The sequence below is a fragment of the Roseovarius sp. CAU 1744 genome (assembly GCF_039839345.1).
GTDB lineage: Bacteria > Pseudomonadota > Alphaproteobacteria > Rhodobacterales > Rhodobacteraceae > Roseovarius.
The window spans coordinates 113174-170036 of record NZ_JBDOQV010000002.1 but is presented as its reverse complement, the minus strand read 5'-3'; the positions used below and the strand labels follow the sequence as shown (position 1 = coordinate 170036).

Sequence of the window (56863 nt, the reverse complement as noted above, 5' to 3'; positions counted from 1 at the left end):
AGGCCGAGGCGCTGGAGATCGCCAATGACACGCTCTATGGCCTGGGCGCCGGTGTGTGGACGCGCGACGGCAGCCGTGCCTTCCGCATGGGCCGGGGCATTCAGGCCGGCCGGGTCTGGACCAACTGCTACCATGCCTACCCTGCCCACGCGGCATTCGGAGGCTACAAGCAGTCGGGCATCGGGCGCGAGAACCACAAGATGATGCTGGATCATTACCGCCAGACCAAGAACCTGCTGGTCAGCTACGACGCCAACGCGCTTGGCTTCTTTTGATCTCTCCCTGGCTGGTCCCGGTTGATCCGGGGCCGGCACTTTCGTTGAGGCAGAAAACCATGACCGACTCCCCAAGCATGAAAGTCACGGCCACGAATGCGGCACTGGAGCTTATCGAGCAGCTCAAGATGCAGTACGGGCCGAATCTACTGTTCCATCAATCCGGCGGCTGCTGTGATGGCAGCGCGCCGATGTGCTATCCCGACGGCGATTACATCGTCGGTGACAACGACGTGCTGGTCGGCGTGGTCGGCGGGCTGTCATTCTACATGAACGCCGACCAGTACGACCGCTGGCAGCACACCAATCTGATCATTGACGCGATCCCCGGGATCGGCGGCATGTTTTCGCTTGAGAACGGCACCGGGAAACGGTTCCTGACCCGCTCTGACGTCTGCATGACCTAGGCCGGGTTCAACAGGGTGTTCAGGTAGCTGCGCAGACGGGTTGGTTGCAGGGGCTTGTAAAGCAACAGCACATCCTCTTCTTCCGCGCTGGCAGATAGCTGTTCGGACCTGTTCGCCGTGATCAGGACCGAGGGGATCGGCCCATTGGCATCGCGCAGTTCGCGGATCGCGTGAAGGCCGCTTTCGCCCTGATCCAGGTGGTAGTCGGCCAGGATCACGTCGGGCACCACGCCAAGCTCCTTGATCAGCGCATGCGCCTCGTCAAGATTGGTTGCCTCGATCGGGCTGGCGCCCCAGCTGTCAAGCAGCGCCATCATGCCCAACCGGACCTCGGCCTCGTTCTCGATGATCAGGGGGATCATGCCGGCCAGCGAGGTGATCTTGGGGGCCGTGCGCAACCCGTTCTGGCCACGCGCGGCAGGTGCCGGATCGCGGAAGGGAACGCGAACGGCAAATCGGGTGCCCACGCCTTCGGTACTGTCCATCATCAAATCATGGCCCAGCAGATCACAGGCGCGGCGCACGATGGTCAGGCCAAGCCCCATGCCGGGGGCCGTGTCCTGCCGTTCGATGCGCTGAAACTCGTGAAACACACGCTCCTGCTGATCGGCCGGAATGCCGGGGCCGGTGTCATGCACCTCAATCAGCAGGTCCGACCCCTTGCGCCGCGCGCCCACCAGCACCTTGCCCGATGTCGTATAGGCAATGGCGTTGGAGGCAAGGTTCTGGATGATGCGCCTGAGATATGAGGCATCGCTTTCGACCTCGAGCCCGCAATCGACGACGTGAAACTGCAATCCCTTCTCCGCTGCAATGGCCTGGAATTCCTCGCGCAGCGGGGTCAGCAAGCGGTACAGGGGAAAGACCGAGATCGTGGCCGACGTGCCGGCGTCCAGCTTGGAGATATCCAGAAGAGCACTGAGTATGGTTTCCACGCTGTCAAACGCGCTCTTCACACGGGCGGTGACGTCGGCCTGCAATTCGCTCATCTCGGTTTCCTCAAGTGTCGAGATGAAAAGTTTCGCAGCATTCAGCGGTTGCAGCAGGTCATGGCTTGCCGCCGCCAGGAACCGCGATTTTGAGGTGTTCGCGTGCTCTGCGGCATCGCGGGCCTTCTGCATCTCGGCTGTGCGTTCCTTGACCCGCTGCTCAAGCGTTTCGTTGACCTCATGCAGCGCCGCCGTGATCGCGCGTTCCTTGGTCACGTCGGTAAAACAGATGACGAAACCGCCATCGGGCGTCATGTCGGTGAAGACATCGAGAATGGTGTCGTCGTCGCGCTGGAATTCGACGCGGAGCGGTTCGCGGTTACGCCGTTCGGCGACCCAATCGACCACCGCCTGCGGGGCGTCCAGCGATCTGAAGATATGTGCGGTATTGAAGTGATCGACGAAACGGCTGAAGCCGGTGCCGGTGCGCATCAGGTCCATTGGCGGCGTCATCAGCGCGAAGAACTGGTCGTTCCAGGCGGCCAGCCTGTCATCGGCGTCGAATATGCAGATCCCCTGGTTGATGTGATCCAGCGTCGCCCGGATCAGCCGGGCCTGATCGTCAAGCAGCTTGTCCCGCTCGCGCCGCTCCATCTGCACCATGTCGGTCACTTCGGTTTGCAGGATGGCGGTGCCGCCGTTCGGCGTGCGCTGCTGGCTGACCTGAATCCAGCGGTCATCCTTCAGCTCGACCACGAAATCGGCGTGGAACTGCCGCAGGCGGCGCAGCCGGTTGCGGCGCCAGGCCTCGGCGCTGCCATCACCCGGCAGCACCAGCTCCGCGCTTTCCGAAACCAGCCGGGTGTAATCCTCGAACAGCAGCCCCGGCTTGATGTGGCGCACCACATCCGGAAGCATCCGGGCAAAGCGCCGGTTGGACATGATCAGATGGCCATCCGGTGCGAACAGCGCAAAACCTTCCCTGACCGCCTCCAGCGCATTGGACAGGTCCGCCCGCGCGGTTTCGGCTTCTGCCTTGGCCTCGGCCAGACGGGCCCGGGATTGATTCAGGAGCGTCACCGCCTCTTCCAGGTCGCGGGTGCGCGCCTTGACCTGCGCCTCGAGCGCGACGGCGGTCTGGAAATGGGCATAGCTGTTGAAGCCGTCCTCGCCGCTGGCCTCGACCCTGTGCATCAGCACGTCGACGATGCGCTGCAGCTTGTCGATCTGCCGGGGCTGATCGTCGTCGGGGCGCAACAGCGGGACGGCAGGGGCGTCACGGTGCATCGGCTTCCTCCGGCGCATAGATGGCGACCCCGGTGAAGGTCTGGTTCACGTGCAGCATGTTGAACTGCTCGCCATAGGTGTGAAACCCGACAACCCGGTTCTCGGCCAGGATCGAAGAGATGCGCCGCCGGGCCTGTATCTGGTCGATCTCCAGCTTGCGCAGGATGCATTCGCAGGCAACGATCGTGTCCGGTTTTCCATGCGTCGCAGCAAGATTATCCATCGCCTGTTCCAGATGGGTCACGATGTCCTCGGGCTCTGCCACGGTCAGCACCAGACCTTCGTCGATGGCACTGAAGAAGCGCAGGTCGCCGTTCTCCTCGACCTTCTGAATGGCCCGGACGTGGTACTTGCCGCCGACCTTGACCATGACCGGGCTGGCGGCAAAGACGAAGGGGGACAATTGCCCCGGATCCTTGCCGACCATGCGGGCGTATTCGACGGCGGCCGGTTCGGCGTTGATCTCGCTGACCAGGCGGCGTTCCGGATCGGCGCGGGTCACGACCATCCGGGTGTCGGTGGGGCCGAAATGGTCAAAGCGGAACACCTTGATCCGGCAGCGCGTGCGGAAGATCGCCAGCACCGAGGCGCGCTTGTGAAACGTGCCTTCGGCAAAGAGCGCGGTTTCATGAAAACTCAGCCCATCCCCTGCCGACCCCCCGAACAGCGGCACGGTGCCAAGCGCCGGGTTGATCAGTGACACCATCCGGTCTTCGTTCCGGGCCATGCCGTCATTCAGCATGAAGGCGAATTCGCCCTGCCAGTCGGGCGCGGCGCGGGCGACCTCGCTGAGCTGATCGAGCACCGCCTCCGCGATACCGGCGCCGTCCTCTTTCTCGGCGTCTGTCACCAGCCGCACCGAAGCGCAGAAATGCGACGCCGGAAATCCCACGGCGACGATCGTGTCATCGGCGAAACCATCCGGTGCGATCTCTCCGGCGGTGGTGCAGCCGATCACGGGAAAATCGGGGAATGACGCGTTGATCTCATCGGCCAGCGCATTCGACAGATGCGTGGGAGAGATGAATACGACGACCAGCGCAAACCTTTCTTGTCCAAGCTGGCTTTTCAGTTCGCGCAGGGCCGCGTCCGGGGCCGGTGCCGACGTTACCGCGCGTCGGACAACATGTCCGAGATCCGGCAAGCCATGTTCCAAGGCTCCGTCTGTTGACACTGCGCTTTCCGTTTTCCTGGCCCTCGTCTAGTTGACAATACCCGAATTCAGGATCGTGTCGAACTTTGCCTTCTGCGCCACCAGCACCGCCTGGGTACGGCTGTGAACGCCAAGCTTGCGCAGGATCGCGGTCATATGCGCCTTGACGGTGGTTTCGGCGATCGAAAGGTCATAGGCGATCTGCTTGTTGAGCTTGCCTTCGCAGATCAGGCGAAGGATGCAGGCCTGTTGCGGCGTCAGGGTGGCAAGCCGCGCCGCGGCGTCGTTATCATCGATGCCGTCATCGTCATCGGGCGCGATATAGTCTGGCGGCGTATAGCTGCCACCCGCCTGAATGACCCGGAACGCCTCTGTGATGGTCTCTTTCGGGGAATCCTTGGGGATGAACCCCGCCGCGCCTTCACGCATCACGGACATGACCATCTCGTTTTCCGACATTGAGGACACCACGATCACCGGCGTCTGCGGCACTGCCATCTTCAGGCGCACCAACCCGTCAAGGCCATCCACATCCGGCAGGTTCAGGTCGAGCAGCACAACATCGGGCACAACCCCGGATTTCAGCGTTTCAAGGGCATTCTGCAAGGTGTTGGAAACGGTGACATGTTGTGCCGTCATCCCGTTCCTGAGGGTCATCGAAAGCGCCTCGCAAAAGAGCGGGTGGTCGTCGATGACCAGAACTTCGCGAAGTGGCGCGCTGGCCTGTTTGGCGGTTGCTGACATGTTCATTGTTTCCACGCTGCCGACTATGCGCCCAGCCTAGCACAGTTCAGCAGGCGTTGCTTTGCGACTAAAGGCGTAGGGCTGGATCGAGCACCTTGTATCGACGGCCCGCAAACGAAAAGCACGCGCCCGAAGGCGCGTGCGGGACCGTTTTCTGACACCTGCTCAGTTGTTGCCGGCAAGCTGGCGCGGCAGCCTGAAGGTCCAGAGCGTGCCGCCCTGGTTCAGGAAACTCACCTGTTTCGCGACCTCGCCACCCCAAAGCGGCACCGCGCCGCCCCAGCCGGAGATGACCGAGACATACTGCTCGCCGTCCTGCTCCCAGGTGATCGGTTGTCCGACGATGCCCGAACCGGTCTGGAAGCTCCACAATTCTTCGCCGGTCGCATCGTCAAAGGCGATGAAATGGCCCTCGGGCGTTCCGGTAAAGACAAGCCCGCCCGCGGTGGTCATGACGCCACCCCAGAGCGGCGCGGGGTTCTGGAACTCCCACTTGATTTCGCCGCTCATCGGGTCAAGCGCCTTGAGCGAGCCGATGTAATCCTCGAACAGCGGCTTGATGGTAAAGCCCGCGCCCAGATAGGCCGCACCTTCCTTGTAGGCGATCGGCTCGTTCCAGATGTCCATGCCCCATTCGTTGGACGGCACGTAGAACAGGCCGGTGTTCTGGCTAAATGCCATCGGCATCCAGTTCTTGCCGCCCAGGAACGAGGGAACGGCAAAGATCGTCTCGCCCTTGTTGCCATCGGCTGCGGCCGTGGGATCGCCGGGACGGTTTTCTTCATTGAAGATCGGACGGCCGTTCTCGTCGATCCCCTCGGCCCAGGAAATGTCCTTGACGAAAGGATGCGCGGCGACGAATGCGCCATCCTCGCGGTTCAGGATATAGAAGAAGCCGTTGCGGTCGGCGGTGCCGAAATAGTTCTTGCCATCCGATCCGGTGAAGGCCACCACCTCGTTCACGCCGTCGAAATCCCAGCCCTCGCGCGGGGTGGTCTGGAAATGCCATTTGATGTCGCCCGTGGCCGGGTCGATCCCCAGGCGGCTGGCCGCGTAAAGGTTGTCACCGGCGTTGCCGTCGACCGGGGTGCCGGCATTGCGAAGGTGGCTGTTCCAGGGCGCCGGGTTGCCGGTGCCAAAGACCAGCGTGTCGGTATCGGCGTCGTAGGAACCGCCCAGCCAGGTCGCCCCGCCGCCGGTTTTCCACATATCCCCCGGCCAGGTCGCGTTCAGCGTCCCGGTCATGGTGCTTTCCTCGCCGTTCAGGGTGCCCATGTGCCCCTCGATCACCGGCCGGGTCCAGACAATGTCACCGGTTTCCGCATCACGCGCCTGCACCTCGCCCACAATCCCGAATTCGCCGCCGGAATTGCCGGTGATGACCAGGCCGTTCACGATCAGCGGCGCGGCCGTGTAGGAATAGCCTGCCTTGTAGTCACCGATCTTGTCGCGCCAGACGACATCGCCGGTCTTGAGGTCAAGCGCCACGAGCCGCGCATCCAGCGTGCCGAAATAGATCTTGTCGCCAAAGATCGCGGCGCCGCGATTGATGACGTCACAGCAGGGCAGGATCCCTTCCGGCAGGCGCGCGTCGTATTGCCAGAGCTCCTCACCGGTTTTCACGTCGATCGCGTAAAGCCGCGAATACGACCCGGTGATATACATGATCCCGTCATAGATCAGGGGCTGGGTTTCCTGCCCGCGCTGTTTCTCACCGCCAAGCGAGAACGCCCAGGCCGGCACGAGATTCTGCACATTGTCGCGATTCAGGATGTCAAGCGGGCTGTAGCGTTGCAGATGCCGCCCCATCCCGTTGGTAACCACCTGGGTTGTGATCGTCTGATCGTTCCTGAGATCCTCTTCCGTCACTTCCGCCTGCGCGATACCTGCCGCGACAAGGCTTGCCGTGACCGCCATGATAAACCGGTTCATCTTCGTCCTCCCTTGGTCCAACCGAGCCGAGGTAGATCCGTCGACATACGGGATCATCGGCTTGCCGGTATTATCGGAGCAGCGACGCGATGGTGAAATTGCACAAAGGTCGTAGACGTTGATGAGGTCAGCCAAACCTGTGTTTTCCGACGTCATGACGAAGGTTCCCACCCCGTCCGCAGCTTGCAGGGGCTGAATGCCACAGGCCCGGGCAGCGGCGACCGGGATGGCCAATGCGCAAATCAGAAAAGCGGCGCGTATTTCCAGCGATCCGCGTCGGGCGTCACCTCTTCGGGGTCATAGCCCGCCGCCCGCATGCGCTGCGCGATCGGCAAACCGCTTTCGGCGGCGGCATCAATCAGCCGTTGTCCCTGTTCGACATCGCGCGCCACGCCGTGACCGCGAATCATGTTGAGGCCGAGGTTGAATTGACCGACCGGATCGCCGGCCTCGGCTGCCCGCCGATCCCATTCCGCCGCCGCTTCGGGATCGTAATCGCCGCCCAGCCCGTTATTGTCGAGCTGGCTCATCCAGGTCATCGCGCCGGTATAGCCGGCGCCTGCACAGGTTTCGAACAGTTCACGCGCCATGCCGTGGCGGCCGCTCTTGGTGATGAAATAGCCCGAGGCACAGGTCGTCATATCCGTGTGGCCGTTGCGTATGTTGTCCATCATCCGGCCAATCGTCATTTCCTCGGGGTTGAGCACCCCGCCCGGTTCCGCGAAGGCCGGAACCGCGGTAAGGGTGAGGGTCACGATGGCGAGGGATTTCAACATGCTGCGGCCTCCTTCACGGCGCAGCCTAGCATCACATTCCCGGGTTTTCACCCGCCTTGGGGTCGTAGAACAGGTCAGACCTGCTGACACAGAACGCCCCTGCCCGCCTGTCCGGTGCGCCCTGTCGCGCAAAACGGAGATAGGGCCTTACGCGTGTTAGCTGCTTACGGCCGCGTCGCCGCACCCCAGGGGAAACGACCTACCTTGATGGATTTGACGGCCTCGCGCCGGGCAACGTCGATCACGGTCACATCTCCGGAAACGCCATTGGTGGTAAAGAGCAGCGTCTTGTCGGGTGAGAACGCCATGTGCCAGACCCGGCGACCCACGAGGATGTAATCCTTCACCTCGTAAGTGTTGGTATTGACCACCGCGACATGGTTCGACGGGCCAAGCGCGACAAAGGCGGTGCTGCCATCCTCGGTGAACTCGAACCCCACCGGCTGCACCCGGTCAGGATGGACGCCCTGCACCTCGAACCCGATCTTGGCGATCTCGGCCTGGCCCTCGGTTTCGAACACGCTGATCGTGCCGCCGATTTCGGAACTGACCCATAGCTTGCTGCCGTCATGGGTGAATTCGGCATGCCGGGGGCGGCTGTCGACAAGCGAATTGGCATATATTTGCTGGCTTTCGGTGTCGATCCAATGCGCCATGTTCGTGGTCTCGGACGTGGTGATGACGGTGGCGCCATCGGGCGAAACGGCCATTCCCTCGGGTTCGATGCCCACATTGATCTGGGCGACCGCATGCCGGGTTTCGATATCCACCACCGTTGTCACGGCGTCATCCTCGTTGGCGATGTAGAGGTGCCTGTCATCGGGATGCAGGACAAACTGCTCGGGGTCTTCGCCCGAAGGCAGGTCATGCAGGATTTCACCGCTTGCCGGGTCCATCACCTGCACCGTGTCGCTATCGGAAGCGCAGATATAGAGGCGGCTGTAATCCTTGGAAAAGGTGATACCGCGCGGACGTTCGCCTGTCGGGATCGTGCGGGTGACTTCCAGCGTTTCGACATCAATCACGCTGATCGTGTCGTCCTTTTCATTGCTGATCCAGATTTCCCCGGCCTGCGCGACCGGGGTGGTGACAAGGAAAAGCGTCGTGATCAGATGTTTCATTTCAGTCCTCGAACTCTGTGCAGGCGGTTTCGGGGGCGTCGATCCCCAGCGTGTCCATCTCGTTACTCTGGTGCAGGAACCCTTCGAGCGGGGCCTGCGCCACCAATGCGCGGGGCGTCACCAGCGGGATCGGCTGGCGGAGCTGGCCATTCCACGGGCGGAAACTCATGGCCCTCCCCTTGAACCCGGCAAGCTCGAACCCGTCCGACACCAGGTATGCGCGAAGCGTTGCGGGGTCGTCAGAGCCGGTGCGCGTCACCGCCTCGCCCAGGGCCCGCACCGCGGCCCAGGCGGCATAGTCTGTCGACCGCATGTCCCGTCCCGTGGCCTCGGTGAACCGGCTCTGCAACTGGGCCGCACCCCATTGTTCGACCACCCGTGACCAGGCGACGGGCACGATGCCCACGGATCCGGCGACGGGGCGCGGCAGCCATGTGTTGTAGGGGATGTAGCGGGCGTAATCGTCGACCTCGTCCACCACCAGCAGCACGTCATGGTCCCCCAGATCCTGCATGAACAGTGGCACTTCCTGCGCGGCGTTGCGGCGCATGTCGGCTTCGAAGTTCCATGTTTTCGACGCGCCGATTTCCAGGCCAAATTTCCGTGCCGAGCGATGCAGCGCCTCTGCAAAACTCAGATCGGCGTCATGCGGACCCGAGACCATCGCCGGCGTGATCCAGCGCTTGTACTGGAGAAACTGCATCAGCGCGTCGGCACGCATCGCCACCGAGGGGATCGTATGGAAAAGATTGCCCCGGCACGCCGCATCGCGCAGCGCGGTGTCGGATGCCGAAACGTTGAACATGATCGCGCCTTCTGCCCCCGGCAGATCGGCAATTTCCAGAAGCACCGCCGCGGGGGCGTCGATAACCAGAAACCGGGTCTCCGCCAGCATCTGCGCCGCTGCTGCCGTCACATCCTCTCCCGGTGCGACGCGGACGATGTCGAGCGTGTAACTGTGGCCAAGGAACTGCCCCGTGGTCTGGTTGTCGGCAAGGCCAAGCTGGGCGCCCGCCGCGCCCAGATCATCCGGCACGGGGTCGAGATTCGACAGGACCGCAGGGCGTGCCACCTGCTGTTCCAGATAGCCGACGGACAAAGACACCTCGGCCAGCGCCGGTCCCGAAAGCATCAGGCACACAAGACAGATCATCCAGCGCATGGCCACGTTTCCTCCCTTTTCACTCATTTTATCGCCGGGCGCGGCCATTCAACATTCGACCAAAGTAGGGGCGCGGGTTGAACCAAGGTCGAATATGCCGGGCTTCCGTGGCGATGTAATCAGGGACAACAGCTGAAGTTGGAGGAGCAAGGATGCTGAGAACAATAGTCACGTCGGCCTATGTGATCGCGACGGCAACCGCGGCCTGGTCCCATGGCGATGTCGCGCCGCAGCCGGTCAACACCGATTCCCTGCCCGATGTCGGAGAGGACTGGCTGACCGAGAACCCCTATCGCGACGCCGGTGAAGAGGTATGGAAGGCGGCGATCGACATCGGCGATTCCGGCTATAACCAGAATTGCGCGCGCTGCCACGGGCTTGGTGGCGTGTCCGGCGGGCTTGCCCCGGACCTGCGCTATCTTGAGGCGGAAGAATACGGCGACGAATGGTATGTCGAACGGTTCCGCGTCGGCATGACCCAGAATGGGATCACCAAGATGCCGGCCTTCGGTGACCTTCTGGGTCAGAAGGCGGCCTGGGCGATCCGGACCTATATCGAAACCCGGCCCGATGACGGCGCGCTCGACGATCATAACGCGCGGCTGAAGGAAATTCGGGACCAGCTTGCCGAATGGGAAGGCGCATCGCCGGAAAATGGTGAGGTCGCAGCCGTGCAGGACGAGCTCAGCGAGATCGCGACGCAGATCGAAACCGGCTCGGGTGCGCCGGTCGCGGACAGCATCGCGCTGCGGGCGGCAGCGATGATCTCGGGCGAAGCGCCGCGATTTGCCGCCGCCGCGGAAACCCTTACAATCGGGCTCTCTGCCGCACGCTGAACCAAGGGGGCGACATGATCGCACGGCATCTGACCGCGTTCGTATTTGCCGCTTGCATCGCCTGCACCGGACAGGGTGCGCAGGCCAGATGCGAGGATCACGTACCGCAGCCCAAACCGCAAAATGCCTCGCGTGATATCGTGGGGGCGGATCTGGATACCATCGTCGAACGCGGCTATATCGAAATCGCCGCGTTCGAACGTTTCCCGCCCTGGTCCTATGAACAGAACGGTCAACCCGCCGGAGTAGATATCGAGATCGGCCGCCTGATCGCCGAGGAGCTGGGGGTGGAGCCGAGGTTCAACCTTGTCACCGCTGGCGAAAACCTCGATGAGGACCTGCGCAACTGGGTCTGGAAAGGCCCGATCATCGGCGGACGTGTCGCCAACGTGATGCTGCATGTGCCCTATGACAGCAACTATGCCTGCCGGGTCGAGCAGGTTGTATTTACGGGCCAGTACCATGTCGAGCAGGTGGCCATCGCCTACCGCAGGGACCTTTACCCCGACAGCGCCCCAGTTCCGGCCTATTTCCGCTATGACACGGTGGCCGTCCAGAACGATACGATTGCCGATTTCTACCTGACCAACCTGCTGGGTGCCGCGGCGCAGGACAAGATTAACCGCTACCCGACCGCCGCCGAGGCGATGACCGCGCTTGCCGAGGGCGAGACAGCCGCGGCAATGGGGCCGCTTTCGCAACTGGAACACGGGCTGACCGACGCGCTTGCGGTGCACACACCGCCGATGCCGGGCTTTGCGGTCGGGAACTGGACCCTGGGCGTGGCGGTGCATTTCGCCTACCGACCGCTGGCCTACAGCGTCGAGGACGCGATCTATCGCGGGATCGAAGACGGTCGAATTGCCCGGATCTTCGCCGATCACGGGTTAAGCTTTGCGCCGCCGGAAATACGCTAAAGCAGCCGCACGGTTCCCGCGTCGTCGACGAAAGTCACCCGCCTCACCTCGGGCAGGTGGCGAAGGATGGATTGCGCCTTGTCAAGCGGCGCAAGGCACAGCGCCGTCGACAGCCCGTCGGCAATGGTCGCGCTGCGGGCTTCGACGCTGACAGTGGACCAAAAGGCGCGCCCCGGTTCACCGAGCGGGTCAAGAATATGCGCGCGGCCATCAGCCAGCCGCAGCGCCGCCGGGCTGGAGGTTGCGATGGCGGTTTCGTGCAGCTCGCGGGTTGCGATCAGGCCATGCGCCGGATCGGCAATGCCAATGCGCCACGGGCCGCCCACGGCGGAAAACTCGCCGATATTGACCAGGATTTCGCTCAGCCCCTCGTCCCGCAGAAGGGCGCTGATCCGGTCGGTGGCATAGCCCTGGGCAATGCCGTTCAGGGTGAGCGCCTGCCGATACCCCAGCCGGATGCGCGCCGGATCGACCGTCACCCTGCCCCAGCCGATCTTGCGCCGTGCCCGCGCTGTATCCCCGCCCGCGGCCAGAGCCTGCCATAGCGGCTGGACCGTAGGGTCGAAGCGCCCGCCGGTAACCCGGTGCAATCGGGCGGCCTGGTTCAGCAGTGCCACCATTTCAGGCGGCGGGTGGTTGAGAATTCCGGTGCGGTTGAGGCGCGATAACGCGGATGCCGGATCATAGAGGCTGAAAAGCCCTTCGATGTGGCGCAGTTCCGCCGCGATCCGCGAAATCAGCCGCCCGAACCGCCCGACATCGGCGCTGAGCGTCACGCTGACCGCCGCCCCAAGCGCATGGCCGCGCCATGTGCGCTGCCCGGCACGCGGGCCGGCGCGCGCGCCGGAGCTGCAAAGTGCCGCTGCCGCCGAGATGGCAAGGAATCGTCTGCGCGCGATCATTCCGCCGCTACCTCCTTGTTCGCCCGCCGCCCAGCCAGCACCAGGGGCACGCAGCGGCTGGAATCCTCGTAGATCGTTACGCAGTCAAGGCATTGGAAACACTCGGAATAATCTATCTTGCCGCGCGGGTCGATCGCCCCGTATTTACACTTTACCTTGCAAAGCTGGCAGGGGCTGCCGCATTCCGCGCGCCGGTCGATCCAGTCCCGCCCCCGCAGCAGCCCTCCGATCGCCATGAAGGCGCCCAGGGGACAGACATAGCGGCAGAAACCCTTGAACAGGATTAGGCCGAGGATCAGCCAAAACGCGGCGTAAAACACATAATACCACTCGCGCACGAAAAACACGGTGATCGCGGTCTTGAAGGGCTCGATCTCTGCCGCGGTATCGACATGGTTCGGGGCCACGAAAGCCGTGGCGACCAGCCCCGCGAGCAGCGGGTATTTCACAAGCTTCAGACGCCGGTCCCAGCGGTCCAACGGCACGATCTGGGGCAGGCGAAGCCATCTGCCCGCATGGTGCATGAACTCCTGCATCGCGCCGAAGGGGCAGAGCCAGCCGCAGAAGAACCCGCGCCCCCAGAGCACAAGGCCGAGGATCGCAGCCCCCCAGACCAACAGTGAAAACGGATCGTAGAGCAGATAGGCAAAGCTGCCGCCCTCAACCCCCGTGCGCAACGTCGCCAGAACGGTGACGATGGACAATTGCCCCTGCCCCGACCAGCCCACGAAGGCGATGACGAAGCCAAGCACGGCGAGCCGGATCGGCGTAAAACCTCTGAGCATGGCAAAACGGGTCATACCGGCCAGCAGCGCCGCCCCCAGAAGGGTCAGGAACACCGCCAGCACGACCAGATCGGAAAACCGGTTCCGAATTGCCTCGCGCCACGGCGGCGCGGGCTCAATCGTGTCTTCGCGCAGGAAGAATCTTTCGTCCGTCTCGTGAACGGCCTCGAAGATCACGCTGCCGATTTCGGGGTGGAACATGCCGTGTTCCCGTACCGCCTGCACCTGCAAGACCCATGCACGCGCCGGATCAAAGCCAAGCCGCCTGTCGGTCCGCACGATCATCGCGGTGCCGCCGGGAACGCCATCGGCAAGCTCAACCAGCAGATCGGCGTCGCGCAGGGCTATGGGCAGCCCCCCCTGTTCCAGATAGATGCGGTCGGGCGCGGTGTTGCGGACGAAATCCCCGGACACCAGCCCGTGCCGCCCCCCGTCGATCAGCAGGATCGGTTCCATCTCGGGCGAGATTTCAAGGAACCTTTGCAGTTCGGCATAGGTGCTCTTGGACAGGGCGGCGCGCGCGATGGAGCGCGGACCGACATCCACGATCCAGAGATCGAGGTAGTTTTCGGCCGGTGCGGCGCTGGCGTCGGGGTCGTCATCGGCCCAGATCGTACCTGCAAACGCGGTATCCACTTCGGCATTGGTAACGGTCTTGCGCGTTGCCAGCCCCTGCGCCACCAGATCCTGCCATGTCAGGTCGACCTCATACGCCGGATCAGGCCGCGCCGCGGATCCTGCAGACAGGCCCTGCATTTTCTCACGCGCCACCGCCAGCGTCGCCGCAAGGATCGATTCATGCGCGATACGCACGCTTGCGGTCGCCTTGGTGACCCCGTCGAGATAGACCAGCGACGACCCTCCGCCGCCATCGCCATAGGGCGTGCCGACAACGATCGACGACGAAATCGAAAGCCCCGCATATTGCTCGAAAAACGCGTGGAACGGTGCCTCGCCGAGGCCCGAGACGAAAATCGGCTCGTTGTGTTCGATCAGCCGGACGTCGATGAACCGCCCCTCGGGATCGAGCATCACGAACACGTTGATCGTCGCGCCGGAGAAACCGGGCAAGGGTGCAAGCTCTCCGGTTTCGAAAACGTATCCGGCCTCCGCCCCGCCGGAGTTCAGCAGCGTCCAGACGCCTTTGTCATTCACCTGATCGCCAAGCGAATAGGGCGGGACGACAAAGCCCGAGATCTGCGCACGGCTCATCGGCTCCGCCCAGACGGAGACCGCCTGAAGCAGCACCAGCGCCAGCGAGGCGAGATACGTCCTGAGCGCGTTCATGGACGAATGGTAGACGCTGCAAGCCGGACGCAATATTCGACGTTGGTCGGATATCGGACAGTCCGGCGCCGAAGGCCCTGCGGGCATTTGGGGCGAAAAACTGACCGATCCGGCTTGCGCTTTGACCGGTCATCGCTTGTCTCTCGCCCCGACACCGCCCTATCTTGTCCCCAGATGAAAGGGAGACGTGAATTTGCAAAGCTGGACATTGATCACCGGGGCGTCCGAGGGGCTGGGGGTGGAATTTGCCCGCATCGCGGCGGCCGAGGGGCGCAACCTGATCCTGACCGCCCGGTCGGAGGAAAAGATGAACGCCCTCGCGCAGGAATTGCGCGGCGACGCCGGCGATGTCGTGGTGATCCCGGCAGACCTGAATGACCCGGGTGAAGCCGAGCGCCTCTGGCAGCAGGCCACCGACGGCCGCCGGATCGACATGCTGGTCAATAATGCCGGGCTCGGCTCGCACGGCGATTTCGCCGACGGGCAGAACTGGATACGCGAGCTGACCTCGATCAACGTCAACATCACTGCGCTCAGCCTGCTGATGAAAAAGGCCATCCCGCATATGCAGGCAGGCGGCGGCGGGCGGATCATGAACGTCGCCTCGGTCGCCGGGTTCATGCCCGGCCCGAACATGGCGGTCTATCATGCGACCAAGGCCTATGTGCTGTCTCTCTCCGAAGCGGCGGCAGAAGAGCTGCGCGGCACCGGCGTGACAGTCACCGCCGTCTGCCCCGGCGCCACCGCAACCGCGTTCTTCGATGCCGCCGACATGCACGGTGTCGGCCTGCTGAAGCTCTCCAGACCGATGTCGGCCCGGCGCGTGGCCGAGATCGGCTGGGCGGCCACGCTCAGGGGGCGACGGGTCGTGGTAACCGGGATGCTGAACAAGCTCCTCGCCTTCAGCCCCCGCATCTCGCCGCGGCGCGTCACCAGCTTCGTGACGGGCAAGATCATGGGCAAGGGGTTTTAATCCGCGCAGCAGGGCTTGTTAGCGCCACCACAATTGCAACACCTGGCCGCGTCGCCTATTAGCCGCAGGCAGGTATAAATGATTTAGAGACAGGGACAGACATGTCGAAAGATGCACAGCGCAAACAGATGAGTTCGGGTAAGGGTTTCGTGGCCGCGCTGGACCAGTCCGGCGGTTCTACCCCTAAGGCGCTGAAGCTTTATGGCGTGGAAGAAGGCGCCTATGGCTCGGATGCCGAAATGTTCGACCTGATCCATGCCATGCGCTCGCGCATCGCGCAGTCCCCTGCCTTCAGCGGTGACAAAGTTGTCGGGGCGATCCTGTTCGAGATGACGATGGACCGGCAGATCGGCGGCAAGCCCTCGGCCACCTATCTGTGGGAAGACCGCGGCGTCGTGCCGTTCCTCAAGGTCGACAAGGGGCTTGCGGACGAGGCCAACGGCGTGCGCCTGATGAAGCCGATGCCCGATCTGGACGCGCTGCTGGAACGCGCCAATGCGGCGGGAATTTTCGGCACCAAGATGCGCTCGGTCATCGACGCGGCCTCACCGCGGGGGATCGCCGCCAACGTGGCGCAGCAATTCGAGGTGGGGCACCAGATCCTGGGTCACGGGCTGGTGCCGATCATCGAACCCGAGGTGACGATCTCGATCGCCGACAAGGCCCAGGCCGAGGACCTGCTGCTGGCCGAGATCGCCACGCATCTGGACGCCCTGCCCGCGGGCAAGGAGGTGATGCTGAAACTCACCCTGCCCGAGACCGCCAACCTCTACAAACCGCTGATCGATCATCCGCGCGTCATGCGCGTGGTGGCCCTTTCGGGCGGCTATTCGCGCGACGAGGCCAACGCCCGCCTCAGCCGGAACACCGGCATGATCGCCAGCTTCTCACGCGCCCTGACCGAGGGGCTGTCCGCGAACCAGTCCGACGCCGAATTCGATGCAATGCTGGCCGAGACCATCGACAGCATCTACCAGGCATCGGTCGCCGGGTAAGACAACAAAGACATCCGGGTCAGTCAGGCCTTTGGAAACCGGTGCGTTGTCTCGCGACGGCGACTACACGCAGCACGACGGCTCTGAGTCCATAGTCCGGAATGCTGCGGTGTGCATCAATGTCGGCTCGGTCGCTTCGCGTTTGACTTACTCGCGAGGTCTGCAATAGTCTTATCATTCGTACAGGTGAGGAGTGACCAGCGCATGAAGTTTTCGTGCTTGACGATGGTGGTTTTCCTTGGGTTGTTCTTGATGAACTTCGGGCCGAATGATGCCAAGGCACAATCTACGGAGCTGAGCGGAAATCGCCTTGTCGCGGCTGACGTCTTCGATCCCCGGTTGCCTCACATGCGCGTCTATGTTGATAACGATCCGTGCGCCAGCAAAGCGCAAGGAATGGAAGTGGTTGCTTCTGTTCAACGATACGCGGACGCTACGAGTGCTATTGCGATTCAGGCCGCGGCAAACTCTGCGAACCAGAAGTATCTGACCTCACTTAGGCCGGCTTGCTGGAACCTTCTGAAATCGCCCTTCTCTATGAAGTTAACGATCTTGTTTGACGGCATTCCGGTCCTCTTGGCCGATATAGGAGCCGAGCCATCGTCCGGCCGACCGCTTCCGATCGTTAAAGTGCGTGCAACAACCGAGCTTGCTAGACCAGAGTCGACCCACACCGAACTCGGCACTATTCTGACGGATTACTTTTCAAAGTTTGGTGCCTTGAACAAGCAGATGAACCCGGATCTGGACGTAGAGGCCGCAATCGAAGAGGCCGAGCGTTTGGAGGCCACACATCCGAGGCATGCTGAAATCCTGGGCAACATGAGCGTACGTCTCTACGAGGCCGCGCAAGACCATCCGCTGGAGCAAAGCGCAGAAACCAAAGAGAAATTGCAATCCTTATCAATGGCAGGGAGCGGTTCAGCTTCAAACCGCATCCTCAGAAATCACTACTTCGAGCTCTACGACATCGCCCGAGCGGTGCGCGACGAACTGGATCTTTCGCCAGAGTTGCAAAAGGTTTGGTCAGCCGTCTATCCAGCTTATGTTGAGGGGTTGCAATACGGGTCCTTCGCTTCGCACGATGTTCAGCAGGCGCTGATCATTGCCGGAGCGCGGATCACGCCTAACGGCTTCGAATACGAGGTATATGACGGGCCACGGCTTGAAGATGTGGAGCGCGGCCTGACAACAGCTGCTCAGAACGCCGGGACGATAGGAGCGATATTCACGTTTGGTCGTTTTGCGGAATATGAGAACCAGCACTTCTCGTGCGACGGAAAGTGGTGCGATATCGGCGCGAACAATGCGAAATGGCGCTTAATCTCGCAGGGGCGTCCAGTTTGCGTGCCGAGCAATGATGAGAGCGCTCAATGTCGCTTTCCCTGGAGGATTAACGTTCAACTCGACACTCAAGTTTTCGGTGGTCCCAGGAACCCCTACCAGAGAATGATGACAAACATGAACGCCGCGGAGTGGTTTCCGGGCGAGGCAACATTTCGCAAGTCTGGTGGCCGTTGGAACATGGTTGGCATGCCGACTTTGGAGAATCCCAACTGACTGAAGAGTGACGTGTTCCAGTGCCAATGAACCGCGTTCGTTTGTACAAAAGTACCCTTAGTTTATTCCGTGAACAAACATTAGCGCTGACGCAGCCAAAAATCGCTTCGTCCACAAAGCGGACATAACAGCAATTTTCATCTTGGTCTGCCCCGCTGCAATCAGCTTTCAACTTGGCCAAGCCTTGTCAGAATAGCCGCCTGATCGACGTTGCCGATGGCGCCCGCCGTGCGGCCGCGCTCGCCCGCCAGCCGGGTCGTGACGTAGGCCTCGGCCACCACCGCCGGGGCGGTGCGGATCAGGACCGAGGCGGTCAGCAGCGTGGCCAGGCTCTCGACATACCAGCGCGCCTGGCCTTCATCCGGCAATTTCGGGAACCGCTGCATATGCGCCTTGACCGCCAAGTCGTAGCGGCGGAACTGCCCGGCGGCATCCCCCAGCTCCTCGCTCAGGGCCTCACCGGCCAGCGGTTCGCGTTTCAGGGTGCGCAGCAAGTCCAGGCAGATCACGTTGCCAGAGCCCTCCCAGATCGAATTGAGCGGCGCCTCGCGGTAAAGCAGCGGCAGGCCGGTTTCCTCGACATAACCCGCGCCGCCTATCACCTCCATCGCCTCGTAGACCAAATTCGGACAGAGCTTGTTGCCCAGATACTTGGCCAGCGCCACCGCCAGGCGGGAAAAGGCCCGGTCACGCTCGGATGTGCCATCGAAGGCGCGCGCCACATGCAGGCCAAGCGCCAGCGTCCCCTCCCAATCCAGCGCCAGGTCGGCCAGCACGCTGCGCATCAGCGGCTGATCGATCAGCTTGCGCTGAAAGGCCGCGCGATGGCTGGCCCAGTATTGCGCCCGGTCCAGCGCTGCACGCATCAGCCCCGCCGGGGCCATCGCTGTATCCAGCCGGGTGTGGTGCACCATCTCGATGATCGTGCGCACCCCGTCGCCTTCATCGCCCAGCCGGTGGGCCAGCGCGCCATGGTATTCGATCTCGGCCGAGGCGTTGGACCGATTGCCCAGCTTGTCCTTGAGCCGCTGGATATGGATCGCGTTGCGCGTCCCCTCGGGCCAGCGCGGCACCAGGAAACAGGTCAGCCCGCCCGGCGCCTGCGCCAGGGTCAGGAACCCGTCGGACATCGGCGCGGAACAGAACCACTTGTGCCCGGTCAGCCGGTAATCCTGCCCGTCCCTTTCGGCGCGGGTGGTATTCGCGCGAATGTCCGAGCCGCCCTGCTTTTCCGTCATCGCCATGCCCAGCGTCGCCCCCGGCTTGCGCGCAAGCGGTTTGGCGGCCCCGTCATAGACCCGCGCCGTAAGCTTGGGCACCCAGCGGTCGAACAACGCCCGGTCTGCCTGCAGGGCGGGCACGGCGGCATAGGTCATCGTCATCGGGCAGCAGATACCCGGCTCCACCTGGCTGGTCAGATAGACCATCGCCGCATGGGTCGCATGACCGCCCGCGCGCCCCTCCCACGCGATGGCGGAATAGCCGGCGCCGATGCCCATCTGCATCAACTGGTGATAGGCCGGCGAATAACGCACCTCGTCCAGGCGCCTTCCGCCCGGATCGAACGAGACCAGTTCGGGCAGGTGCCGGTTTGCGGCCAATGCGGCCTCGGCCGTGCTCTGCCGGCCCAGTTTTTTCCCGTAACCCGCCAGGTGATCGGCATCCGCGCCCGCCGCGGCGCCGTGGCAGATCAGCGCCGGATCGCGCGCCCACAAATCCAGATCCCCGCGCGCGGCCGGCTGGTTGGTGACCTCATGCGTGGCCAGGAAACTGCGCGGCGTTGATTGTGGCATATGGGTTTCTCCTTTTGCGGTATTCCTAGCGTGGTTCCGCCGGTCAAAGAAAGGGGATTCACAAAGCGAAACAGATATGTAATGGTGCGCTCAGATCGCCCGTCAGAGGCGGCACGAGAGGCAGAGCATACATGACAACCCGCGCAAAACCGGCACTGGGCACGCTGACATATTTCTTTGTCGCGTTTGGCCTCTGCGTCTATTTCACCTTTGCCGCCGTTCAGGGGGATTACGGCCTGTTTCGCCGGGCCGAGATCGACGCCGAGAGCAAGGCGCTCCGGGCACAGCTTGACAGCCTGAGCGCGCAGGTTTCGCGGATGGAGAACCTGACCCGCCGGCTGTCGGACGATTTTCTGGATGTCGACCTGCTGGATCAGCAGGCGCGCGACGTGCTGGGCCTGTTGCGCAGCGACGAGATCGTGATCCGCTAGGCGCTAGGCGGCCACACGCCGATTTCCCACGCGACGGACACCACTAGCGCGGCAGGCGCAGATTCACCCTCGTCAGCAGCACACATATGGTGTATTAAAATGGTTTAATGCTAAACTATTATTTCGGACAAGGAGTTGCCCACCCATGGCCGCCAAGAAAACCACAAAAAAACCAAATGTTTCTGCAGACGAGCTAAAGAAATTCTACAGCGATATGTTGCTGATCCGGCGATTCGAGGAAAAGGCCGGCCAGCTTTACGGCATGGGTCTGATCGGCGGGTTCTGCCATCTCTATATCGGGCAAGAGGCGGTTGTTGTCGGGCTTGAGGCCGCCACCAAGGAAGGCGACAAGCGCATCACCACCTACCGCGATCACGGCCACATGCTGGCCTGCGGCATGAACCCCGATGGCGTGATGGCCGAACTGACCGGGCGCGAGGGCGGCTATTCCCGCGGCAAGGGCGGATCGATGCACATGTTCTCGACCGACAAGCATTTCTATGGCGGGCACGGCATCGTCGGCGCCAACGTACCCCTGGGCGCGGGCCTGGCATTTTCCGACAAGTACAAGGGCAACGACAACGTCACTTTCACCTATTTCGGTGATGGCGCGGCCAACCAGGGCCAGGTCTACGAGACGTTCAACATGGCGGCGCTGTGGGAACTGCCGGTGATCTTCGTCATCGAGAACAATCAGTATGCGATGGGCACCTCGCAGAAACGCTCGACCTCGACCCCAGATATCTACACCCGCGGCGAGGCGTTCGGCATCCCCGGAGAGGCCGTGGACGGCATGGATGTGCTGGCGGTGAAAGAGGCCGGCGACAAGGCCGTGGCCCACTGCCGCGCCGGCAAGGGGCCCTACATTCTCGAGGTCAAGACCTATCGCTACCGCGGCCACTCGATGTCGGACCCGGCCAAGTACCGGACCCGCGAAGAGGTGCAGAAGATGCGCGAGGAGAAGGACGCCATCGAACATGTGCGCGACCTGCTTCTGTCGGGCAAACACGCCAGCGAGGACGATCTCAAGACCATCGACAAGGAGATCAAGAGCATCGTCAACAAGTCGGCCGATTTCGCCAAGGACAGCCCGGAACCCGATACCGACGAATTGTGGACCGACATCATCACCGACGAAGCCCCGCAGGAAATGGCGTGATGGCCGCCCATTTCGAGATACACGTGAACGACGTGGCGCGCGCCAAGCGTTTCTATGGCGATGTCCTGGGCTGGCGCTTTGCCGCGATGGACGAGGCGGGCGGCGACGAGATCGAATACCACCTTGTCGATGCGGACGGCATCGGCGACGGACACGCCTTGACTGGCGGGCTGATGCGGCGGATGGGGGACGGCCCCGCGCCCGGCGGTCCCATTCGCGGCTGCACCCTGACTTTCGCCGTCGCCGACGTGGACGCGACATACGCAAAAGCCCTTGAAAACGGCGGCGCCGAGGCGCTGCCCCCGACAGATTATCCCGGCATCGGCCGCGCCGCCTATTGCGAGGACGGCGAAGGCAACGTCTTTGGGATCATTACGACTGCAGGAGAACGCTGATTATGCCAAATGAAATTCTGATGCCCGCCCTGTCTCCGACAATGGAAGAAGGCACGCTGGCCAAGTGGCTGGTCAAGGAAGGCGATACGGTCAGTTCCGGCGACATCATGGCCGAGATCGAGACCGACAAGGCCACGATGGAATTCGAAGCCGTCGATGAGGGCACGATCGGCAAGATCCTCGTCGAGGAGGGCACCGAAGGCGTCAAGGTCAACACCCCCATCGCCGTGCTGCTGGAGGAAGGCGAAAGCGCCGATGACATCGGTGATACCAGCGCCGCACCCGCCGAGGGCGGCAGCGATGACAGCGGCGATAGCGAAAAATCGGCCAAGGCGACCCCGGCCGAGGCCAAGCCCGCCCCCGAGGCGCCTCAGCCCGACACCAGCCCCGACTGGCCCGAGGGCACCGAGATGCAGAAGATGACCGTGCGCGAGGCGCTGAACTCGGCCATGGCCGAGGAAATGCGCCGCGACGACAATGTCTTTGTGATGGGCGAGGAAGTGGCCGAATACCAGGGCGCCTACAAGATCACCCAGAACCTGCTGGAGGAATTCGGCGCCAAGCGGGTGATCGACACGCCGATCACCGAACATGGCTTTGCCGGGATCGGCGTCGGCGCCTCCTGGGGCGGTCTTCGCCCGATTGTCGAGTTCATGACCTGGAACTTCGCCATGCAGGCGATCGACCAGATCATCAACTCCGCCGCCAAGACGCTCTACATGTCCGGCGGCCAGATGGGCAGCCCGATCGTTTTCCGCGGCCCGAACGGTGCCGCCGCCCGCGTCGGCGCCCAGCACTCCCAGGACTATGCCGCCTGGTATGCGCAGGTGCCCGGCCTCAAGGTCGTGCAGCCCTATTCCGCGGCCGATGCCAAGGGCCTGCTGAAATCCGCGATCCGCGATCCCAACCCGGTCGTGTTCCTGGAAAACGAGATCCTCTACGGCAAGTCCTTCGAAGTGCCCAAGCTGGATGATTTCACCATCCCCTTCGGTAAGGCCAAGGTCTGGCGCGAGGGATCGGACGTCACCATCGTCAGCTTCGGCATCGGCATGACATACGCGCTTGAGGCCGCCGACAAGCTGGCCGAGGACGGGGTGAGCGCAGAGGTGATCGACCTGCGCACGCTGCGCCCGCTGGACTATGACACCGTGATCGCAAGCGTGATGAAGACCAACCGCTGCGTCACCGTCGAAGAGGGCTGGCCCGTGGCGTCGATTGGCAACCACATCACCGCCACGCTGATGGAACGCGCCTTCGATTATCTCGATGCGCCGGTCATCAACTGCACCGGCAAGGATGTGCCCATGCCCTACGCCGCCAATCTCGAGAAACTGGCGCTGACCTCGACCGCCGAGGTGCTCGAGGCCGTCAAGCAAGTAACTTACCGGTAAGGAGACAAGGCTATGCCCACAGAAATTCTCATGCCCGCCCTGTCTCCGACGATGGAAGAAGGCACGCTGGCCAAATGGCTGGTCAAGGAAGGCGATACCGTCAGCTCGGGCGACCTGCTGGCCGAAATCGAAACAGACAAGGCCACAATGGAGTTCGAGGCCGTGGATGAAGGCACCGTCGGCAAGATCCTCGTCGACGAAGGCACCGAAGGGGTCAAGGTCAACACCCCGATCGCCGTGCTGCTGGACGACGGCGAAAGCGCCGATGACATCGGTGATACCAGCGCCCCGTCGAAACCCGCGCCGGAGGCCGACAAGGCCGACGCGGGCGCCGAGGAGGCAGCCCCTGCTGCCGCCGAGAAGCCCGCACCCGCCGCACCGAAAGCCGCAAGCGGGGACCGGATCTTTGCCTCGCCGCTGGCACGCCGCATTGCCGCCGACAAGGGGCTGGACCTGAGCCAGATCAAGGGCTCCGGCCCGCATGGACGGATCGTCAAGGCGGATGTGGAAAGTGCCAAGCCGGGGGCGAAACCGGCCCCCGCCGCCGCCACCGACGCGCCCAGGGCCGCCCCTGCCCCGTCCGGCCCCTCCGGCGATGCGGTCGCCGCGATGTACCAGGGCCGCGAATACGAAGAGGTCAAGCTGGACGGGATGCGCAAGACCATCGCCGCACGCCTGACCGAGGCCAAGCAGACAGTGCCGCATTTCTACCTGCGCCGCGACATCAAGCTGGATGCGCTGCTGAAATTCCGCGGCCAGCTCAACAAGCAGCTCGAGGGCCGCGGCGTCAAGCTCAGTGTCAACGATTTCATCATCAAGGCCTGCGCACTAGCGCTGCAGGCGGTGCCCGATGCCAATGCGGTCTGGGCCGGTGACAAGGTGCTGAAGCTCAAGCCGTCGGACGTGGCCGTCGCCGTGGCGATCGAGGGCGGCCTGTTCACGCCGGTCCTGAAAGATGCCGAGATGAAATCGCTTTCGGCCCTGTCGGCCGAGATGAAGGATCTCGCCGCCCGCGCCCGTGACCGCAAGCTGGCGCCGGAGGAATACCAGGGCGGCAGCTTTGCCATCTCGAATCTGGGCATGTTCGGCATCGATAATTTCGACGCGGTGATCAACCCGCCGCACGGGGCGATCCTGGCCGTCGGCGGCGGCAAGAAGAAACCCGTCGTCGGCGATGATGGCGAGCTGACGGTGGCCACGGTCATGTCGGTGACGCTGAGCGTCGATCACCGGGTGATCGACGGCGCGCTTGGCGCAGAACTGCTGGAACAGATCGTGCAAAACCTGGAAAACCCGATGGTGATGCTGGCCTGACACCAATAGCGCCGCCGTTACTCGGTGTAAGGTAACGGCGGCGCTTCCCAACGCGGCGCGAGCCGGGCGATTCCGGTCCTGATATACGGGAAGTCGACAGTCATCGACGCGCGGCGACATTGAACGCCGGCGCGTTCGCGCCGCGCCCGTCGCGGGCTATCCCTATATTAATCTTTTTTCTCAATAATTTGCCCAGGCTTGTTATCGGATAACAGCCCATCACCGGCCGCTTGTTTTTGAATGACACGCCGGTTCCGCCTCATATCGGGGTGACGATGCGCACTTTCGCGCAGAGGCTGCAAACAGATCAGGGATGACAGACATGAAGACCGTTTTTCTTTCCAGTATCGCGGTAGTGGGCCTGCTCATACAGGTGCCGCATGTATTGACCGCGTCCCATTCAGACGAAACGCAACTGTTCCTGGCCGCGCCACAGATCGCAGTTTACGCGCTCGACCAGTGACATTACATCTGTCAGGGCCCTGAACGGGATTTCGAGCGCCCTAGAACCGCAGAGCATGAAAAAGCCCCCGTAGCGCGTTGACTTACGAGGGCTTTTTTGCGGGTCCGATTTTCCTAGCTAGGCCTGGCCGTCGGATGCGGGCGTCATCTGCAGCAACTGGTCCATGGTCAACGACGGCTGATCGCATCCCGCCTCGCCCACAACCTTCGCCGGGATGCCGGCCACGGTCTTGCACGGCGGCACCTCCTGCAGCACCACCGAGCCCGCGGCGATGCGGCTGCAATTGCCCACGCGGATATTGCCCAGCACCTTGGCGCCGGCGCCGATCAGCACGCCATTACCGATCTTGGGATGGCGGTCTTCTTCTTCCTTGCCGGTCCCGCCCAGCGTAACCGAATGCAGCATCGACACGTTGTCGCCCACCACCGCGGTCTCGCCGATCACGATGGAATGGGCATGGTCGATCATGATCCCCTTGCCGATCCGGGCGGCGGGGTGAATGTCGACGCCGAATACTTCCGAGCAGCGCATCTGGAAGAACCGCGCCAGATCCCTGCGGCCCTGGTTCCACAGCCAGTGTGCCACGCGATAGGCCTGTATCGCCTGGAAACCCTTGAAATAAAGCATCGGCTGGATGAACCGGTCGCAGGCCGGGTCACGATCGTTCACCGCGACGATATCGGCGCGCGCTGACAGCGCGATTTCGGGATCCGTGGCCATTGCCTCGTCACAGATTTCACGCAGGATCTGCTCGGACATCTCGGTCGAGGCCAGTTTCAGCGAAATCCGGTAGGACAGCGCCGATTCAATGGATTTGTGGTGCAGAATGCTGGAATGCACCAGCCCGCCCAATAGCGGCTCATCCTCGACCGCGTCCTGCGCCTCGGTAATGATCTGTGCCCAAACCGGGTCGAGCGATGTCAATTTTGCGCGTGTTTCAACCATGTTCAGGCTCCTTTGGCAGACCTTGACTATACCAGATAGGTAGGAATGGTAAAATGCAAAGCTGTGATTGCGGAGATAACGAAAATGAATGAGCGCCGGCAGGCCCGTTTTCGAGAGCTGATCCAGTCCCGCCTGGCAGAAATCGAGCGGGAGGATGCCCTGGGAGAGGCCGGACAGGCCACGGTTGAACTGGATCAGCAGGCCGTTGGACGCCTCAGCCGGATGGACGCCCTGCAATCCCAGGCCATGGCCAAGGCGCAGGCCGCCCGCCGCCAGATCGAAAGAACCCGCCTGACCGCGGCACTGGCCCGGATGGCCGAGGACGAATACGGCTATTGCGAAGATTGCGGCGAGCCGATCGCGGCAGCGAGGCTCGAACTCGATCCCGCCACCACCAGATGTATCGGCTGCGCCAGCGGATAGCGTCAGATGCTTTGCGCCAGAACCGCAAACCGTCCCGCACCGAAACTGGCCGATACCTGCGCTACTTCCAGCCTGAACGCTCCGCTCAGGCCATCCGCCGCCTGCTGCGCGGCGGTGTAGGTCCAGTTCGGCGCATCCAGCATTTCCTCGCGCAGCTGCGTTTCCCCCTGCATGATCCGCAACAGGTAACGCTCGCTCTCCTCGCCCAGGGGAATCTCGGGCGTATCCCACCTGTCCCCGCCGATACGGGTGCGGCGAATCCAGCCATAGCTCAGATCGCCCCCCGACCCTGCCGTGACGCGCAGATGCGCCGGGCGATACGGTCGCAATCCGACCCCTTCGAAACTCAGCTCGCCGTGCTGATAGGCCGGGTCATCCAGCGGCCGGTCCGCCGGCCCGACGCGGTAATGGCGCGACAGGCCCCGCTTGGCTTCGGCCAGCGATAGCTGGGTGGCCGATCCATCCAGCCGCACCACGAAGGAACCCGCGGGCCAGGCACCCTCACGAGTGAACTCGGTTCCCAGCTGACCACGCAAGCGGTGACGCAGGATATAGGTATCCTCGGCGATCAATTCGGCATCGCGGAATTGAAACAGCTCCCACCCATCCGGCGTGCCGTCACCGATCGCGCACAGGTTGGCCCCGGCCAGAAACGCATCGTCGACCACGCTTTCCATCGTGCCGAACCGCATCTTCACGACCAGCCCGGCGCCATGATCCACCAACCCGGGGCCAAAGGGGGCAAGCTCGGATTCAGTGATGCCGACCGGCGCACGTGCGGTCACGATCTGGTTGAGCTGGTATTCCGCGTCTATGTCCGAGGAAAAGATCGCCGCCGCCCCCGGCCAGGGGTCGGCCATCATCGCCACATGCGGCGCGTGCGGCACCTCTTCACCCGTCAGCAGCGGCAGATCGAGAAACAGCGGCGTGACCGGAACGGGCGGCGTGAACGGCCGCATCGTGGGCACGATCTCCTCGATGTCGATCGGGCGATAGCTTTCGGGTTCGATGCGGACCCCTTCGACCCGCTGGGCGTTGCCCATCCGCTCCACCCGGTCAACCCGGAACAGGCCACCGCCATCGGCCGCATCCAGCTTCAGAACGTCGCCCGCGCCAAGCTCCATCCGCGACGGCGGCAGGGTCAGGCGCACCGTGTCCGACGACACCCGCGCCTCGGCCAGCCAGCGCTCGACCGTCTGGCGGCCTTCGGCGCGGGTCAGGCAGACCGGCATTTCCGAATGCGAGATGCCCTTGGTTTCCTCATCGGGCAATATGGCCTCTTCGGCCAGCACTTCGAACTGGTTGTCCGCCCCCACGAAACGCAACCTCACCCGCCCCGGCAGTTCAGCCGCGCCGCCACGGGCGGCCTCGATCACGCCGTCGCTTTCCGGGTCACGCACCAGTTGATCGCGGGCAAGTGTCACCGTGGCCTTGCCATCCCGCAAACGGCATTGCAATTTGCCGCCGCGCTCCACCGCGTCGAACCCGGCACAGAGCATCAGGGGCTGCAGCGCGCCGCGCGCCTCGCCCGTCTGATCCACCGTGTAGCCCCGCACCAGCCCATGCAGCCTGGACGTATCCAGATGGCTCAATCCGCTCTTGCCGCAGATCTCCTCGACAACCGATGCCAGCGTGCGCGAGGACATTCGCCCGTTCAGCCAATGCCCCCGGGCATAGTTCTCCCCATCGGACCAGAGCTTGCGATTGTTGGGGAAATACGGAAACGGGCGCGTGTCCCAGGCCCAGGCATAGGCGTGATCCATGTCCAGCATCGCCTCGCCATATTCGGCTGACACAGGATTGTTCGCGGGATCGCCCCAATACCCTACCATCGCGCGGAGATATTGCAGCTGCATCAACTCGTCCCGCCGTCCGGTCGAAAATTTCGGCAGGCTCGACTCCGACGATTTGGCGTCGAGGAACTTGTTGGGCTGATTGGCGCCCTTGTCCACCGCAGCGCAGCCGAATTCATCCACCCAGGCACCGTCAAACTGCGGCCCGCGCAGGCTTTCGGGGTCATGCGCGGAAAACGCCTGCGCTGTCGCGCCATTGGGCCAGACCAACCGCTTGCGCGTGGCCTGCCAGTCGGGCCTGCGGTCCGGCGGCGAACACGCAAGGATGCCGCTTTCGCCGAAAATCATCACCTCGCGCACCTGGTCGATGGTTTCCCCGACCAACGCCAGGCGGCGGCTCCGGCCCGGATCAAGCGGACGGGATCCCTCGACCTGGCTGCGGACCCATTCCGATCCGGCCCGCGTCTTGCCCGCGCCGCGACCGCCCATGCAGATCCAGCTGCGCCAGTTTCCTTCTGGCGGCAGTTGATGCTCCATCGCCCAGAAATCGAACATGTAGGGCAGTGCCAGAAGCTCTCCCTCACCCAGACTGCTTAGAAACTCTTCCTGGGCATCGGGCCCTTCTGAGACGATCCAGTCTGCATCCGATTGACGCGCGGGCCGCGTCGAAGTCGAGTGCGTAGTCTTGGACAATGCCTTTTTCGCGCTTGTTTCGTTCATTGAGTTTAGCCTCCGCTTCAATTGCTATTTTCAACCACTGCCTGATGTCTGAGATCACGCGGGTTGAGTTCTTTAATTCTTCCAGATCGCCCGCACGTATTTTCTCCTGGAGAAGCTCCAGGTCGGCTCTCATGTCGTTGAGCTGCTGCTCAAGCGACGTGATCGAAGTACTGAGCCCGGTTGGAGCCTCATCGAGCGTAATCAATGTCATGCGACCATCACCTTTTGTCAGGTTTGCAATGCTTTGCCCCTCCGCATCCCAAGGAAGGCAACCAGCCCGGGGCATGCCCTCCGTTGGTCTTCATCCCTGCCAGCATGACGCCAATACTCACCGACGTCGGGGCAAACCTGACGATAAATTGCTATTGAAATGTAGGCGCCGGGCCCGGCACGTTAACCTGTTGTTAACGGTCTCGGGCCGGGGCACGTCTGCTCGGGTGCCAGCGCGCGGACAGCGCAGAAATAGACCGCCCGCTCGGCATCGCGAACCGGCAGCAACCCGATCTGTAACCGGGTCACTGCGAAGCAACAAAAAAAGGCCACCTGCGTCCATGCAGATGGCCCGTATTCCGTGAGTGGTTTTTGTCTTACTCGGCCAGACCAGCCTCGATCGAGATCATCACCTCGACCTCGTCGCTGACATGGGGCGCAAATTTCCCAACGCCGAAATCCGTCCGCTTCAACGTGGTCGTCGCGTCAAACCCGGCCCAGGGCTGTCCCTCTTTCATCGGGTGCCCCATGGTCTGGTTCAGCTTGGCATCCAGCACCACCGATTTGGTCACACCGTTCATCGACAGATCGCCGGTAATCTTGGCGGTGTTATCGCCCGTCACCTCGATTCCGGTCGACGTGAACGTGACAAGATCGCCATCTGCGGCGCCAAAGAAATCATCGGACATGAAATGCGCCTCGCGATCTTCCCAGCCGGTAAACATCGACTTTACCGGCATGGATACCGAGACACTGGAATTGGCGGGATCGTCCTGGTCGAACATGATCTCGCCTTCAAAGCCCGAAAACATGCCATAGGTCGTCGAATAGCCCAAATGGTTGTAGGAAAACACAACCTGGCTGTGACTGGGATCTATCGAATACTTTTCAGGCGCCGCGAAGGCGCTGCTCGCGCCAATGGCAAGGGCGGCTGCAAGAAGGGTGGATTTCATCTGTTTCTCCATTGAGGGTCACGAAAATGTCAATGGATACAGATTTGGCGCGCCACACGCGCAAGACAACTGGTGGTTATTCAACAATATGTGTGGATCAGCGAACAGTTGCCAGTATCAGGCCACCTGGGCAAGCGCCGACCGGATCGCGTTTTCGGCTGCGATATTGCGGATCGGCACGGATATGATCTGATGTCCGTTGGCGTCACGGGCGGTCAGGTGGCAATCTTTCAGCGTGATTTCCGAAAGTTCGTTCAGGTTGTAATCACCTGCAACATACGCAGCGCCCCTATTGTCGATCTCGATGATGCGCAATTGCCGCGTCTTGGAATCCAGATGGATTTCCGGCTCGGCATGGCGCGCGTCCAGGGCGCTGACAAACAACATGCCCAGAACCAGCATCGATATCGAAAACACCAGCTTGACCAGCTGCATCGCGGTGTCGCCTTCGTCGACCGGAACAATCCAGACGCCCAGCGCAGCCAGCAGCGCCACAACCCCCAGCCCGGCAAGAAGCGCCCGTTTGACCGGGGTCGCACTGCTGGTTTCCTCGATCAGAACAGGTTTGCCGGACCGCTTGATCGGGGTCTCCGGCATATGCGTATCGGGTAGGGCTACCATGATCCTGTCCTCACCTTTCTGTTGCCCCATCTTCCGAAGGAAAAACGACTAGAATGCGGCATGATGTGGACCATTCTCTGCCTCGGCAGGCCGCTTGGTCTTGGGCCTTGCGCACAAGGGCAAAGCATCGTATACGCGCCCATCCTTTCGCAGGAAATGCTGAACCGCGCAGTCTCTCGTGGACGGGTCGCGAAAGGGAACTGGCCCGCCTTTGAAATGCGCCTTGATAGAAGTGGAGCGACCATGCCGCTATATGAGCATGTAATGATCGCGCGTCAGGACCTGTCCAACGCGCAGGCCGAAGGGCTGATCGAACATTTTGGCACCGTGCTGTCCGACAACGGCGGCAAGCTCGTCGAGAACGAGTACTGGGGCGTCAAGACAATGGCGTACAAGATCAACAAGAACCGCAAGGGCCACTACGCCTTCCTGAAGACCGATGCGCCCGCCGCCGCGGTACAGGAAATGGAGCGCCTGATGCGTCTGCATGACGACGTGATGCGCGTCCTGACCATCAAGGTCGACGAGCACGAGGAAGGCCCCTCGGTCCAGATGCAGAAACGCGAAGAACGTGGCGAACGCCGCGAGCGTCGCTGACGAACGCCTGAAGAAAGGACGATAACCCATGGCTGCAAAACCATTTTTCCGCCGCCGCAAGGTCTGCCCCTTCTCGGGCGACAATGCACCCAAGATCGATTACAAGGACACGCGCCTGCTGCAACGCTACATTTCCGAGCGCGGCAAGATCGTGCCTTCGCGTATCACTGCGGTTTCGGCCAAGAAGCAACGTGAACTGGCCCGCGCCATCAAGCGTGCCCGCTTCCTGGCGCTGCTGCCCTACGCCGTCAAGTAAGGAGAGAGCGACATGCAAGTTATCCTGCTGGAACGCGTGGCCAAACTGGGCCAGATGGGCGACGTGGTCGACGTCAAACCCGGCTACGCCCGCAACTACCTTCTGCTGCAGGGCAAGGCCCTGACCGCGTCGAAGGAAAATATCGAAGCTTTCGAGGGCCAGAAGGCCCAGCTCGAAGCACGCAACCTGGAATCCAAGAAAGAAGCCGAAGATCTGGCATCGAAGCTCGACGGACAACAGTTCATCGTGATTCGTCAGGCCTCGGACGGCGGCAACCTCTACGGCTCCGTCAGCACCCGCGACGCGGCCACTGTCGCCACCGAAGAGGGTTTCTCGATCGACCGCAAGCAGATCCTGATCCGCCAGCCGATCAAGGAACTGGGTCTGCACGAGGTCGAGGTGCACCTGCACCCCGAGGTCGAGGCTTCCATCACCCTGAACGTCGCGCGCTCTCCCGAAGAGGCCGAGCTTCAGGCATCCGGCAAGACCATCCAGGAAGCCGCCGCCGAGGAAGAGGAGGCCGCCGATTTCGAAATCGCGGAACTCTTTGACGACATCGGCGCCGCCACTTCGGAAGACGAAGATCTGGCGGAAGCTGTCGAGGACGTGCTCCCCGACACTGATGAAGCTGAAGACGACGACCGCTGATCCACCGGACCCAGGACTTAAAGACATAAAACCGCGCGCCGCACCGGTCGCGCGGTTTTTTTCGTTTCGATCACCGATACTTTATCTCGCATTACCTGCATTTTTTACGTCTGCGGGTCGACAACTTTGACGCGACCATGCTACCTTTCTACCATAACGGTATTTGTTGCAAAAAAATCTGCTAATAGCGGATGATGGTGTCGTGGTATGGAAGGATAACTGGGGTATGAACGGAATTGACTCTTCTGTCGGTCAACGCATCAGACAGCGTCGTAAGCTGCTTGGCCTGTCGCAAACCGAACTGGCCGTGCGGATCGGCGTAAAGTTTCAGCAGGTGCAGAAATACGAGACCGGCGTAAACCGCGTTGCTGCGTCGCGTCTCTGGAAGATCGCCGAAACGCTGAAAGTTCCAATAACCTATTTCTTCGAAGACTTGGAATTGCCCGGGTTCGAAGACGACAAGGTACAAGCCAGCGGTGACGATCCGTCGCTGCCGGAAACATCCGAGATGATAAAGATTTTCAATCGCTTGCCACCGGCGCAAAAGATGGCGATGAGCTCTTTCCTGCAATCTCTTGACACGGTCGGCGGTTCCGACGGCAACTGACAGGAGCGCGACCCCATTGGTAGATACGGACCTGATGGATCATTTTGACCTCAGTTTTGTCCCGGAGCGCGAGGATCCGTTCAAAGACCTCTTGCTGAGAATGCGCGAGAAATACGGGCTGGATCACGTGGCCTATGCTGGATTCAATCCGATGAGCGGCACGACTCACGGCCATGTCACCTATGATGACGAATGGACCCGGCATTATGCCAGCCAGGGATTGTTCAGGATCGACCCCACCTTGCTTCAGGCACAGCGAAGCGTGGCGCCGGTGGACTGGCAACGGCTGGAACATGATGAGAATTTCAGGACCGTGTTTCGCGAGGCCCATGATTTCGGCATCACCGACACCGGGATGACAATCCCCGTACGTGGCCCTTACGGCGACGTTGGCGGCCTGAGCGTGACAAGCGATCTGCCCGCGGACGACTGGCGCAAGTTGAAACGGCATATCATCACCGAACTCCAGCAGGTCGCCGCCAATGTGCATGACCTGGTGATGCAGTCCAACCCGCTGATGCGCGCCCTCTCCTCACCGCAATTGTCGACCCGCGAGGTCGAGATCCTGCAATGGACTGCGGCGGGCAAATCGCAACAGGATATCGGCGATATCCTGTCCATCTCGCACCGCACGGTCGAGGTGCATCTGCGTTCGTCGCGGCAGAAACTTCATGCGCTCACCACGACCCAGGCCGTTGGCCGCGCCATAGCCCTTGGCATCGTCTATCCCGGCTAAGTCCGCAAAAAGCCAGGTAGCGCCTTCGTGAACACGCCTACGGGATTCCCCCAATAGATTAATATTTGGTTCATTTTAACCTACTGAGTGACTGAACCACCACTCACGAGGTAACAAGATGATCCTGGTTATAGATGCACTAAATCGACACAAATTTCCTCATATTATGAAGGAGATGTTCGAACTTCGCGCCCGCGTCTTCGGGGACCGCATGGGTTGGGATGTTACCATCAAGGACGGCATGGAGCGGGACAGTTTCGACGATATGGACCCGTCCTACGCTGTCGGTCTTGACCATGACGGCCATGTGGTGTCTTGCGTGCGCGCCCTGCAGACCACCGGCCCGCATATGCTGGCGGATGTGTTTTCGGCCATTCTCGATGGCGAGGCACCGCTGCGCAGTCCTAACTTGTGGGAATCGACCCGCTTCTGCGTCGACACCAAGCGGCTCGGTCGCGGCAAGGATCGCAACTCGGTCTCCTACGCCACTTGCGAACTGATGATCGCCTCGCTCGAGGCAGCCCGCGATGCCGGGGTGACTGACATCGTGACCGTGATCGACCCGCTGATGGACCGTATCCTCAAGCGGTCGGGCAACACGCCTTATGGCTATGTCGGCAAACAGGCTGACATGGGCAAGGTCCCTGCCCTTGCGGCGCTTCTGGATTGCACCGAAGAGCGGATCAACCGCATCCGCGCCTTTGCCGGCATCCAGCACGACGTATTCATCGCCGAGGACGAGGTTCTTGCCGCCGCCAACTACCAGCCCGAGGCACAACAGGCCGACAGCAAGGCTCAGTTGATCGACCTCAACGGCTATTGCCAGGAACAGATCGACGCCGCCCAGTCAGAAACGGAACGCGGTGCCGCCCTGGCACTGCAACGGGTACTCTTTGACAAGTTTCATTCGACGCGCGCCTGCAACGCCTAAACCCCCAGGGGCCGACGCAGGTGGGGTGATTGCATTAATCAACGGAAATCCCGCGCCAGAATGAAAGAAGGGCCGCTCTCCCGGGCGGCCCTTCACTTTTCTTACCGGCGGCTTTACCGGATCAGGCGTCTTCCAGCGCCTCGATCTCTTTTTCCAGCTTGGCCTTCGTGATTTCCTTCTCGGAAACCTTGGCCAGCTCAACCACGTAATCCACGACCTTGTCCTCGAAGATCGGGGCGCGCAGCTGTTGGCGCATCTGCGGGTTGTTCTGCACGAATTCAAAGAACTCGCGCTCCTGGCCCGGATATTGCCGTGCCTGGGTCATGACCGCCTGGGTCATCTCGGCATCGGTAACCTCGACCTCGGCCTTCTGGCCCAGCTCGGCCAGCAACAGGCCCAGACGCACCCGGCGCTCGGCCAGGGCCTTGTGCTCGTCGGTGGGTTCGATCTCGGGGTGGTCATGGCCTTGGACATCGGGGTTCTCATCGTGCCACAGCTGATGTGCGATCTGCTTCGACTCGATCTCGACCATGCTGGGCGGCAGCTCGAAGCTGACTTTCTTGTCCAGCTCATCCAGCAACCTGCGCTTGAGGATCGCCCGCGACGCACCGGCATATTCCTCTTCCAGGCGCTCCCGGATCTGGGTTTTCAGCCCGTCCAGATCCTCGGCGCCGAACTTCTTGGCCAGCTCATCGTCGATCTTGGCAGCGGCCGGTTCCTTGACGGCCTTGATGGTGCAGTCGAACACCGCTTCCTTGCCGGCCAGATGCTCGGCCTGGTAATCCTCGGGGAAGCTGACGGTGACGGACTTTTCCTCGCCCGCCTTCACGCCCACAAGCTGATCTTCGAAACCAGGGATAAAACTGTTGGAGCCCAGCACCAGCGGATAGTCATCCGCGCTGCCGCCTTCAAAGGCTTCGCCGTCGACTTTGCCCAGGAAGTCCATCACAACCTGATCGCCATCCTTGGCCTTCGACCCCTTCTTGCGGTCCTTGAAATCCTGCGCGCTTTCGGCCAGGTTGGCCAGCGCCTCGTCGACCGCCTTGTCGTCGGCCTTGGCCACCAGGCGTTCCAGCTTGATCGATTTCAGATCGACCTCGGGGATCTCGGGCAGCGCCTCGTAGGTCATCTCGATCTCGACGTCGTCACCCTCTTTCCAGTCCTCGTTCGTCATCTTGACGTCGGGCTCGGCGGCGGGGCGTTCACCTTTTTCCTCGAAATGCCTGGACATCGCGCCATCGACGGTTTCCTGCATCGCTTCACCCATCACGCGCTGGCCGAAATTCTTCTTCAACAGCGCCAGAGGCACCTTGCCCTTGCGGAATCCCTTCAACTCCACATCGGGCTGCGCTTCCTTGAGCTTCTCCATCACCTTGTCGTCCAGCTCCTTGGCCGACAGGACCATTTTGTAGCCTCGCTTGAGACCTTCGTTCAGGGTTTCGGTGACCTGCATGTTCGTCCTTCCCATTGCATCTGGCCGCGGAGGCGTCCGCAGCGGTCAAAATCACGGGCCCTTCTATTGGCCCCCCTGTCCGCACGCAAGGGCAAAGCCGCATTATTGCAGCCGCAGTTCCATTCGTTCCGGCCGGAACCGGCGCGTTGCGATGTCAGGAGAGGAAAGACAGCACGAGGAATGCCGCGCCAAGATAGCCCGCCGCGCCAAATGCCAGCAGCATACGCCGTTGCGCACGCCAGGCCACCACCTCGGCCGGCAAGGCAGACAAAACATCACCAAACGGGAAATCGGATTCCCTGGCAAAACCGAAAGACAGCATGGTCGCCCCCAGAAAACTGCCTGTCAGGTACGACAAATCCCTAAAGAAATGATGATGACGGTCACCATTCTTTGCATTCCGGGATCTGGTTTTCGGGTAGATGTCGCAAACCCGACAGGCAGATACTCGTTACAGCACCTCTCCTATTCGCCGTCCAATTGTGGCAGAAAAAAGGCGCAATTAGGGCGCAAATGCGACGCAGCGCCGGTCAGCCGATCACGTGCGAAACTGCGATATGAACTGCTGTTTCAAATTTCAGACGAATTTTCCTGAATTTAGGATCAACGGCACCAAAGCGGGCCGGGTTTCGACATCATTGTTTCGAAAACGGCAACGGTTCCACCCCCCTTGGCGTTCCGGACCCGTCCTGAACCCATATGTTGTGGTCGCAGTCCGTTTTCGGAAACAGACCGTTTTTCGCGTCTTTTTCCGCGCTACCTGGCGCTGGCGGCCATCGGGGCAGACGGATTGCGATCCGCCGCGCCAGGGGATTCGCGCGTTTGCCGCGCTGCGGCGTCATAGGAATACCATAGTTTCGGGACCGGACGCGGTCTGTTGACTCAACGGCGCAACCCGCTCTGCGGCAAAGGCGCCGCGCAGTGTCAGCGCGGGAATATCCAGTGACAGTTCATGATTGATATGCCACGATAAGCCTTATTTCGAATTGCTTTTCGACGCCTCGGACCAAGAGCAATGAGCCGCATTTTGACGCAGATCCCGGAACCGGCAAGATGATTTTGCATCCGCTTCCCTACGCCCTGAATTCGGGTGACCCGACCGTCGAAGCAATGGCCTATGCCGCCGCCGGCGTGATCTGCAACCGTGGCGGGCAGACCTCCGGCGATGTGGGGCTGCTGGCAGATTGGTTCGATCGCGCGGACCGTGCCGCGCTCTTGTGGTCCCTGCCCGGCTCGGGCGACTGGCCGCTGGACGACACCGCGCTTGCGCAGGTCTGGCAGGAGTTTTGCAGCCGGTTGGATGGCCCGGCGATCGTGCGCCTGTTGATCGTGTCCATGGGACCACAATGGCATCTGCCAGAGCTTCAGCTGTCGGCCCAGTCGGCGCAGGTATTGTCGCGCCTGGCGCTGACGGGACGCGATCCCTATGACGACTGGCGCCACCTGCCCCAGGGCTACCTGGGGTCGGTGGCGATCCAATCCATCGGCCATTCCATTGACCTTTACTGGAACTGGCCGCCCCGCGTGCTGGTCAACCTGCCGGACAGCGGTATCGACCCCGCCGATGCGCGCTATGGCGCGGACAGCATACGGCTGGAGAACCGGTACGAGAGCTATGACATTGCCCTTCATGCCGCTGCCCGTTCGAGCTTCGCAAATTACGGGCAGGATGCGGGCAATTTCAATATCGCGCTTGATCCGGGCATGACCCTGTCCACGGTGACGGACCTGCTGCAGCGCGCGGACGGGTCCCGCCTCGTGGCGCTTGTGCCGCTCGCTCCGCGGCAGGCCGCGCCGTTTCTCTGGCACTTCATCGACAATATCAGCCACGATGCGCCCTTTGACGTCGCCTTTTTCAACGCGGTTCTTCAGTCGAACGCCAACCCTTTTTCGGCCTCGGGCGCACCGGTGCTTGTCGCACCAGCTTCGGATTATTTCCGGCAGATGAACAATTCGCGCCTGCATCGGCGCGTCGATGAGCTGTTGCGCGATATCCCCGATATCCGGCGCTATGCGGGCATCAACAGCGTCACCCTGCCCTTTGCACTGCCCGAGTTCGGGCTGCCCGAGGGCGAGATCGGCCTCGGCGAGTTACAAAGCGCGGTCGAACGCGCGGTTTACGGCAAGACGCTTGCCTATCATCGTGAAAGCCAGACCGGGCGCGACATGTGGGGGCTGGACATCGCCACCCGCGACTATCGCGATGGCTTCGGCAGCGTCGACGAGGCCGAGGCCGCCCCGGCACCCGAGGGGTATGGCGCGCCGGACAGCGCACCACGGCAACAACCGGCCCCGGCACCCAGGGGCGAACCGCCCGCAAGATCGGCCCCGGCACCCAAGGGCGGCGGCCTGACCAGAGCATTCGATCAAATCGGTGAAATTCTCGGCGGGCTCACTGCCAGCGCCGTCCCCCGGCCCCGGGTAGTACGGGCAACCGAAACACCACGCTCGTCACCGCCGGGCGGCACCTCCGGGCGCGAACCATCGCCACAGCCCACGCCAGAGCGTACCCGCTATACCAATATCGACATCTATTCCGGCTTCTGCTTCGAAAACATCCCGCCCGCAACGGCCCCATTGCAGGACCATCAAACGCTCGGCGCGGGCTGCGATTACAGTATCGCCCTGAACATCGCGGCCGAACGCAGCGGGATCGCCCCGGGCAACACTCCCCAGGGGATCGCCAATCTGCGTGTCGGGCGCGAGACGATCAAGGTCTATGCCGTCGCCAGTTCCGGGCACCTTGGCGGGCCGGTCTTCGACGACCCGCTGCAAACCTTCGACTGGGAATACGATCAGGATACGCAACCGGTCTATTTCCGCTTTACCATGCCCGACCAGGTGGCCGCAGTGACACCGCCGATCGAAATCCGGCTCTACTCCGCCGAGCTGCACCTGCTCGACATTCTCGAAATCCGCCACGAAGATATCGACGGGCAGATCACCCGCAGACTGCACTGGACCGAGCGGGGCGTCATGCCGGTAACGCCGGGCAAGACATCCGTGGATGCGCTGGCCTTCCACGTCAACCGTGTGCCGGGCGGCTACCATGTCGAGGCGCTGTTCAGCTCGGGCGGGAATATCCAGGTTGAGATTGACCCGAGGCACCTGTTGTCAGAGGGCGATCTGGAACAGCTGCTGGCGTTCGTGCGCGAATTCTGGACCGACAAGGCCCTCAACCTCTTTGCCAACGAAAAGAACGCGGTCAGCAGCTATTACTACACCAACGATGTCATGCCGGCCATGATCGATCTCGGCCACAGGGCGTGGCGCTGCCTTTTCGGCGCGCGCAAGGCGGGTGCGGCAGGCGCAAGCGAACGGCTGGGGGAATGGATTGCCAACCTTGCACCCGGCGACGGAACCGTCATCCGCATCACCACGGCGGCAAATGCCGAAAGTTTCGTCTTTCCCTGGTCGGTTCTGATCCCGACCGATCAGACCGACGCGGCAGAGTTCTGGGGCTTGCGCTATCAGATTGAATTGACGCGCAAACGCGGCGCGCCCCTTGCACCACAGGCATCCGAAACGGCGGATGTGAACCTTGTGCTCGACGACGGCTTCACCAGGTTCGTCGACCACCGGGGCAATCTCGACAAGATCTTTGCGGCAGCCCCGCAGGTGGCGCATAACCGGCTGGAAACCAGCCAGGCGATCCTTGACGCGCTCGGCACCAACCCCTCGGCCGACCTCTATTACTTCTTCTGCCACGGCAGCACCAGCCGCCGCGCGACAGGCTTTCCCGAAGATATCCTGCGCAACCTCGAAAAACAGTTGGAGGACGATGCCGACGACTGGCGCAACCAGGTGTTCGGACTGGTCAGCGCGGGCACGGTCCAGGCACGGATAAAGACCGACACGATGACCCTTTCGGAATCGCAACTGCAAAGCGCGCTGCCGGGGTTCGCGCCACGCCGGCCGATCATCTTCCTCAACATGTGCCATTCCGCCGATCTGCTGCCGGGCCGGTCGGACGGGCTGACACGGGTTTTCCTGGACAGCCATTGCGCAGCCGTTCTGGGCACGGAATGCCCGATGAACGCACATTTTGCCGATGCCTTCGCGCAAGAGGTGCTGCGCCAGCTGATCGGTGGCGCCCCCCTGGGCGAGGCACTGCGCCACAGCCGCCGGCATTTTCACGACAACAACAACCTACTCGGCTTCGCCTATTCGCTCTACGGACACGCCGACGCGACCCTTCTGACCAGACCCGACCCGAAAAAGGAGATTACCCATGAGCACTGAAGTGGCGACCAAGACCGTTCCGGTCGATGATGCCAAGGCGCGCGAGACGGTTTCGGCCGCCGAACGGCTTGGCGCGTCCGACACCACGAACCTGCTGGAGGAAATCGCCCGGCGAGAGGCGGTGGCCCAACAAGACGAAAGCGTCCTGACCGACCCGGCGCTCGATGGCGGCTATGCCACGGCCGAAATGGCGCTTGGCGACAACCTGAAGGAAATCGGCGACCGGCTGATGAAGGTCTGGATCCGGCGCCTGCATGGCGTGATCTGCGGCGGATCCGGCAGCGATGAGGAACGCAAGAAGATTGCCGATCTGGCAAACCTCAATGAATCCGCGGCCATCGCCGCGGTCACGGCCGCGCTGCTGCCCTTTACCTCACCACTCTTCGCGGCCCCCGCCGCCGTGATCATCGTCCGGGAATTCCTTGGACCAGCCGCCGAGGAGCTTTGCCAGTACTGGGCCGAAAAGTTGGAACAACCGATCGGCTGAAGCGTCTGTTCAAAGGCATCTGGTGCGGGTGGAGGGACTTGAACCCCCACGCCTTGCGGCGCCAGAACCTAAATCTGGTGCGTCTACCAATTTCGCCACACCCGCACTGTGCGCGGTCTCTAGCAAAGCTTGGCGGCGGTTGCGAGCAGAAAATGTGCGCCATGCCCGGCACCCCGGCCGGCCCACAAAAAGCGCGACATTTACGCTTTCATAACATATCCTGTGGCCAATTAACGAGGCAAACCAGAGCGAGACACGCCATGAAACCGAAGACGGTCGGGCGGAGCGGTGACGCAAACCATGTCACCCTTTCCCATCAGATCAAGGGCCTTCCGGCACACAGCATCATCCTGACCCTTGACGGAGAGAGGCGCGTGCGCGATCTGAGTCCCGGCCAACGCATCGTGACCCGTGACAGCGGCACCGCCCTCCTGCGCGCGATCCGCCAACGCACTGTCCTCGTCCCGCTCATCCGGATCAGGGCCGGCTCACTGGGCGATACCCGCCCCGATTGCGACACCATCCTGCCCGCGGGCCAGGGCGTGCTGGTACGGGACTGGCGGGCGCTGGCGCTCTTTGGCGCGAACCAGGCCATCGTCGCGGCGGGGCGTCTGGTGGATGGCGAATTCATCACCCGCACCGCCCCCCAACAAACGACCATCTGCGAATTGGTGTTCGACCGCTCGCATATCCTCTATGTGGACGGTCTGGAAGTCGCGGGTCATGTGGCAGCCTCCGCGCTGGCTGCCTGACCCAAAACGCCGCTAACGGTATCGCGTCACAGGCCCAGGTCTCGGAACACTTTCGGCACTTCCTCGGGCAGATCCTCAGCGATCAGCCCCGGCCCGAAGGACCGCGCGCATTCCACATGCAGCCACGCCGCCGTCTCCGCCGCCTGCATCGGTGCAAATCCCCGCGCCAGAAGCCCGGTGATAAACCCCGCCAACACATCGCCCGACCCGGCGGTCGCCAACCAGAGCGCTGCGCGCTCGTAATGGGCGGAGTTGATTGAGCACCGCCCGTTCGGGGCGGCGATCACCGTGTCCGGCCCCTTGAACAGCACCACGCAGCCGGCCCGTTTCGCCGCCTCGCGCGTGGCATCGACCTTGGAATAGGCCGGGCCCTTGATGGCGGGCGCGTTCAGCTTCTCGGCGATATCCGGAAAGAGCCGCGCGAACTCGCCCCCATGCGGGGTCAGAACGCAGCTCTCGTGCAGCATCCCGAACAATTCCTCCGGCGCTTCCGCAAAGGCGGTCAGCGCATCGGCATCCAAGGTGACGTAGGGTGTGTGCGCCGCACGCACCGCCACCGGCACCAGCTCCCGCGCGCGCTCGATCCCGAGCCCCGGCCCGAGACAGAGCGCATTGAGGCGGTCATCCTCCAGCAGCGCCGCCAGCCCGTCGCCATCCTCGACCCGTTTCAGCATCACCGCCGTGACCTGCGCCGCCACCTCCATCTGCGCCGACCCCGGCACGCCAATCGTCACCAACCCCGCCCCGATCCGGAGCGCCCCCCGCGCCGCCAACCGCGCCGCGCCGGTTTTGCCATGGCCACCCGACAGGATCAGCGCATGACCCTGCGAATACTTGTGCCAACCAGAGAATTTGTTCAGGCGAAAACATCGTGGGGCCTCGATCAACTTGACGATATCGCCCGGCGGAACCGCCGGGCAGCGCCCGTCCGCCCCCATGGGCGGGCGCTTCGCTTCCGCCCCCGGACGGGCACCGCCCTCTAGACCGATATCAGCGACGACAACTTTTGCGCATGCCAATGGCCCCAAGAAGAGTCTATGACCCACTTTCTCTGAGTGAAACGAGACCGTGAGGTTCGACAACACACACAAATCAAGAGGATTCTCATCCTTCGGTCCATATCCGAGAAACTGCCCACTGTCTGCGCAAAGCCCGCTGGGCACATCAATAGAAACGACCCGCGGCATTTCCCCTTGGGTCGATGACGCTTGCCAATAGTTCAGTTCGTCTTGGACACGACCAAAATCTAGGAACGATCGCGTCAAGCCTGTACCGAAAAGCGCATCGACGGCAATAACCGTGCCAGGATTGTCCTCCCCGTAACCATCAATTCTATCATCGGTCAGTTCATCAACTGCACCCAACTCATTCCACCGCTCATAATTCACCTTCGCATCCGGCGGCAGTTTCTCGGGGTCGCCGTAGAGAAACACCTCCACCTCCCAGCCCCATTCCTTCAGCAGCCGCGCGACCACGAACCCATCGCCGCCATTGTTCCCCGGCCCGCACAGAACCACCGCGCGGTGCGAGGTTTTCGCAAGCTCCGGCCATTCCTCGAAAATCGCCTCGACAACGCCCCGCCCGGCGCGTTCCATCAGCTCCAGCCCGGTCACCTCGCCCGACTCGATGGCGGCCTGTTCGATGGCGCGCATTTGCGCGGCGGTCAGCAGTTCACTCATTCCGTCACCCTCGCCGATTCACTTTTGGTCACTTCTTGCGCACTATGCCTATTTTTTGTGCAAACCAGCCCTGCGGCCCGCCCGCCTGCACGCGACTTCACCCTAACCGATTGAGCCACGGGAACAGAAGTGGTCTCAGGGGCCGAAATCCAACCGCAGGAGTGCGCGCCATGAAGAAGATCGAAGCGATCATCAAGCCGTTCAAGCTTGACGAGGTCAAGGAGGCTCTGCAAGAGGCAGGGATCCAGGGTCTCAGCGTCATCGAGGTCAAGGGATTTGGCCGCCAGAAAGGCCATACCGAACTCTATCGCGGGGCCGAATATGTCGTCGATTTCCTGCCCAAGGTGAAAATTGACGTGGTGCTGGACGACGACCAGGTTGATGCCGCGATCGAGGCCATCACCGAGGCCGCGAAAACAGACAAGATCGGCGACGGCAAGATCTTTGTCAGCCCCGTCGAACAAGCCATCCGCATCCGCACCGGCGAGACCGGCTCGGAAGCGCTGTAAACCTACATTCCCCAAACAAGAAGGACCAGGAGAATGAGCAAGGACACCGTTCTCAAGCAGATCAAGGATGAGGACATCGAATATGTCGACATCCGCTTTACCGACCCGCGCGGCAAGCTGCAGCACGTCACCGTCATGGCCGACCAGGTCGATGAGGATTTCCTCGAAGAGGGCTTCATGTTCGACGGCTCGTCGATTGCCGGCTGGAAATCCATCGAGGCCTCGGACATGAAACTGATGCCCGACACCAACAGCGCCTATGTCGATCCGTTCTATGCCGAGAAAACGCTGTGCGTGCATTGTTCGGTGGTCGAGCCCGATACCGGCGAACCCTATAACCGCGACCCGCGCGGCACCGCCGAAAAGGCCGAAGCCTACCTGAAATCCTCGGGCATCGGCGACAGCGCCTTTTTCGGCCCCGAGGCCGAGTTCTTCCTGTTCGACGACGTGCGTTTTTCGAACTCGATCAACAAGGTATCGTACGAAGTTGATGCAATCGACGCGTCCTGGAACACCGATACCGAATACGAGATGGGCAATACCGGCCACCGGCCCGGCGTCAAGGGCGGCTATTTCCCCGTAAACCCGATCGACGACGCCCAGGACATCCGGTCCGAGATGCTGAGCACGATGAAACGCCTGGGCATGAAGGTCGACAAGCACCACCACGAGGTGGCCAGCTGTCAGCACGAGCTGGGCCTGATCTTCGACAGCCTGACCAAGCAGGCCGACGAGCTGCAGAAGTACAAATACGTCATCCACAACGTGGCCCAGGCCTATGGCAAGTCGGCCACTTTCATGCCCAAGCCGATCTATGGCGATAACGGCACCGGCATGCATGTCAACATGTCGATCTGGAAGGACGGCAAGCCGCTCTTTGCCGGCGACAAATATGCTGATCTCAGCCAGGAGGCGCTGTATTTCATCGGCGGCATCCTCAAGCATGCCAAGACGCTGAACGCCTTCACCAACCCGTCGACCAACAGCTACAAGCGGCTGATCCCCGGCTTCGAAGCGCCCGTTCTGCGCGCCTACTCGGCCCGCAACCGTTCGGGTTGCGTGCGGATCCCGTGGACCGAGTCGCCCAAAGCCAAGCGCGTCGAGGCCCGCTTCCCCGATCCGGCGGCCAACCCCTACCTGGCTTTCGCGGCGCTTCTGATGGCCGGGCTGGACGGCATCAAGTCCAAGATCGACCCCGGCGAGGCGATGGACAAGAACCTCTACGATCTGCCCGCCGAAGAGCTGGAAGGCATCCCGACCGTCTGCGGCAGCCTGCGTGAGGCGCTTGAGGCACTTGCGGCGGATCATGACTTCCTGCTGGCCGGCGACGTCTTCACCAAGGACCAGATCGACGGCTACATCGCCCTGAAGATGGAAGAGGTTGAGCTGTTCGAGCATACACCTCACCCGGTTGAGTTCGGCCTGTATTACAGCTGCTGATCGCCATCAGGATTGCGACAAAAAGGGGCACCGTCGGTGCCCCTTTTTTCGTGCCCGGTGCGAGGTATGATCGCAAGGCGAGCAACGAACGGTTTGGTTTTCCTGGTGAAATGCGCCGTCGGCCGCTCATCGACGCCCCAGGATCGGCACGCCAGCCGCCAGACCCTGATCTGGGGTGAATTGTTGCGAAATTGGCGTCAAAAGGGCCGATTTCGGCCGATTTGCCTCAATGGTTCCGCATTTGAAACAAATTGTTCACATTTTTGCCGCTCAAAAATCAGGGCTGACACGAAGGGATGTAAGTGGGCGGGACAATGACAACGACCAACACGATGGCCAGCGCCGGGTTGATATTTCAAGGGTTGCGCGATCTCGATATCGTCAAGATCGGCAACCGTGTGCGCAACGCGTTTGAAGCGCTCGAGGAGAACGTGACCGGCGTGCGAATCCTGTCGAATGACCGCGCCTGTATCTCATCCGCCCACCATGACGTGACAATTTCCGTTCTCGAAGATCACGTCGTTGATGGTCTGCCCGGCCCCGCGCCGCTGATGCTGGAACTGACCATCAACAGCAACGTCGGCAAGAATGGCGAGTTTCTCCATCAGGACACGGTATTGGCCCATGCGCTGAAATCCCTGCACTGGACGCTGTCTGCCGATCAGGTGAAATGGGTGACCCCCGGGGCGGTCCTCAGCAGCGCCGATTTCGTGATGGCGACCACGCAGCCCGAAGCAGCGGAGACCGCGGCAGAGCCGCAGATGACCGTCTCGTACACACCCGGCGGTATTGTCGAGCGGCGCTATACCCTGCCCAGTATCGATGAAACCAACGATCAGCTTCAGCAGGCCCTGACGCAAAAGGCGGTGCTGTCGGCCGAATCCGGCAAACAATGCGGATTCTATGCGGCGTTCCTGTCGGATATCGAATCCATCGGGATTGCCGACCCTGACGAGGAGATCCGCGAAAAGACCGCGCCGCTGCGCCTGTCGGCATGGATGATTTCCTTTATCGTCCTGCTTCTGGCCCTGCCGGTTGGGGTTGCCCTCTTGGTGTTCAATGCCCTGAAGGGTGAAAACCTGCGGCTTACCTCCCAGGTGGCGGCCCTGACGGGCACCTTCATTACCCTGGATGCGCATGGCGCGACGACCGAGACTTTGGCCGTCCTACACGGACTGATCGGCTAGGCGGCGGTTCACGGCCACCTGCCCGGTGCAACCGACCCCCGGCAGCGTCAGATTTACCTTGGAAGGGTCGAGGACGCCGGGCTACACTCGACCCAGTGCCTTGCCCTGAGAGGAGCCTTCGACCCGTGACTCGCATTGCAACCCTTTTCGCGGCCGGCGCAACGGCCCTGAGCCTGACAATGACACCCCCGGCCCATGCAGCGGCCTGCGGAAATACGTCCAGCGGGTTCGAGACCTGGAAAACGGCCTTTGCCCAGGAGGCGAGGCGCGCCGGCGTCCGCAAGAGCGGCCTGCAGGCGCTGGCCGGCGCACGGTACGCGACCCGCACCATCGCCGCCGACCGCAATCAGAAAAGCTTCAAATACACGCTGGAGAAATTCATGCGCGTGCGCGGCGCAGAAACCATCGTTGCACAAGGGCGCAAGCGCAAGGCCCGCAACCCCGGATTCTATGCCGCGCTGGAGCGTCAATACGGCGTCCCCGCGGGCGTTCTGATCGCGATTCACGGGATGGAAACCGGGTTTGGCGGGTTCATGGGCGACAGCGCCATCGTTTCGGCCATTACCACGCTGGCCTATGATTGCCGAAGGTCGGATTTCTTCATCCCGCATGCCATCGGTGCGCTCAAGCTGGTGGATCAGGGCGCCATCACGGCCGCCACCAAGGGCGCCAAACATGGCGAGCTGGGCCATACCCAGTTCCTGCCCGGCAATGCGCTGAAATACGGTGTCGATGCCAATGGAGACGGGCGGATCGATTTCTACAGCCAGGCCGACGCGCTGGCCTCGACCGCGAATTTCCTGCGCCAGAAGGGGTGGAAACCCGGCCAGGGTTATCAGGAGGGGCAGCCCAATTTCGCCGTCATCAAGCAATGGAACGCCGCCAGTGTCTATCAAAAGGCCATCGCGATCATGGCCGCAAAGATCGACAGGTGACCTGATGCGTCTGCCCGTCCGATTGCGCCGCTGGCTGGGCGCTGCCAGCCTTGTCCTGTGGTCATCGGCCAGCGCCGCCGAACCGTTCAGCTTTGTCGTCGTGGGCGATCAGCCCTATGGCACCGGGGCGAAGGTTCATGACCTCTATCTGGGCCTGATCGACGCGATAAACCAGGCTGGCCCCGATCTGGTCGTTCATGTGGGCGATACCAAATCCGGCGGCAGCTTCTGCTCGGATGAGCTGCTGGCGGAACGGCTGGACTACCTCAACCGGTTTTTCGCGCCCACGCTCTACGCGCCGGGCGACAATGAATGGACCGATTGTTACCGGCTGGTCGCCGGCGGTCATGATCCCGAGGAACGTCTGGCCCATATCCGTGCCACCTATTTCGACACGCCCGGAACCTCCTTTGGGCAGTCGCCCATCGCCCTTTCCCACCAGGGCGCCGGGGGCTACCCGGAAAACGCCCGGGTGATGTTCAACGAGGTGATGTTCGTGACCGCGCATGTGGTCGGATCGAACAACAATTTCGAGGCCACCCGCCCGGAGGCGGCCGCCGAGTTTGCCGCCCGCGATGCCGCCAACCGCGAATGGCTGGTCGAGAGCTTTGCCGCCGCCGCGGATGCCAAGGCGCTGGTGCTGGCGATCCACGCGGATATGTTCGAATTCGGGTTCGGCCCGCCCTGGGATGCCGAGGGCTTCCTGCGCCATTCCGGTTTCGGAGCCTTTGCGCAGACCCTGCTCTGGCAGGCGGCAGAATTCGACCGTCCGGTATTGCTGACCTATGGTGACAGCCACAAGTTCCGCCTGTTCCGTCCCTTTCCAAAGACCGGCCCGAACATCATGGCGCTTGAGACCTTTGGCGCCAAGAACATGCACGCCGTGCGCGTCCACGTGACCCCGGACGACCTGTTCCCCTTTGCAATCCAGCCCTTCATCAACCCGGATCAGCCGCTGCGCCGGGCACCGAAGAAGAAAAAGAACAAGCAATAGCCGCACCAACCCGGCAACTTGGCCCCGTGCCTTGACAGCCGCACGCGCAATTCCTATTTTGGCGCTTTCGGGGTTCAGGCCCCCGCCGTTCGCAGGGCAGTTGCCCGTGGTGAAGCCTGGCTGACATCAATCCAGTTTCAGACCCTGAGGTCACCGACCGGATGGCAATGCGAACGCCCCCCCGAACAGGTCACTGACCCGTCAAGGAATTGGACAATGACACCGCAAATCCTACCCACCCGCGACGCGCTCAAGGTGCAGGCGAAACGGCTGCGCAGCACGCTGGCGGACCAAGGCACCCCGCTCAGCCATTCGGCGGCGCTTGAAACTCTTGCAAGGCAATGGGGGTATCGTGACTGGAACACCCTGTCGGCGGCGGCCGACACCGCGCGCCCCGCCTGGCAGGTCGGCCAGACGGTCAGCGGGCGCTATCTGGGCCATGCCTTCACCGGACGGCTGAAATCCGTGCGCGAGGCATCCGGCGGCCACTGGCGCCTGACACTGGTGTTCGACGAACCGATTGATGTCGTCACCTCGGACCGTTTCAGTTCCCTGCGCCGACAGGTCAGCGCCCTGGTCAACGCGCGCGGCACCACGCACGAGAAAACCTCGGACGGCAAGCCGCATCTGGCGCTCAAAACCACCTGAACCGGCACCGCGCATCCGCATCGGGTGCGCGGACCTGCCCGCCCTAGCGATAGCGTTCCGACGTGACTGTCCTGCCGTCGTGAAAATAGGAATACTCGGCCAGATCGCGCCCGTCTTCCTGGCGCGTCACCAGCACCTTGGCTTCCTGCGGGGCGCCGATCCGCGGATGCGGACCACCCAGGCAAAACGCACGAAACGGCTGTTTGACCTCTCCCTTGCCCTTGTTGGTGCGGCGCTTACCCAGCTTGAACTTGCCGACCTTGCCGCTGGCGCAATCATCCGTGATGAACTGCGCCACGCGCCTGAGCGAATAGCCATGCGGCACTTCCCGGCCGTCCACCAGCCGGGCCACCAGCATGATCCCCTTCACGCGCGATCCCTGCATTTCCAGCGAATATTGCACGTAATCGCCGGCGGCCTCTTCGGCCGAAACTGTCGGCGCCGCCATCAATCCCAATGCCAGAGCGACCGGCCCAATCCTAATACCGTATCTCACCTTCACCCCCACAGCGGCCGCCGCACAGGCAGCCAGTAGGTAGCAATAGAGCAGATTGCGCAGTTTTTCAATCTGTTACCACGATCAAGCGCCGGGATGCGCACGGCAGTATTTGCACACCCCGCCGCGCGAACCGGCTCAAAGGCACCTGAATTTGTCGTAAACCGGCAAGCACCGCGACCGGCCCGCTTTCACCATTTGGGTAAACGCTAGCGAGGCCAGCCATGAACACGCATTACCGCGATACCCGCAAGATCGACCCGGGCAAAGGTGCGACCCTGGGCGACAATACCCCCAACGATGCCGACCGGATCGAGATCGGCCCGACGCAGCTGGCCTTTGCCGAATGGGACGCCGCTGGCCTGCAGCTGCCCGATCTTCAGGCCCTGCGGCGGTATCGCTGGGAACGGCTGACACGGCACGTGGTGGACCGCGACTATGCCGGTATCCTTCTGTTTGATCCGCTGAATATCCGCTATGCCACCGACAGCACCAACATGCAGCTTTGGAACGCGCACAATCCGTTTCGGGCGGTGTTGCTGTGTGCCGACGGCTACATGGTGATCTGGGATTACAAGAACTCGCCCTTCCTCAGCACGTTCAACCCTCTGGTGCGCGAACAGCGCTCCGGCGCGGACCTGTTCTATTTCGATCGCGGCGACAAGATCGACGTGGCCGCCGATGCGCTCTCGAACGAGATTCGCGTGCTGCTGGCCGAACATGCGCCCGGCAACACCAGGCTGGCGGTGGACAAGATCATGCTGCACGGGCTGCGTGCGCTCGAGGCGCAGGGGCTGGAGGTCATGCAGGGCGAGGAGCTGACCGAAAAAGCCCGCGCCGTCAAAGGCCCGGATGAGATCCTGGCGATGCGCTGTGCCAGCCATGCCTGTGAAACTGCCGTCCGGGCGATGGAGGACGCCGCCCGCGCCGGCGTGCCCGGTGGAAACATGTCCGAGGATGACATCTGGGCGGTGCTGCATGCGGAAAACATCCGCCGCGGCGGCGAATGGATCGAAACCCGGCTGCTGGCCTCCGGGCCGCGCACCAACCCGTGGTTTCAGGAATGCGGCCCCCGTATCGTGCAAAACAACGAGATCGTCGCCTTTGATACCGACCTGATCGGCAGCTACGGCATCTGCGTCGACATCTCTCGAACCTGGTGGATCGGCGATGAGAAGCCGCGCGATGACATGATCTATGCGATGCAGCACGCCCATGAACATATCGCGACCAATATGGAAATGCTGAAACCGGGCGTGACCATCCCCGAGCTGACCGCCAATTGCCACCGGCTGGACGAACAGTACCAGGCACAGAAATATGGCTGCCTGATGCACGGCGTCGGTCTTTGTGACGAATGGCCTCTCGTGGCCTATCCCGATCAGGCGGTAGAGGGCGCGTTCGACTATGCGCTGGAGCCCGGCATGGTGCTTTGCGTCGAGGCCGCGGTCGGCGCCGTGGGCGGCGATTTTTCGATCAAGCTGGAAGACCAGGTGCTGATCACCGATACCGGCTACGAAAACCTGACGAAATATCCGTTCGATCCGCGTCTGATGGGGCAGGTCTGACCCTGCCCCACCGGTGTTTCGGTTCAGTAGACGCCGTAGGACCGGCGCACATTGCCATGCCAGTCCTCGGCAACAGGCTCGACCCCGCCCCGTGTCGCCACGCCGTCCGGGGTGATGTCGCTCAGTGCCAGGCCGCCGATGACCAGCAGCAGCGCGCCGGTCAGCGCCAGTGTCGCGGCACCGGAAACCCGATTGTGGGCAGGGCCTTGGATATTGATCTCATGTGCCATTTCAATCTCTCCATCTCATGGTGATAAGGCGAAGATAGGCAAAGCAGTTACATAAATAAAACGAATTGATGTTATGCCATACATCACAAAACGTGATTGATTGCGCGCGCAGAGTACCTCTGTGCCCGCCGGCGCGCTAGAGGCGGCAAAGCACTAAGCCGCACTGCGCGCGTCGACCACCTCTCCGTCGAGGGTGCGATCATAGACGCAGACCTGGTCACGGCCTTCCCGCTTGGCGCGGTACACCGCCAGATCGGCCATCTGAAGCGCGATATCGATTTGCGACACGGTCATGATCTCGGCCACGCCGAAACTGGCGGTAAGCTGCAATTCCTGCCCGTCGGCAAAGATCCTCTTGCCGCGCACGCACTCGCACAGGCGCTGCGCCGTCCCTTCGCCCTCGTCCCGGCTGACGCCTTTCAGGAGTATCACAAACTCTTCTCCGCCGAACCGCGCCACCACATCGTCCTCGCGGCAGTTGCGTACAAGCGTGGTCACAAACTGCTTCAGCGCGTGATCTCCGGCCTTGTGGCCATAGCGGTCATTGATCCGTTTGAAATGGTCCACATCGGCCATGATCAGCACCATGTCCTGGTCTTCGACACTTTCGAGCCGCTGATGGAAATTCATCCGGCTGCAAGCCCCTGTCAGGTTGTCATGGTTGACCGCATATTCCAGTTTTTCAGCGAGTATGTTGATGTCCATCATTTTTAGACCGACGAAATAGCTGATCGGTGCCGCCATGATGGCGGCGATGCATGCCCCCTGGATGATGGTGCTGTGAAGGAACTCCGGCGGCATCATCAGGTGCCTCAGGACCACGGTGCCGCATACCACCACACTCGTAATCACAAGTGAAAACATCCTGACATCAAAATGGTTCTTAAGCCGTAACTGCATGAGATCACTACAAACCAATAGCTTTCCGCGCATTCTGGCACCCTCTGGTTAAGACCTGATTTACGTTTTCCCCGTTCAGCTTCGAATACGCACCAAATTTTAGGCATTCACCCTCCCCGGCAACGCGGGTGTCGCACGGCTTGCAGAGCGGTGATCCATCCTCACCAGAACCGGCGCGCACGCATCGCGCGCTCTCACCTTAGCGTGACGGCGCTGACTCTGTGCTGGTGCCACGGCACGCCTCTGACTACGCTCTGCGCATACCTGAAACCAAAGGACGCCCCATGCCGACCGAACGCCTTACCTTCACAGGTCATGATGGCAGCACCCTTGCCGCCCGCCTGGATCTGCCCGACGGCCCCCACCTGGCCACCGCGCTCTTTGCACATTGCTTTACCTGCTCCAAGGACATCCCCGCCGCGCGCCGCATCGCCGCCCGCCTTGCCGGGGCGGGCATCGCGGTGCTGCGCTTCGACTTTACCGGCCTCGGGCATTCCGAGGGGGAGTTTGCCAACACCTCCTTCTCGTCGAATGTCGACGACCTGGTGCTGGCGGCCAAGGCGCTGGCCGAACGCAACATGGCCCCCAGCCTGCTGATCGGCCACTCCCTCGGTGGCGCGGCGGTGTTGGGCGCGGCAGGCGGGATCGACAGCGTCAAGGGCGTCGTCACCATCGGCGCCCCCTACGATCCGGGCCATGTCACCCATAATTTCGGCGATGCGCTCGACAAGATCGCGGCGGAAGGCGCGGCCGAGGTCATGCTGGGCGGACGGCCGATCCGCATCGGTCAGGGATTTGTCGAGGATGTGAAGGCCGAGACCCTGACCGGCAAGATCGCCACCCTGCACCGCGCCCTGCTGATCCTGCACGCACCGCGCGACGCAACCGTCGGGATCGAGAATGCCGGCGAGATCTTCAGCGCCGCCAAACACCCCAAGAGCTTCGTCACGCTCGACAATGCCGACCACCTGATCACCGATCCCGACGATGCCGAATACGCGGCCGAGGTCATTGCCGCCTGGGCGACGCGCTACCTTGATCTCAAGCCCCCCGCCCCACCCCCCGGCGCGCCCGAAGGCATCGTCTGCGTGTCCGAGGCCGATCCGGACGGATTTCTGCAGGACATAAATTCCGGCCCGGACCATCACGTATTGGCAGACGAACCGCTGGCCTATGGCGGCAGCAACCGCGGCATGTCGCCCTACGGGTTCCTGTCGGCAGGGCTCGGGGCCTGCACCTCGATGACGATCCGGATGTATGCCCGCCGCAAGGGCTGGCCGCTGGACCATGTGCAGGTGGCGGTCAGCCATGACAAGGTGCACGCGCAGGACGCCGAGAGCGGCGGCGGCCAGGCCCAGGCCGACACGTTCAAAAGGGTCATCAACCTGACCGGAGATCTGAACGACGAACAGCGCCAAAAGCTTCTTGAGATCGCCGACAAATGCCCCGTCCATCGCACGCTCGAGCAAAGCTCGACCATCATCACAGAGGCAGTCTGAGCAAAGGACATGCCGCAATGTCTGCTATGCGGGACGGGGCAGACTTTCGCCGTTTGACACCTCATAGCAGTGCTGATGGACTCCGCGACTAATGCTGAGCAAAGGCAATGTTAAGTCTTTCTTCAAGTCGGAGAAACTTATTCTTTTGAAAGTCGCTTTTGAAATGCCGTTCGCTGGTGATAAATATCCAGTCTTTAAGTAGTCTCCCTCGAAGGCAAAAGTCTAGAAGATCTAAATCAATAGGGTGCCGGTAAAGCTTGAAAAACATGGCTTTAGACTGGCGCGTGACTCCGCTTCTGTCGACATCCGAGAGAACACCGGTCCGAAAGATATCTACCTTCAGAAAATCCACGATGTCATAGAGAGCAAGCTTTTCCGTGACTTCAGTAAAGTCGAACCCGTAGGTTACACCTTGCCCCATGATCACGTTGCTGGCGTGAAAATCTCCATGACAAAGCACTTTCGTATCTCGGCGCTCCTTCAATTGATCAGCTTCTTCACGAAGTTGGGTAATCATAGGCCGATATTGTTCGGGAGGAGCGTGGGGACCATTCTGAATTGATACGTCTAGAGCCTCGAACATCCAATTCGGGTAAATCCTGGCTTCTGTGATGTTTCCGTATTGGTGAAATGCGTGCAGCCACGCTCCTACGCGACGATAGATCTGCCCGGCCGCCTTGATATTTTTTGCCGTTTTTATTGCTACCGTGGCGGTGCGGTTATCTATGAATTCGACAACAAAAAATTCCCCGCTTTCAGAAAGGTATACGGGAGCGGGGATAGCCTGTTTATCGTACTTCTGAAAATGCTGATGCAAACCCTGTAAAACTGCAAATTCAGACGTTAGCCGACCCGACTTCGCACCAAAGCGATCAACTTTCATCGCAAACAGTTTGTCACCGACCGAAACCTTGAAGACCTGACGTTCATGCTCGAAGTTTGCGGAGCGATAGATGCACACGAAGCTGATCTCTCCTTGCAGTCCGGCTTTGGACGTGAATTCGCGGATCATCTTGTTGACGTTGAGGTAATCTATATTGAAAAGGCTGAGCATCGGTAACGATTCCTGCAAATCGTGCTTTATGCATCGAAGTCAACAGACGGCGAAATGCCATGTCAAACATTCAATCAGCGGAGTAACTACTCCGGCCCGCTACAACCGAATTGCACATGTCGCAGGATTCGTTGATTTTGGGCTCAAAGCCACCATCTGGCGACCGGTCCTTCTGGCCACGAAAGACCAGGCGCTCTATGCCTCGCCCCCCGGCCAGATCCAGGGCAGCCGCCTACTTGACCCGCGCGACCGCGGCCACCGGGCCGTAGCCCTGATGTTGCAGCAGCACGACCACGGGCGCTTCTCCCGGTGCCTTGGCCTCCATCACCAGGGGGCCTTGCGTGTTCCAGCTGCCAAGCGCGCTGAATTCGGTCACCACGTTGGCATAGCTCAGGGTGCGGCCGGCGTTCTCGCCGCGCTTGATGTCGACCGTCGACTGCGGCCGGTAGCGGATCAGTTGCACCACCAACTGATCCCGCAACGGCTCTTTCGCCTCGGCACGGATCTGAACCGTGTCCCCGACCCGTTCAAGCGTCAGGTCGACATATTCCGCGCCATTCTTGTGCTTGTTGATCAGATCGACCACATCGCGGGGCCGGTTGCCGACGACATGTTCGCGCCCGTTAATGATCATCTGCGGGGTATAGATCATCTTGCGTCCACCCGCGCGGGCATAGGCGCGCTGGCGCTTGGTGTTCTCGGCGCTGGCAAAGATGTCCTTCCAGCCGATATAGTCCCAGTAATCCACGTGCAGCGCCAGGGCGACCACGTCATCGCGCTTCGCCAACTCGTGCAGAAACGCATCCGCCGGAGGACAGGACGAACAGCCCTGAGAGGTGAATAATTCGACCACGACAGGGTTGTCCCCTGACCTGGCCGGGCTTGCCAGCATCAGCGCGGCGGCAAGCAAAAGGGCGAGTTTGCGCATGTTCTTTTCCGATAGGCTCAGCTTCTATGTCACAGAACATACCTACGCAAACCCATGCTCAATGGCCAATCAAGGTTTCGCGAGAGATTGGTGAAACTTGAAACACCGGGTGATTGTGTGCAATAGTATACAAAAATGCCTGCCACCCTCTTGATCGCATCATGCAAATCGGTCAGAAGCGGTGTAATTCGATCTGAACCCACTTTGAAAGGAAGGCCAGAATGCCCATCGTCGTCGGACAGGATACAGCCCAAACCCGCAAGACGCTCAGCGTGAATGGCGCATCGGTGTCGTATTACTCCATCGCCGCCGCCGAGGCCGCCGGGCTGGGCGATTTCTCGCGCCTGCCCGCCGCTCTCAAGGTGGTGCTGGAGAACATGCTGCGGTTCGAGGATGGCAACACAGTCACCGTGGACGACATCAAGGCGTTTTCCGAATGGGCCGAAAAGGGCGGCAAGAACCCGCGCGAAATTTCCTATCGCCCCGCCCGTGTGCTGATGCAGGATTTCACCGGCGTGCCCGCGGTCGTCGACCTGGCGGCGATGCGCGACGGCATCGTGGCGCTTGGCGGTGACGCGCAGCAGATCAACCCGCTGAACCCGGTGGACCTGGTCATCGACCACTCGGTCATGATCGACGAGTTCGGCAACCCCCGCGCCTTCCAGCTGAACGTGGACCGCGAATACGAGCGCAACATGGAACGCTACCAGTTCCTGAAATGGGGTCAGGGCGCGTTCAACAACTTCCGCGTGGTCCCGCCCGGTACCGGTATCTGCCACCAGGTCAACCTTGAATACCTGGCCCAGACCGTCTGGACCGACAAGGACCAGAACGGCGAGGAAGTCGCCTATCCCGATACGCTGGTGGGCACCGACAGCCACACCACCATGGTCAACGGCGCCGCCGTCCTGGGCTGGGGCGTCGGCGGGATCGAGGCCGAGGCGGCGATGCTGGGCCAGCCGATCTCGATGCTGATCCCCGAGGTCGTCGGCTTTGAACTGACCGGCGAGATGGTCGAAGGCACCACCGCCACCGACCTGGTGCTGCGCGTGGTCGAGATGCTGCGCGAAAAGGGTGTTGTCGGCAAATTCGTCGAATTCTACGGCGCCGGGCTGGACAACCTGCCGCTGGCCGACCGCGCCACGATCGGCAACATGGCCCCCGAATATGGCGCCACCTGCGGGTTTTTCCCGATCGACGGCGAAACGCTGAAATACCTCGAGCTTACCGGCCGCGACAAGGACCGCATCGCGCTGGTCGAAGCCTATGCCAAGGAAAACGGCATGTGGCGGGATGAGAATTACGCGCCGGTCTACACCGACACGCTCAGCCTTGACATGGGCACCGTGGTGCCGGCCATCTCTGGCCCGAAACGCCCGCAGGACCATATCGCGCTGGACAAGGCGGCATCGGAATTCCGGAAATACGTCAATGG

At 61.8% G+C, this 56863-nt stretch carries 54 protein-coding genes and 1 tRNA gene (2 of these 55 cut by a window edge); 32 read left to right on the top strand and 23 right to left on the bottom strand.

Features of this window, described 5'->3' with window-relative positions:
* Positions 1-275, top strand: partial view of an aldehyde dehydrogenase family protein gene (locus tag AAFO92_RS04740; RefSeq protein WP_347533511.1) — the 3' portion only. The gene continues 1273 nt to the left of window position 1, outside the view; only the last 275 of its 1548 coding nucleotides appear in the window; the start codon falls outside the window, past its left edge; it ends in the stop codon at positions 273-275.
* A gap of 59 nt (positions 276-334) precedes the next feature.
* Entirely contained in the window at positions 335-682 is a 348-nt protein-coding gene (locus AAFO92_RS04735; protein ID WP_347533510.1) for a DUF779 domain-containing protein, read from the top strand.
* Here AAFO92_RS04735 and AAFO92_RS04730 read toward each other — a convergent pair.
* The 7 genes from AAFO92_RS04730 to AAFO92_RS04700 all read right to left on the bottom strand — a co-directional run bounded on the left by AAFO92_RS04730 (position 679) and on the right by AAFO92_RS04700 (position 9813).
* A complete protein-coding gene (locus tag AAFO92_RS04730; RefSeq protein WP_347533509.1) occupies positions 679-2898 on the bottom strand; it encodes a PAS-domain containing protein in 2220 nt (739 codons plus the stop codon). The two genes, AAFO92_RS04735 and AAFO92_RS04730, sit on opposite strands and share 4 nt — an antisense overlap.
* Positions 2888-4072: an FIST N-terminal domain-containing protein gene (locus tag AAFO92_RS04725; RefSeq protein ID WP_347533508.1), complete on the bottom strand. Its 1185-nt coding sequence runs from the start codon at positions 4070-4072 to the stop codon at positions 2888-2890. The genes AAFO92_RS04730 and AAFO92_RS04725 overlap by 11 nt, the downstream gene beginning before the upstream one ends.
* 27 nt (positions 4073-4099) lie before the next feature.
* Positions 4100-4795 (bottom strand): response regulator transcription factor, encoded by a 696-nt coding sequence (locus AAFO92_RS04720; RefSeq protein WP_347533507.1) that lies wholly within the window; start codon positions 4793-4795, stop codon positions 4100-4102.
* A gap of 165 nt (positions 4796-4960) precedes the next feature.
* Positions 4961-6727: a PQQ-dependent methanol/ethanol family dehydrogenase gene (locus AAFO92_RS04715; RefSeq protein WP_347533506.1), complete on the bottom strand. Its 1767-nt coding sequence runs from the start codon at positions 6725-6727 to the stop codon at positions 4961-4963.
* Positions 6728-6969: 242 nt separating this feature from the next.
* On the bottom strand, positions 6970-7503 hold the full coding sequence (locus AAFO92_RS04710) for a tetratricopeptide repeat protein (protein ID WP_347533505.1): 534 nt from the start codon (positions 7501-7503) through the stop codon (positions 6970-6972).
* Between the two features lie 164 nt (positions 7504-7667).
* A complete protein-coding gene (locus AAFO92_RS04705) occupies positions 7668-8624 on the bottom strand; it encodes a YVTN family beta-propeller repeat protein (protein ID WP_347533504.1) in 957 nt (318 codons plus the stop codon).
* A 1-nt stretch (position 8625) separates the two neighbouring features.
* A complete protein-coding gene (locus AAFO92_RS04700) occupies positions 8626-9813 on the bottom strand; it encodes an ABC transporter substrate-binding protein (RefSeq protein ID WP_347533503.1) in 1188 nt (395 codons plus the stop codon).
* Between the two features lie 125 nt (positions 9814-9938).
* Between AAFO92_RS04700 and pedF the strand changes: the two genes are divergently transcribed.
* Together pedF and AAFO92_RS04690 are read left to right on the top strand one after the other, a co-directional pair.
* On the top strand, positions 9939-10622 hold the full coding sequence (pedF, locus tag AAFO92_RS04695) for a cytochrome c-550 PedF (RefSeq protein ID WP_347533502.1): 684 nt from the start codon (positions 9939-9941) through the stop codon (positions 10620-10622).
* Between the two features lie 14 nt (positions 10623-10636).
* A complete protein-coding gene (locus AAFO92_RS04690; protein ID WP_347533501.1) occupies positions 10637-11539 on the top strand; it encodes a transporter substrate-binding domain-containing protein in 903 nt (300 codons plus the stop codon).
* On the opposite strand, the gene AAFO92_RS04685 is transcribed toward AAFO92_RS04690, so the two are convergent.
* Positions 11536-12441, bottom strand: a complete 906-nt coding sequence (locus AAFO92_RS04685; RefSeq protein ID WP_347533500.1) for an FAD:protein FMN transferase — start codon at positions 12439-12441, stop codon at positions 11536-11538. The two genes, AAFO92_RS04690 and AAFO92_RS04685, sit on opposite strands and share 4 nt — an antisense overlap.
* Positions 12438-14513 carry a 4Fe-4S binding protein gene (locus tag AAFO92_RS04680; protein WP_347533499.1) on the bottom strand — a complete coding sequence of 692 codons (2076 nt, stop codon included), beginning with the start codon at positions 14511-14513 and terminating at the stop codon, positions 12438-12440. Before AAFO92_RS04680 ends, AAFO92_RS04685 begins: the two co-directional genes overlap by 4 nt.
* Positions 14514-14700: 187 nt before the next feature.
* Here AAFO92_RS04680 and AAFO92_RS04675 point away from each other — a divergent pair, with 187 nt between their 5' ends.
* The 3 genes from AAFO92_RS04675 to AAFO92_RS04665 all read left to right on the top strand — a co-directional run bounded on the left by AAFO92_RS04675 (position 14701) and on the right by AAFO92_RS04665 (position 18041).
* Positions 14701-15486, top strand: coding sequence for an SDR family oxidoreductase (locus AAFO92_RS04675; protein ID WP_347533498.1), 786 nt, complete (start codon positions 14701-14703; stop codon positions 15484-15486).
* 101 nt (positions 15487-15587) lie between these two features.
* Positions 15588-16481 (top strand): fructose bisphosphate aldolase, encoded by an 894-nt coding sequence (locus tag AAFO92_RS04670; protein ID WP_347533497.1) that lies wholly within the window; start codon positions 15588-15590, stop codon positions 16479-16481.
* A gap of 204 nt (positions 16482-16685) precedes the next feature.
* On the top strand, positions 16686-18041 hold the full coding sequence (locus tag AAFO92_RS04665; protein ID WP_347533496.1) for a hypothetical protein: 1356 nt from the start codon (positions 16686-16688) through the stop codon (positions 18039-18041).
* A 161-nt stretch (positions 18042-18202) separates the two neighbouring features.
* Here AAFO92_RS04665 and AAFO92_RS04660 read toward each other — a convergent pair whose 3' ends face one another.
* Entirely contained in the window at positions 18203-19834 is a 1632-nt protein-coding gene (locus tag AAFO92_RS04660) for an acyl-CoA dehydrogenase family protein (RefSeq protein ID WP_347533495.1), read from the bottom strand.
* Positions 19835-19965: 131 nt separating this feature from the next.
* On the opposite strand from AAFO92_RS04660, the gene AAFO92_RS04655 reads away from it, so the two are divergent.
* The 6 genes from AAFO92_RS04655 (at position 19966) to AAFO92_RS04630 (ending at position 24987) form a co-directional block, all read left to right on the top strand.
* Positions 19966-20265: a septum formation initiator family protein gene (locus tag AAFO92_RS04655; RefSeq protein ID WP_347533494.1), complete on the top strand. Its 300-nt coding sequence runs from the start codon at positions 19966-19968 to the stop codon at positions 20263-20265.
* A gap of 145 nt (positions 20266-20410) precedes the next feature.
* Positions 20411-21424, top strand: a complete 1014-nt coding sequence (gene pdhA / locus AAFO92_RS04650) for a pyruvate dehydrogenase (acetyl-transferring) E1 component subunit alpha (protein ID WP_347533493.1) — start codon at positions 20411-20413, stop codon at positions 21422-21424.
* Complete coding sequence (locus AAFO92_RS04645) at positions 21424-21819, top strand: VOC family protein (protein WP_347533492.1); 396 nt, start codon at positions 21424-21426, stop codon at positions 21817-21819. Before pdhA ends, AAFO92_RS04645 begins: the two co-directional genes overlap by 1 nt.
* A gap of 2 nt (positions 21820-21821) precedes the next feature.
* Positions 21822-23210: a pyruvate dehydrogenase complex E1 component subunit beta gene (locus tag AAFO92_RS04640; RefSeq protein WP_347533491.1), complete on the top strand. Its 1389-nt coding sequence runs from the start codon at positions 21822-21824 to the stop codon at positions 23208-23210.
* A 12-nt stretch (positions 23211-23222) separates the two neighbouring features.
* The gene (locus AAFO92_RS04635) at positions 23223-24524 is read left to right on the top strand and encodes a pyruvate dehydrogenase complex dihydrolipoamide acetyltransferase (protein ID WP_347533490.1); all 1302 of its coding nucleotides are present in this window, start codon (positions 23223-23225) and stop codon (positions 24522-24524) included.
* 322 nt (positions 24525-24846) lie between these two features.
* Positions 24847-24987, top strand: a complete 141-nt coding sequence (locus AAFO92_RS04630; protein ID WP_347533489.1) for a hypothetical protein — start codon at positions 24847-24849, stop codon at positions 24985-24987.
* A gap of 117 nt (positions 24988-25104) precedes the next feature.
* Here the strand turns inward: AAFO92_RS04630 and cysE are convergent, their stop codons facing one another.
* A complete protein-coding gene (gene cysE, locus AAFO92_RS04625; RefSeq protein WP_347533488.1) occupies positions 25105-25932 on the bottom strand; it encodes a serine O-acetyltransferase in 828 nt (275 codons plus the stop codon).
* A gap of 84 nt (positions 25933-26016) precedes the next feature.
* Here cysE and AAFO92_RS04620 point away from each other — a divergent pair, with 84 nt between their 5' ends.
* A complete protein-coding gene (locus AAFO92_RS04620; RefSeq protein WP_347533487.1) occupies positions 26017-26355 on the top strand; it encodes a TraR/DksA C4-type zinc finger protein in 339 nt (112 codons plus the stop codon).
* A gap of 2 nt (positions 26356-26357) precedes the next feature.
* Here the strand turns inward: AAFO92_RS04620 and AAFO92_RS04615 are convergent, their stop codons facing one another.
* The 3 genes from AAFO92_RS04615 to AAFO92_RS04605 form a co-directional block, all read right to left on the bottom strand.
* A complete protein-coding gene (locus AAFO92_RS04615) occupies positions 26358-28868 on the bottom strand; it encodes a phage tail protein (RefSeq protein WP_347533486.1) in 2511 nt (836 codons plus the stop codon).
* A gap of 587 nt (positions 28869-29455) precedes the next feature.
* The gene (locus tag AAFO92_RS04610) at positions 29456-30031 is read right to left on the bottom strand and encodes a YceI family protein (protein WP_347533485.1); all 576 of its coding nucleotides are present in this window, start codon (positions 30029-30031) and stop codon (positions 29456-29458) included.
* Positions 30032-30148: 117 nt separating this feature from the next.
* Positions 30149-30652, bottom strand: coding sequence for a hypothetical protein (locus AAFO92_RS04605; protein ID WP_347533484.1), 504 nt, complete (start codon positions 30650-30652; stop codon positions 30149-30151).
* A gap of 243 nt (positions 30653-30895) precedes the next feature.
* On the opposite strand from AAFO92_RS04605, the gene rpsF reads away from it, so the two are divergent.
* The 6 genes from rpsF to AAFO92_RS04575 all read left to right on the top strand — a co-directional run bounded on the left by rpsF (position 30896) and on the right by AAFO92_RS04575 (position 34427).
* A complete protein-coding gene (rpsF, locus tag AAFO92_RS04600) occupies positions 30896-31249 on the top strand; it encodes a 30S ribosomal protein S6 (RefSeq protein WP_347533483.1) in 354 nt (117 codons plus the stop codon).
* A gap of 28 nt (positions 31250-31277) precedes the next feature.
* On the top strand, positions 31278-31505 hold the full coding sequence (gene rpsR / locus AAFO92_RS04595; protein ID WP_005982441.1) for a 30S ribosomal protein S18: 228 nt from the start codon (positions 31278-31280) through the stop codon (positions 31503-31505).
* A gap of 12 nt (positions 31506-31517) precedes the next feature.
* Positions 31518-32153, top strand: coding sequence for a 50S ribosomal protein L9 (rplI, locus tag AAFO92_RS04590; RefSeq protein WP_347533482.1), 636 nt, complete (start codon positions 31518-31520; stop codon positions 32151-32153).
* 226 nt (positions 32154-32379) lie between these two features.
* Positions 32380-32760: a helix-turn-helix transcriptional regulator gene (locus AAFO92_RS04585; protein WP_347533861.1), complete on the top strand. Its 381-nt coding sequence runs from the start codon at positions 32380-32382 to the stop codon at positions 32758-32760.
* Between the two features lie 34 nt (positions 32761-32794).
* Positions 32795-33496, top strand: a complete 702-nt coding sequence (locus AAFO92_RS04580; RefSeq protein WP_347533860.1) for an autoinducer binding domain-containing protein — start codon at positions 32795-32797, stop codon at positions 33494-33496.
* A gap of 175 nt (positions 33497-33671) precedes the next feature.
* Complete coding sequence (locus AAFO92_RS04575) at positions 33672-34427, top strand: acyl-homoserine-lactone synthase (RefSeq protein ID WP_347533481.1); 756 nt, start codon at positions 33672-33674, stop codon at positions 34425-34427.
* A 121-nt stretch (positions 34428-34548) separates the two neighbouring features.
* Here AAFO92_RS04575 and tig read toward each other — a convergent pair whose 3' ends face one another.
* Together tig and AAFO92_RS04565 are read right to left on the bottom strand one after the other, a co-directional pair.
* Positions 34549-35880: a trigger factor gene (gene tig / locus AAFO92_RS04570; RefSeq protein ID WP_347533480.1), complete on the bottom strand. Its 1332-nt coding sequence runs from the start codon at positions 35878-35880 to the stop codon at positions 34549-34551.
* Positions 35881-36034: 154 nt separating this feature from the next.
* Positions 36035-36238, bottom strand: coding sequence for a hypothetical protein (locus tag AAFO92_RS04565; protein ID WP_347533479.1), 204 nt, complete (start codon positions 36236-36238; stop codon positions 36035-36037).
* A gap of 695 nt (positions 36239-36933) precedes the next feature.
* Between AAFO92_RS04565 and AAFO92_RS04560 the strand changes: the two genes are divergently transcribed.
* Together AAFO92_RS04560 and AAFO92_RS04555 are read left to right on the top strand one after the other, a co-directional pair.
* The gene (locus AAFO92_RS04560) at positions 36934-40122 is read left to right on the top strand and encodes a hypothetical protein (protein WP_347533478.1); all 3189 of its coding nucleotides are present in this window, start codon (positions 36934-36936) and stop codon (positions 40120-40122) included.
* Positions 40112-40609, top strand: coding sequence for a hypothetical protein (locus AAFO92_RS04555; protein WP_347533477.1), 498 nt, complete (start codon positions 40112-40114; stop codon positions 40607-40609). The genes AAFO92_RS04560 and AAFO92_RS04555 overlap by 11 nt, the downstream gene beginning before the upstream one ends.
* Positions 40610-40629: 20 nt before the next feature.
* Here AAFO92_RS04555 and AAFO92_RS04550 read toward each other — a convergent pair.
* Positions 40630-40714, bottom strand: a tRNA-Leu gene (locus tag AAFO92_RS04550).
* A gap of 155 nt (positions 40715-40869) precedes the next feature.
* Between AAFO92_RS04550 and AAFO92_RS04545 the strand changes: the two genes are divergently transcribed.
* On the top strand, positions 40870-41361 hold the full coding sequence (locus AAFO92_RS04545) for a Hint domain-containing protein (RefSeq protein WP_347533476.1): 492 nt from the start codon (positions 40870-40872) through the stop codon (positions 41359-41361).
* A 26-nt stretch (positions 41362-41387) separates the two neighbouring features.
* Here the strand turns inward: AAFO92_RS04545 and AAFO92_RS04540 are convergent, their stop codons facing one another.
* Positions 41388-43040, bottom strand: coding sequence for an NAD(P)H-hydrate dehydratase (locus AAFO92_RS04540; RefSeq protein WP_347533475.1), 1653 nt, complete (start codon positions 43038-43040; stop codon positions 41388-41390).
* Positions 43041-43210: 170 nt separating this feature from the next.
* Here AAFO92_RS04540 and AAFO92_RS04535 point away from each other — a divergent pair, with 170 nt between their 5' ends.
* The 6 genes from AAFO92_RS04535 to AAFO92_RS04510 all read left to right on the top strand — a co-directional run bounded on the left by AAFO92_RS04535 (position 43211) and on the right by AAFO92_RS04510 (position 48753).
* Entirely contained in the window at positions 43211-43549 is a 339-nt protein-coding gene (locus tag AAFO92_RS04535) for a P-II family nitrogen regulator (RefSeq protein WP_347533474.1), read from the top strand.
* A 33-nt stretch (positions 43550-43582) separates the two neighbouring features.
* Positions 43583-44989 (top strand): type I glutamate--ammonia ligase, encoded by a 1407-nt coding sequence (glnA, locus tag AAFO92_RS04530; protein ID WP_347533473.1) that lies wholly within the window; start codon positions 43583-43585, stop codon positions 44987-44989.
* A gap of 314 nt (positions 44990-45303) precedes the next feature.
* Complete coding sequence (locus tag AAFO92_RS04525) at positions 45304-46176, top strand: hypothetical protein (RefSeq protein ID WP_347533472.1); 873 nt, start codon at positions 45304-45306, stop codon at positions 46174-46176.
* 179 nt (positions 46177-46355) lie between these two features.
* Positions 46356-47111 (top strand): lytic murein transglycosylase, encoded by a 756-nt coding sequence (locus AAFO92_RS04520; protein WP_347533858.1) that lies wholly within the window; start codon positions 46356-46358, stop codon positions 47109-47111.
* A 4-nt stretch (positions 47112-47115) separates the two neighbouring features.
* A complete protein-coding gene (locus AAFO92_RS04515; protein ID WP_347533471.1) occupies positions 47116-48105 on the top strand; it encodes a metallophosphoesterase in 990 nt (329 codons plus the stop codon).
* A 216-nt stretch (positions 48106-48321) separates the two neighbouring features.
* Positions 48322-48753 carry a glyoxalase superfamily protein gene (locus AAFO92_RS04510; RefSeq protein ID WP_347533470.1) on the top strand — a complete coding sequence of 144 codons (432 nt, stop codon included), beginning with the start codon at positions 48322-48324 and terminating at the stop codon, positions 48751-48753.
* Between the two features lie 43 nt (positions 48754-48796).
* On the opposite strand, the gene AAFO92_RS04505 is transcribed toward AAFO92_RS04510, so the two are convergent.
* Positions 48797-49249 carry a hypothetical protein gene (locus tag AAFO92_RS04505; RefSeq protein ID WP_347533469.1) on the bottom strand — a complete coding sequence of 151 codons (453 nt, stop codon included), beginning with the start codon at positions 49247-49249 and terminating at the stop codon, positions 48797-48799.
* A 224-nt stretch (positions 49250-49473) separates the two neighbouring features.
* On the opposite strand from AAFO92_RS04505, the gene dddP reads away from it, so the two are divergent.
* The gene (gene dddP / locus AAFO92_RS04500) at positions 49474-50817 is read left to right on the top strand and encodes a dimethylsulfonioproprionate lyase DddP (RefSeq protein WP_347533468.1); all 1344 of its coding nucleotides are present in this window, start codon (positions 49474-49476) and stop codon (positions 50815-50817) included.
* 23 nt (positions 50818-50840) lie between these two features.
* On the opposite strand, the gene AAFO92_RS04495 is transcribed toward dddP, so the two are convergent.
* Both AAFO92_RS04495 and AAFO92_RS04490 read right to left on the bottom strand, forming a co-directional pair.
* Positions 50841-51047 carry a hypothetical protein gene (locus tag AAFO92_RS04495; RefSeq protein WP_347533467.1) on the bottom strand — a complete coding sequence of 69 codons (207 nt, stop codon included), beginning with the start codon at positions 51045-51047 and terminating at the stop codon, positions 50841-50843.
* 153 nt (positions 51048-51200) lie between these two features.
* A complete protein-coding gene (locus tag AAFO92_RS04490; protein ID WP_347533466.1) occupies positions 51201-51899 on the bottom strand; it encodes a GGDEF domain-containing protein in 699 nt (232 codons plus the stop codon).
* Positions 51900-52231: 332 nt separating this feature from the next.
* Between AAFO92_RS04490 and AAFO92_RS04485 the strand changes: the two genes are divergently transcribed.
* Entirely contained in the window at positions 52232-53446 is a 1215-nt protein-coding gene (locus AAFO92_RS04485) for a bifunctional alpha/beta hydrolase/OsmC family protein (RefSeq protein ID WP_347533465.1), read from the top strand.
* A gap of 88 nt (positions 53447-53534) precedes the next feature.
* Here AAFO92_RS04485 and AAFO92_RS04480 read toward each other — a convergent pair whose 3' ends face one another.
* Both AAFO92_RS04480 and AAFO92_RS04475 read right to left on the bottom strand, forming a co-directional pair.
* Positions 53535-54500, bottom strand: a complete 966-nt coding sequence (locus AAFO92_RS04480) for an aminoglycoside phosphotransferase family protein (protein WP_347533464.1) — start codon at positions 54498-54500, stop codon at positions 53535-53537.
* 232 nt (positions 54501-54732) lie between these two features.
* Positions 54733-55428: a DUF1223 domain-containing protein gene (locus tag AAFO92_RS04475; protein ID WP_347533463.1), complete on the bottom strand. Its 696-nt coding sequence runs from the start codon at positions 55426-55428 to the stop codon at positions 54733-54735.
* Positions 55429-55649: 221 nt separating this feature from the next.
* On the opposite strand from AAFO92_RS04475, the gene acnA reads away from it, so the two are divergent.
* Positions 55650-56863: the beginning of an aconitate hydratase AcnA gene (gene acnA / locus AAFO92_RS04470; RefSeq protein WP_347533462.1), read on the top strand. The gene runs 1561 nt beyond the window's last position; the window shows 1214 of its 2775 coding nt (coding positions 1-1214); it begins with the start codon at positions 55650-55652; its stop codon lies beyond the right edge, outside the window.

Excerpts from the sequence above, each read along its gene's own strand:
- AAFO92_RS04735 (WP_347533510.1), top strand. The coding sequence starts at position 335 with ATGACCGACTCCCCAAGCATGAAAGTCACGGCCACGAATGCGGCACTG.
- AAFO92_RS04730 (WP_347533509.1), bottom strand. The coding sequence starts at position 2,898 with ATGCACCGTGACGCCCCTGCCGTCCCGCTGTTGCGCCCCGACGACGAT.
- AAFO92_RS04720 (WP_347533507.1), bottom strand. The coding sequence starts at position 4,795 with ATGTCAGCAACCGCCAAACAGGCCAGCGCGCCACTTCGCGAAGTTCTG.
- AAFO92_RS04715 (WP_347533506.1), bottom strand. The coding sequence starts at position 6,727 with ATGAACCGGTTTATCATGGCGGTCACGGCAAGCCTTGTCGCGGCAGGT.
- AAFO92_RS04710 (WP_347533505.1), bottom strand. The coding sequence starts at position 7,503 with ATGTTGAAATCCCTCGCCATCGTGACCCTCACCCTTACCGCGGTTCCG.
- AAFO92_RS04705 (WP_347533504.1), bottom strand. The coding sequence starts at position 8,624 with ATGAAACATCTGATCACGACGCTTTTCCTTGTCACCACCCCGGTCGCG.
- AAFO92_RS04700 (WP_347533503.1), bottom strand. The coding sequence starts at position 9,813 with ATGAGTGAAAAGGGAGGAAACGTGGCCATGCGCTGGATGATCTGTCTT.
- pedF (WP_347533502.1), top strand. The coding sequence starts at position 9,939 with ATGCTGAGAACAATAGTCACGTCGGCCTATGTGATCGCGACGGCAACC.
- AAFO92_RS04690 (WP_347533501.1), top strand. The coding sequence starts at position 10,637 with ATGATCGCACGGCATCTGACCGCGTTCGTATTTGCCGCTTGCATCGCC.
- AAFO92_RS04685 (WP_347533500.1), bottom strand. The coding sequence starts at position 12,441 with ATGATCGCGCGCAGACGATTCCTTGCCATCTCGGCGGCAGCGGCACTT.
- AAFO92_RS04680 (WP_347533499.1), bottom strand. The coding sequence starts at position 14,513 with ATGAACGCGCTCAGGACGTATCTCGCCTCGCTGGCGCTGGTGCTGCTT.
- AAFO92_RS04670 (WP_347533497.1), top strand. The coding sequence starts at position 15,588 with ATGTCGAAAGATGCACAGCGCAAACAGATGAGTTCGGGTAAGGGTTTC.
- AAFO92_RS04665 (WP_347533496.1), top strand. The coding sequence starts at position 16,686 with ATGAAGTTTTCGTGCTTGACGATGGTGGTTTTCCTTGGGTTGTTCTTG.
- AAFO92_RS04660 (WP_347533495.1), bottom strand. The coding sequence starts at position 19,834 with ATGCCACAATCAACGCCGCGCAGTTTCCTGGCCACGCATGAGGTCACC.
- AAFO92_RS04655 (WP_347533494.1), top strand. The coding sequence starts at position 19,966 with ATGACAACCCGCGCAAAACCGGCACTGGGCACGCTGACATATTTCTTT.
- pdhA (WP_347533493.1), top strand. The coding sequence starts at position 20,411 with ATGGCCGCCAAGAAAACCACAAAAAAACCAAATGTTTCTGCAGACGAG.
- AAFO92_RS04645 (WP_347533492.1), top strand. The coding sequence starts at position 21,424 with ATGGCCGCCCATTTCGAGATACACGTGAACGACGTGGCGCGCGCCAAG.
- AAFO92_RS04640 (WP_347533491.1), top strand. The coding sequence starts at position 21,822 with ATGCCAAATGAAATTCTGATGCCCGCCCTGTCTCCGACAATGGAAGAA.
- AAFO92_RS04635 (WP_347533490.1), top strand. The coding sequence starts at position 23,223 with ATGCCCACAGAAATTCTCATGCCCGCCCTGTCTCCGACGATGGAAGAA.
- AAFO92_RS04630 (WP_347533489.1), top strand. The coding sequence starts at position 24,847 with ATGAAGACCGTTTTTCTTTCCAGTATCGCGGTAGTGGGCCTGCTCATA.
- cysE (WP_347533488.1), bottom strand. The coding sequence starts at position 25,932 with ATGGTTGAAACACGCGCAAAATTGACATCGCTCGACCCGGTTTGGGCA.
- AAFO92_RS04620 (WP_347533487.1), top strand. The coding sequence starts at position 26,017 with ATGAATGAGCGCCGGCAGGCCCGTTTTCGAGAGCTGATCCAGTCCCGC.
- AAFO92_RS04615 (WP_347533486.1), bottom strand. The coding sequence starts at position 28,868 with ATGAACGAAACAAGCGCGAAAAAGGCATTGTCCAAGACTACGCACTCG.
- AAFO92_RS04610 (WP_347533485.1), bottom strand. The coding sequence starts at position 30,031 with ATGAAATCCACCCTTCTTGCAGCCGCCCTTGCCATTGGCGCGAGCAGC.
- AAFO92_RS04605 (WP_347533484.1), bottom strand. The coding sequence starts at position 30,652 with ATGGTAGCCCTACCCGATACGCATATGCCGGAGACCCCGATCAAGCGG.
- rpsF (WP_347533483.1), top strand. The coding sequence starts at position 30,896 with ATGCCGCTATATGAGCATGTAATGATCGCGCGTCAGGACCTGTCCAAC.
- rpsR (WP_005982441.1), top strand. The coding sequence starts at position 31,278 with ATGGCTGCAAAACCATTTTTCCGCCGCCGCAAGGTCTGCCCCTTCTCG.
- rplI (WP_347533482.1), top strand. The coding sequence starts at position 31,518 with ATGCAAGTTATCCTGCTGGAACGCGTGGCCAAACTGGGCCAGATGGGC.
- AAFO92_RS04585 (WP_347533861.1), top strand. The coding sequence starts at position 32,380 with ATGAACGGAATTGACTCTTCTGTCGGTCAACGCATCAGACAGCGTCGT.
- AAFO92_RS04580 (WP_347533860.1), top strand. The coding sequence starts at position 32,795 with ATGGATCATTTTGACCTCAGTTTTGTCCCGGAGCGCGAGGATCCGTTC.
- AAFO92_RS04575 (WP_347533481.1), top strand. The coding sequence starts at position 33,672 with ATGTTCGAACTTCGCGCCCGCGTCTTCGGGGACCGCATGGGTTGGGAT.
- tig (WP_347533480.1), bottom strand. The coding sequence starts at position 35,880 with ATGCAGGTCACCGAAACCCTGAACGAAGGTCTCAAGCGAGGCTACAAA.
- AAFO92_RS04560 (WP_347533478.1), top strand. The coding sequence starts at position 36,934 with ATGATTTTGCATCCGCTTCCCTACGCCCTGAATTCGGGTGACCCGACC.
- AAFO92_RS04555 (WP_347533477.1), top strand. The coding sequence starts at position 40,112 with ATGAGCACTGAAGTGGCGACCAAGACCGTTCCGGTCGATGATGCCAAG.
- AAFO92_RS04545 (WP_347533476.1), top strand. The coding sequence starts at position 40,870 with ATGAAACCGAAGACGGTCGGGCGGAGCGGTGACGCAAACCATGTCACC.
- AAFO92_RS04540 (WP_347533475.1), bottom strand. The coding sequence starts at position 43,040 with ATGAGTGAACTGCTGACCGCCGCGCAAATGCGCGCCATCGAACAGGCC.
- AAFO92_RS04535 (WP_347533474.1), top strand. The coding sequence starts at position 43,211 with ATGAAGAAGATCGAAGCGATCATCAAGCCGTTCAAGCTTGACGAGGTC.
- glnA (WP_347533473.1), top strand. The coding sequence starts at position 43,583 with ATGAGCAAGGACACCGTTCTCAAGCAGATCAAGGATGAGGACATCGAA.
- AAFO92_RS04525 (WP_347533472.1), top strand. The coding sequence starts at position 45,304 with ATGACAACGACCAACACGATGGCCAGCGCCGGGTTGATATTTCAAGGG.
- AAFO92_RS04520 (WP_347533858.1), top strand. The coding sequence starts at position 46,356 with ATGACACCCCCGGCCCATGCAGCGGCCTGCGGAAATACGTCCAGCGGG.
- AAFO92_RS04515 (WP_347533471.1), top strand. The coding sequence starts at position 47,116 with ATGCGTCTGCCCGTCCGATTGCGCCGCTGGCTGGGCGCTGCCAGCCTT.
- AAFO92_RS04510 (WP_347533470.1), top strand. The coding sequence starts at position 48,322 with ATGACACCGCAAATCCTACCCACCCGCGACGCGCTCAAGGTGCAGGCG.
- dddP (WP_347533468.1), top strand. The coding sequence starts at position 49,474 with ATGAACACGCATTACCGCGATACCCGCAAGATCGACCCGGGCAAAGGT.
- AAFO92_RS04495 (WP_347533467.1), bottom strand. The coding sequence starts at position 51,047 with ATGGCACATGAGATCAATATCCAAGGCCCTGCCCACAATCGGGTTTCC.
- AAFO92_RS04485 (WP_347533465.1), top strand. The coding sequence starts at position 52,232 with ATGCCGACCGAACGCCTTACCTTCACAGGTCATGATGGCAGCACCCTT.
- AAFO92_RS04480 (WP_347533464.1), bottom strand. The coding sequence starts at position 54,500 with ATGCTCAGCCTTTTCAATATAGATTACCTCAACGTCAACAAGATGATC.
- AAFO92_RS04475 (WP_347533463.1), bottom strand. The coding sequence starts at position 55,428 with ATGCGCAAACTCGCCCTTTTGCTTGCCGCCGCGCTGATGCTGGCAAGC.